This window comes from Ruegeria sp. BHSA162, assembly GCF_059613385.1.
Map to the genome: position 1 here is coordinate 1 of NZ_JBXWSK010000019.1, position 50,429 is coordinate 50,429.

Consider the following 50,429-nt stretch of genomic DNA (forward strand, 5'->3'; position numbering starts at 1 on the left):
GCCCGCCTCTGTCATCCGCTGCACCCGTTTGGCATGGGTGCGCGACGACCCCAGCGCGCCGATATAGAACACGTCCGAGTTCAACGCGGCCTGCAGGGCGGGATCATCCAGCTTGGGGTCGTGGGTCAGCAGCACAACCGCCGTACGCGCATCCAGTCCGATGCTGGCCACGGCCTCGTCCGGCCAGTCGGTCAGCAACTTTTCACCGGGAAAACGAGATTTGGACGCAAACGTCTCGCGCGGGTCGATGATGATCGGGTCATAACCCGCAATCCGCGCCATCGGCACCAGCGCCTGCGCGATATGGACCGCGCCCACCACGATCAGCCGCAAGGGCGGGTTGTGCACGGCCACGAAGGTCTGACCGTCTTCCTCGAACCCTGAACGATCCATGCGCAACCGGTCCGCATAGGCGTTGCGCCGCAGCGCACGGTGGCCGGTCTCGATATTGACCTCATAGGCCACAGGGTCTCGCCGCGCCCGCGCTGCCACCAGTTCGGCCAGCATCGGCTCGGGCAGGACCGAGCCCACAGGCTCGACCAGAACCCGGATCGTGCCGCCGCAGGCCAGCCCGACGGCAAAGGCATCCTCGTCGCTGACCCCGAATTCCAACAGGCGCGCTTCTCCCTCTTGCATGGCCTCGAGCGCCTCGACGATCACCGCGCCTTCGACACAACCGCCCGAGACCGAGCCTTCGATCCGGCCGTCGCCGCCGATGACCAGCTGGGCCCCCACCCGCCGGGGCGCGCTGCCCCAGGTTTCGACGACCGTCGCCAGAACCGCGCCGCGACCCTCGCGAAACCACGCCAATGCCGTTTCCGGACTGTTGTCAAATCTGTCCATCGGACCCTCCCGCGGTGGTTCGCATCAACATAAGCAGGATTGACGCGATGAAAAGCAAGGAGCGCGTTCTCGGGTGGATTATCTCGAGCACCGACCCTGCCAACTTGGTTCTTCACGTGACGCAGAAGGCAGGTTTCGGCCGAAGTCCGCGACAGACAATCAAACATTTGATTGTTTTTCGGACGCCGACTAGCCTGCGGACAGGCCCGACTTGCGGCCGAATTGACGCAAGAGATTTCGTAAAGGAGACAATGTCTTGAAACAGATATTTACACTAACCATCGGCGCAGCGGCATTGATTGCAGGCAGCGCCTGGGCCGACACTTTCGAACGCTACGGAGAGGTCGAGGGCTGGAAGGTCTTTGTCGACAAGGACAAAAAGTCATGCCTGATCGAAGCGGTCGATGATGCCGAGAACGTGGTGCAGATGGGTCTGACCGAAGACCGCAGCGTTGGATATGTCGGTGTCTTTACCAAGGCGGAAACCGGCATCAAGCGCGGAGACAAGGAGGCCGTCGCCATCCTGCTGGGCGACAACCTGTATGTCGGCGAGGCAACCGGAATGAAGGGCAACATCACCAAAGGGTATTCCGGCGGCTATGTCCTGTCGGACGACCCGCAATTCGCCGACGACCTGGCCAAGCAAAAGGTCATGGCGGTGTTCCCCGAGAAATCCTTTGGCTTCACCGTCGATCTGACCGGCACCTACAAAGCCATGGAAATGGCGCGCGAGTGCAACGAAAAGCAACTGCAGTAACGTCAGCCTGAAAGCGCGGCCAACAACCGCGCTTTCTCTCCCTGGTCGTCGGGTCGTGAAATCACGGCGGCCAGATCCTCAAGCGATGCAATCGAATGACCAGCGCGGAAGCTGTCCACATGCGGCAGCATGGTGGCGACGCCCTGCGCCTTTGGCGCGAACCCGTCCCAGCGCAGCAGCGGGTTCAGCCAGATCAGCCGCCGGGCTGACAAGTGCAGGCGTTCGATCTCTTTTTCAAGCAGATCGGGATCACCCCGCTCCAGCCCGTCGGTAATCAGCAGCACGACGGCCCCCTGTCCCATAACCCGGCGCGACCAGTCGCGGTTGAACTGGTGCAGGCATTCGCCGATGCGCGTGCCGCCCTCCCAATCCTGCGCCTCGGCCCCGGCGGCGGCCAGCGCGGCATCGACGTCGCGCTGATGCAGGTGCCGCGTGATGTTCGTCAGCCGCGTGCCGAAGGTGAACGCATGCACCTTGGCCCAGCCAGCCCCCTTGGCGTTCGAGACCGTGTGCAGGAAGTGCAGGATGATCCGGCTGTACTGGCTCATCGACCCCGAGATGTCACACAGCGCGATCAGATTGGGCCAGCGCGGTTTCGGTTTGACGAGTGCGATCTGTCGCATCTCGCCGCCCTGACGCATGGCCGCGCGCAAGGTGCGCGCCCGGTCGATCCGCTGGCCCAGATGGCTGGCCTGCCCCCGGCGCGAGGCGATCGGGTCCACCGGCAGTTGCAGCCGCGCCAGAATGCGCTTGGCCTGTGCGGTTTCCGCGGTGCTCATCTGTTCGAAATCCAGCGACCTCAGCCGTTCTTCGGACGAGGCGGTCTGCGTGGCGTCAATCTCGATTTCGCTTTCGCCATCTTGCTCGACGCCCTTGGGCTCGTCCCGTTCGACACCATCCAGCAGGGCCTCGGCCGCGCGTTTTTCGCCCGCTTCGGCCATGCGTTCCTCCTGAACTCCGCGAATGGCCGGCAGCATCATCGACATCATGTGCTCAAGATACCGCGGGTCGCGCCAGTACAGGCGGAAGATCTGGGAAAACACGGTGCGATGCTCGGGCCGGTTCACGAAACAGGCGTGCAGGGTCCAATAGAAATCCTGCTTGCGGGTAAAGCCCGCCGCCTGCACCGCTCGGATGGCGTCGACCACGCGGCCGGGGCCGATCGGCAGCCCGGCCTTGCGCAAGGCGCGCGCGAAATGGGTGATGTTCTGCGCCAGTTTCGGATCGGTCGGAATTTCCAGCGGAAGCTGTTCGGCCATCCCTAGGCCCCCGGAGTGTTTTGGCGCCGCGACGTCATCAGACCGGCTCGAGCGTGGCTTTGGCCTGATCCAGAATGCGCTTGGCCTCGGAGCCCTGTAGTTTCTGGATGTCGTCCTGGTATTTCAGGATCGCGCCCAGCGTGTCGCCGATCACCTCGGGGCTGAGGTTGATCACGTCCAGCGCCAGCAGGCATTTCGCCCAGTCGATGGTTTCGGCCACGCCGGGTTTCTTGAACAGGTCCTCAGTGCGCAGGTGCTGGACAAAGGCCACCACTTCGCGGCTCAGCGCCTCGGCGGCCTCGGGCGCGCGGGCGTGCAGGATCTCCAGCTCGCGGTCGAAATCGGGGTAGTCGACCCAGTGATACAGGCAGCGGCGCTTGAGCGCGTCATGTACCTCGCGCGTGCGGTTCGACGTGACGATGACGATGGGCGGTTCGGGCGCCTTGATCGTGCCGATCTCGGGGATTGTCACCTGGAAATCGCTCAGCGCCTCCAGCAGGAAGGCCTCGAACGGTTCGTCGGTGCGGTCCAACTCGTCGATCAGCAGCACCGGCGGGCCAGCCGGGTCGGGCTCCATCGCCTCGAGCAATGGGCGGCGGATCAGATAGTCGCCACTGAACAGTTCCTCCTGCAGACCCTTCCGGTCGGACCCGCCGACCGCCTCGGCGGTGCGGATGGCCACCATCTGCGCGGGAAAGTTCCATTCATAGACGGCCGAGGACGCATCGAGCCCCTCATAGCATTGAAGCCGGATCAGGCGGCGGCCAAGTCCAGAGGCCAGGGCCTTGGCGATCTCGGTCTTTCCGACGCCCGCTTCACCTTCCAGAAACAGCGGCCGGCCCAGTCTCAGCGACAGGAACACCACGGTGGCCAGGGCGCGGCCACAGACATAGCCCTGTTCGCCCAGCATCGTCTGAACGGCATCTATGGAATCTGGCTGGCTCATGTGTCTCAATCTCCCTTGGCACAACAGGTCATGGCTGCCGCTGCGCGTCAAGACCGTGATCTTTCCGGGACTTGCGGCAATCTGGTCGCCTGACAAGGTTTGTTGTCACTTTCCCGTGCGGCCGGCCTGTGCTAGCCCGGCGCCATGACCGATACTCTGACGCTCCGCCGCCCCGATGACTGGCACCTGCATCTGCGCGATGGCGCCATGCTGCAGGCCGTCCTGCCCGAAACCGCCCGCCATTTCGCGCGAGCCATCATCATGCCCAACCTTGTGCCCCCTGTGGTCACCGGCGCTCAGGCCGCGTCCTACCGCGACCGTATCCTGGCCGCCCTGCCCGAAGGCATGAGCTTTGAGCCGTTGATGACCCTGTACCTGACCGAGGATACCGACCCCGACGACATGGCCGCGGCCCACGCAAGCGGTCTGGTCAAGGCGGTCAAGCTGTACCCGGCGGGGGCCACGACCAACTCGGCCTCGGGCGTGCGGGATTTCGACAAGGTGCGCCCCGTGTTGGACCGGATGGCCGAGATCGGCCTGCCGCTCTGCGTGCACGGCGAGGTCACCGATGCCGAGATCGACATCTTCGACCGCGAGGCGGTGTTCATCGACCGCGTTCTGGACCCGATCCGCAAGGCCACGCCGGGCCTGCGCGTGGTGATGGAGCATATCACCACCGTCGACGGCGTGGAGTATGTGCGCGCGAACGAAACTGACCTGGGCGCAACGATCACCGCACATCACCTGATCATCAACCGCAACCACATCCTCGTGGGCGGGATCAAGCCTCACTACTACTGCCTGCCCGTCGCCAAACGCGAAGAGCACCGCACGGCACTGGTTGATGCCGCGACTTCGGGCGACGAACGGTTCTTTCTGGGGACTGACAGCGCCCCGCATACGGATGCCAACAAGGAAATGGCCTGCGGCTGCGCGGGATGTTTCACTGCGACCAACACCATGTCACTGGTGGCCGAGGTCTTTGACCGCGCGGGTGCGCTGGACAAGCTGGAAGGGTTCACCTCGGTCAACGGGCCCAGGTTCTATCGGCTGCCCGTCAACGATCAGACCATCACCCTGCAGAAGGGCGAACCGGTCAGCTACCCCGACAAGATCGAAACACGCGATGGCCCGGTCACCGTGTTCGACCCCGGCTTCCCGCTTCACTGGCGCGTCGTCTAGTCAACCAGTCGTTTCGCCAGATCCGCTGCGCGCCCTCCGGTGCGCAGCATCGACCAGATCGCATCCGCGTCATTCGCGCCGATCAGTTTGGCGGCCTTGCCGCGCACGCGATCCTCGCGGTCGGACAAGGCTATCGGCGCGGCCAGATCGTGGGTCGCCTCGCGCCGCACTCCGTCGCGGCGCAACAGCGCCAAGCGGGCCTCGGTCTCGGACAGCGTTTCGTCCGCTTCGACCGTGATCCGGTCGCGCAGCGATTGCAGGCGCGGATCGGCGCAGACCTTGTCCGTGTAGCTTTCAGGCAGGGCCGTTTCGTATCCCAGCGCCTGCATGGCGATCACCGTCCGATAGGAAAACTTGGCGCCCAGCCCGGTTGTCGGCGCGGTCTGATTGCAGACGCTCATCCAACGCGGATGGGTGCGGATTTTGATCTCGGCCACCTCGGGTTCGGCAATGTCCAGATCCCGCGCCGCCTCGAGCGCGGCGTGCAGCCCGTGGCAGCAAGCGTGGAACTTGTGGCTGACGCTTTCGAACAGCCACTCATCCCCAAGCCCCGACAGCGCTGTGGCTGTGTCATCGGCACCGTGATGCGTCGCGCCAAACCCGAACGGCCCGGTCAGGGCATCGGGATTGGGAACGAACCCCCGCTGCACCAGCAGCGCGGCCTCGACCCCGACCGAAGCCGCCTGCCCCGCATTGTAGGGCTTCCCCATGGTGCCAAACTGCGCCTTGAGGCCCGCCGCCCTGGTCGCGGTCAGCCCCAGAACCCGGCGCATGGCCGCCGGATCGCATCCCAGCAGGCGGGCGGCCGCCACGGCCGCTCCGAACGCCCCCGCCGTTGCGGTCTGGTGAAACCCGACCTGATAATGCCCCCGCCCCAGCCACAGGCCAATGCGGATGGACAGTTCCATCCCCACCAAGGCCGCCTCGAGCAAATCGACGATGGGCTGATCCTGCCATTCGACCACGGCCAGCGCGGCGGGAAACACCGCCACCGAGGGGTGGCCGATATGGGCGAAATGCGTGTCGTCATAGTCCAGCGCATGCGACACCGTGCCGTTGACCAAAGCCGCAGCGCGCATTGGCGCGGCCCCGCCGCCGAACAGGGTGGCCTGTCCGGCCCCGCCTTCGTCCAGCACCATCCCTCGCAGGATGCGAGAGACCGGTTCGTTGACGCCTGAGCGCCCGACCGCCAACCAGTCGAGCGCGGACAAAGACGTGACGATCCGCGCCTGCGCGGTTGTCTCGACCGGGCCTGCGGCGAATTCGGAAAGAGTGCGTGTGAATTCAGTCATGCGGCGCAGTCTAACGTGCACCCGCGCCGGGTAAACCCTCAGCCGTAGAGGCTGACCGCGCGCTGCTCGAAGGCGCGCACGATCCGGTGCATCGCCTCGTTGAAGACCACGCCGATGATGCCCTGCAACACGGCGTTCTTGAACTCGAAATCCACGTGGAAGGATACGTTGCAGCCGCCCTCGGGGGCGTCTTCGAAATGCCAGTCGGATTTCATGTATTTGAATGGACCGTCCAGGTATTCGGTGTCGATCTTCTTCTGCTCGGGGAACAGCGTCACCCGACTGCCGAACCGTTCGCGGAACACCTTGAACGAGATCACCAAGTCGGCCTCCATCACCTGCGCCTCGCCCGCCGCATAGGTCCGCCGGATCCGCGCGGCCGCGCACCAAGGCAGAAACTCGGGGTATTTCGCCACATCCGCAACCAGATCATACATCTGCTGCGCGCTGTATGGGAGGTGGCGGGTTTCCGAATGAGTGGGCATGGCAACCTGGGCATTTGAAACGTGACAATGGCGCGTCATGTCGTATGTTGCGCGCCAAAGATCAAGGGGGCAGCCATGAGCCAGCGCGCATATGTGATAGATGAGATGATCTCGGCCAAGGCCATCGCGGCGCGGATCGAGGAATTGTGCCGCGAAATCACCCGCGAATTCGGCGATACCGACAAGCTGGTGGTCGTAGGCCTGCTGCGCGGCAGCTTCGTCTTCATCGCCGATCTGGTGCGCGAACTGGACCTGCCGATCGAGGTCGATTTCCTTGAGGCGTCTTCGTATGGCGATTCAATGGAAAGCAGCCGGGAAGTTCGCATTCTCAAGGACTTGCGCGGCGCAATTGAAGGCCGCGACGTGCTGGTGGTCGAAGATATCGTCGACACGGGTCACACGCTGAACCATGTCACCAACCTGCTGCGCAGCCGCCAGCCGAAACGGCTCAAGTCGATTGCCTTGCTGGACAAACCCAGCCGCCGCGAGGTTGATTTTCGCGCCGATTGGATAGGCTTTGAAATCCCGGACGAATTCGTCGTGGGCTATGGCATCGACTATGCGCAACGCAACCGCAACCTGCCCTTCATCGGCAAGGTCCGCTTTACCGAAGACTGATCCCGCCGCGGATTCGAGGCCCATGATCCTGCGCCACCTTCTGCGAATGTCCCGATGGGCGCGCAATCCGCCCTCGGACCAGCGGGTCAAGCTGGCGCTAGGCCTGATCGTGCTGTGTCTGGTGATTGCCGGTGTTGAATACATGGGCTGGTGGCCCGAATGGGCAACCAGCCAGCCGCGCAAGCTCAGACCGTGACCGGCGCGTCCAGAACCTGACGGATTGCCGCAAGAAAGATACCCGCGCCGACAGGGATCAGCGCATCGGGGAAATCATAGTCGGGGTTGTGCAGTTGCGGATGGTCAACCCCGGACCCCAGCCAGAACATGGCGGTTTTCGACCCCATAGCGAACTGCCCAAAATCCTCCGAAAACCTTTGCGGCACGGTGGTCAGGCGCGGTTGCACCCCTGCCTGCGCACAGGCATGAGCCAGGATCTGCACGGCCTCGGGGTGGTTGACACAGGCGTCGAACACGTCGTCATAGGTGATCTCGACACCCAGCCCCTCGTCGGCGGCGGCCTTGCGGACCAGCGCCTGGGCCTGATCGACCAGTTGTCCCATACGCGCGTCCGAGACGGTGCGCAGCGTGACCCATATCTCGGCCTCACCGGGCGCCACGCCGAATGTCGGGGCCCCCAGTTGGGCGTGGGTGACGGTGGTCAGCGCGTAATCCTCGGTCAGCTCTCCGCCAGAGCCCAAGGCGGTGAGGGCCGGCATCAATTGCGCCATGGCCGAGGCCGGCGACAGGCCGTCCTGCGGCGCCGCCGCGTGCGAGGTTTTACCCGTCAGCCGCACCCGCATCCCGCGTGAAGCGCAATTGGTCGGGCCAGAGCACAGCTCGACCGCGCCCAGCTCCAGCCCCGGCAGGTTATGCAGCGAGAACAGGAAATCGGGCTGTATTTCAGCGTATTGCGGGTCGTTCCGAAAATCGCGCGCGCCCTGTCCGGTCTCTTCGGCGGGCTGGAAGATCAGCACGACCCGACCGCGTGTCACGGGCGTTTGCGCCAGGTCCTGCGCCACGCCCAGAACCATGGCCATATGGCCGTCATGCCCGCACAGATGACTCTTGCCCGGAACCTGCGAGCACCAGAGTTTGCCCGGCATTTCCAAAATCGGAAGCGCGTCCAGTTCGCAGCGAATGCCCACGGTGGGCCCCGGCTGGCCCGTGTCGAACACGGCCGCGACCCCGTACCCACCGATCCCGGTCAGAACCCGGCCGGTCACACCGCGCAATTGCTCGGCTATGAATGCCGCTGTTTCAGCCTCTTCACCCGAAACCTCGGGGCGTTGGTGCAAAGCGTGGCGCAGCGCAGTCAGTTGCGCGAGCCGTTCGGGCGTCACGCCTGCCCCAGCTTTTTCTGCCGCGCCGCCCGCAGGCGCGCGAAATCATCGCCCGCATGGTAAGACGACCGGGTCAAGGGCGTGGCCGAAACCATCAGGAACCCTTTACCGTAGGCGGCTTTTTCATAGGCTGCGAACTCTTCGGGCGTGACAAAGCGGTCCACGCGATGGTGTTTCGGCGTGGGCTGCAGATACTGGCCGATGGTCAGGAAATCGATATCGGCGGCGCGCATGTCGTCCATGACCTGGCGCACCTGCTGTTCGTTCTCGCCCAGTCCGACCATGATACCCGACTTGGTGAAGATCGACGGGTCCAGTTCCTTGACCCTCTGCAGCAGACGCAGCGAGTGGAAATAGCGCGCGCCCGGGCGCACCTCGGGGTACAGGCCCGGCACAGTTTCAAGGTTGTGGTTGAACACGTCCGGCTTGGCCGCGACCACGGTTTCCAGAACCGACGGATCGCATTTCAGGAAATCCGGGGTCAGAATCTCGATCGTGGTCTTGGGCGAGCGGTGACGCACCGCGCGGATAGTCTGAGCGAAATGCTCGGCCCCGCCATCAGCCAGGTCGTCACGGTCGACCGAGGTGATGACGACATGGTTCAGGCCCAGCTTTTCCACCGCATGGGCCACCCGGCCCGGTTCGAACGCATCCAACGCATCGGGGCGACCGGTGGCGATGTTGCAGAAGGTGCAGCCGCGGGTGCAGATCTCGCCCATGATCATCATGGTCGCGTGGCCCTGGCTCCAGCATTCGCCCACATTCGGGCAGCCGGCCTCTTCGCAGACGGTGACCAGGTTGTTGTCGCGCATGATCCGGCGCGTGTCGGCATAGCCCTTGCCGCCGGGCGCTTTCACCCGGATCCAGTTGGGCTTTTTCGGCTGCGCATTGTCGGGCTTATGCGCCTTTTCCGGGTGACGTTGTTCAGGGATTTTCAGATCGCGCACGGGGCCGGTTTCCTGACTTTGGGTCAATTTGGTTGGTGCATAACATAAACCGGTCGGATGTATTACGCCAGCCATGCATAGCTGCCATGCGTCAGCATTTCGCAGATGCAGAATAGGAGCGTGACTTCCTAGGGGGTCAACGCAAATTTCGACATGATTTCAGAAGACAAGAGGATATTCGCAAACGCAGCACATCCCGTGTTGAAGCCGGTTTGGAATCGTTTTAACCCACGGGCCGAACAAATGTGAATCACAGGAGATGCCCCATGAAAACCGGAGCCAAGCTGCCCGACGTGACATTCCACACCCGCGTGCGCGACGACTCGATCGAAGGGCCCAACCCGTTCCGCTGGGAAGACAAGACCACGGCCGACTACTTCGCAGGCAAGCGGGTCATCTTGTTCTCGCTGCCCGGTGCGTTCACGCCCACCTGCTCGACCTACCAACTGCCGGGGTTCGAGGACAACTACGAGGCGTTCAAGGCCAAGGGCATCGACGAGATCTACTGCATGTCGGTCAATGACAGCTTTGTCATGAACAAATGGGCGCAGGATCAGGGGCTGAAGAACGTCAAGGTTATCCCCGACGGGTCGGGTGAGTTCACTCGCAAGATGGGCATGCTGGTCGACAAGGCCAATCTGGGCTTTGGCATGCGCTCGTGGCGCTATGCCGCCATCATCAACGACGGTGTGGTCGAGGCGTGGTTCGAAGAGCCCGGCCTGATGGACAACTGCCCCGAGGACCCCTATGGCGTTTCGTCGCCCGAAAACCTGATGAAACACCTGGAAGAAGCGCAGCAGCCCGAAATGGCCTGAGCCTTCAACCAGCCTCGACTCGAAGGGCTCGCCGAGTGCGGGCCCTTTTCAGTTCCGGGTTTCCGACACGATGTTTTCGCCGACCTGCCGGATCACCTGGGCCAGTTGATCGAACCACACCGCCCCATCCGACGAATCGCGCCGCACGAGGCCGATCTGCCGCGCGGGCTCTGGGGCGCTGAACCGCAACAGTTTCAGCCCCGGCACGGCATCGGCCTCGGAACGCGCCGCCAATTCCGGAATCAAGGTCAGGCCGAACCCGTCCGCCACCAACCGCGACAGCGTGGCCAAAGACGACGCGCCCATGTTGATATGGGCGCTGGTCCGGTCCTGCCCGCACACCTCAAGTGCTTGATCCGTCAGGCAGTGCCCGTCTTCCAGCAGCATCAGTTGGGCCGCGTTCAGGTCGATCGGGCGCAGAGCGTCGGGGCTGACGGTCAGGCTGTTCAGGCGCGTCTCGCTGCCAGCCAGCAGAAAACGATCCTCAAACAGAGGTACCTCGTCCAGGCCGCGCGCGCCCACCGGCAGGGCCAGCACGGCGGCGTCGATCTCGCCCGCTTTCAGCATCGACAGCAACCGCTCGGTGCGTGCCTCGCGTACCTGTACGCGCAGGGACACATCCGCCGACCGCAGACCAGCCAAGACACCCGGCAGCAGATACGGTGCGACCGTCGGGATCAAGCCGACCGACAGACTGCGATGCCCGGCGGAGTTGTCACGCGCAAACCGATCCAACCGTTCGGCCGCGCCCAAAATGCGCCGTGCGTGCTCAAGCGCATCGCGCCCCAACGGTGTCAGCAGAACATCGCGGGCGCGCCTTTCAAACAGTGGCCCGCCCATGATGTCTTCCAAAGCCCGTATCTGCACCGATAGTGCCGGTTGAGACACATGACACACCTGAGCGGCCCGGCCAAAGTTGCGCTGCTCGGCCACGGCGCGGAAGTATTGCAGCTGTCTGAGGGTAAAATTCATAACCCTTGATTATCACCTGTTGCGTTTTCCGCAACTCCGGCCAATCGGACTTAAGTTGGATCAACCGATCAATCTGTCACACTCTGCTTGCTTCTCGTAATGGCGCTTGAGGCGCTGCAACGCAATGCGCAGCACGATCTTCCCAGAACGTGCTGACCAGCCCATCCGTTTCTCGGCCAGTTCCAGGCCTTCCAGATAGCAACAACACCGCAGCGCAACGTCGCTCAAACCCGGACCCAGATCCGACAAGGCCCGAGCCACGCGATCACGCGCCTCGGACGACCCGCGCGCAACCTGAGCATCGCCTTCGAAACCCGCACGACCGCCAGCGGTAAGGAACCGGTCCCAGTTCTGCGTGACCCGCGGTCCGATCTGGGCCAGCTCGAAATCCTCGCGCAGTCGCTCTCCGGCGCGCACCAGGCTTTCGTCCAGAAACGGCTTTCCATCCCGGTCGCGCCGGCGCGACAAGGCAATCAGGGGGCTCTCCGCTGCGCAATAACGGATGCGCCGTGGACGCTTCTCGTCGGCTTGACTGCGCGTTTTGAACTTCGCCGGTGCCTCGGCCATGCCATATTCAGTCTGTGTCCGCGCGCGGTTTTCGGCATCGGCAATCAACTGGCTTAATGCGGTTCGGCCCATTTGCGTGATCCGGTAACGCGACACACGCCCCGCATTGTCACAAACGATCCAGTCCTTCAGAGCCAGAGCCTGAGCGGTCTTGCAATCAACAACGGCGGTCCGAGTTGTACCGCCCTCGCCGCTGTCGCGGACAACGACCGCCTTTTCCATGTCCTCGGCCACGGCCAGAACCGCACCGGTTTCGCAAAGGCGCCGCAGCACCCGCAAAGCCTCGCGCTCGAACGCCTCGTCTTCGGCATTGGGAATGCGATGAGGATCATCGCCGACGCTAAACAAGGGACCAGAGGCGACTTCATTCCCCGCACCGGGAAAGTGTGTTTCGGCAAGTGACTGCAGTGCTGCATCCACCAAGGGATCGTCGCGGCGCATTTCGATCCTTCGAATCTGTCGCAGAATGGTTGACGCGTGACACCCTGCCGACCGCGCCAGATCCCGGATCGACCGTCCCGCCTCGGTATGGGCCAGGTATCGCTGTGCCCCTTCGGGAACCCAAGCTGGAACGGTGAATGCGGTGCTGTTTTCCATCGTTATTCGCCCTCGTCGACAATCAAACTGCCACTGTCCGCCGTCGGATAAAGTGTTAACCAAATCTACCTAGAGTTGCTTTCGTTACTCGTTCGTTAACCTCCAACGGCTCTGACCAGAATTGATTCAAAAAGATAAACAGTCGTGAAACCATCGTTCGGCGCGAGCCCAATCACGGCAACACCCGCCTGGGTTGTGCAAAATTGCTGCAGGCAAAATTGAACAGAGGAACGCCGAAATGCAGGACCTGATGACTATGATCACCGCCCTCCGCCGCCCGCGGCTGCTGTCTCGGGCAGCCAAGGTCGGAGCACAGGAATACGACCGTGACCGCCACTTGCAGCGCCTGTTTGGCTATGGCGCGCTACCGGGAACCGGAGTGGCCTTGATGCGACTGTTGGAGATGGAGCGGAGCGTCGACGACCAACGACGCTCGGGCGACGCCGCGTATTCGCTGGTTCGCCACCTGGACCTACTGATCGCTTTGATTGGTGAGGCGCGACTGCATCAAGCCAGCCGCGCCCCGGAACTTCATGTCGTCAAGTGAAGGCGTCGGGCATGGACGCTTTCTTTTCCTCGACATAGGCGGTTAGCGCCGCCAGTTTTTCCGGGTCGAGTTGCGGTTGCTGGTAGTTGGCCAGCAGATGCTCGACCCGGGCCGAGGCCAGCATGCGCGTGTCCCGCGCACCCTCTTCTTCCCATGTTTCAAAGGGTTTGTAGTCCAGCAGGTCGGTCTTCCAGAAGGCGCTTTGGAAATTGGCTTGGGTGTGCGCACAACCAAGATAGTGACCACCCGGCCCCACCTCACGAATCGCGTCCATGGCCTGCGCGTTTTCATCATAGGCCACCCCTTTGGCCAACGCATGAAGCGCTCCCAACTGATCGGCATCCATGACGAATTTTTCGAAGTCCGCAACCAGACCGCCTTCGAGCCAGCCACATGCATGCAACATGAAGTTGACGCCTGACAGCAGACCCATGTTCAGCGAATTCGCAGTCTCGTAAGCCGCCTGCGCGTCCGGAAGCTTGGACCCGCAGAACGACCCGGCCGAGCGGTATGGAACACCCAAACGGCGCGCCAACTGACCGGCGCCATAGGTGATGTGCGCGGCTTCGGGCGTGCCGAAAGTCGGTGCACCAGAGTTCATGTCGATCGACGACACGAATGCGCCAAAAATGGCCGGTGCACCCGGGCGGATGATCTGGCTGTAGGCGATGCCGGCCAGCACCTCGGCCAGCACCTGCGTCAGAGTACCAGCAACCGAAACCGGGGCCATCGCGCCGCCCACGATGAAGGGCGAGATGATGCAGGCCTGATTGTTGCGCGCATAGACTTCCAGCGACCCCATCATCACGTCGTCGAACGTCATCGGCGAGTTGATGTTGGTGAGCGAGGTCATCACGGTGTTTTCCTGCACGAACTCCTTGCCGAACAGGATTTCGCACATCTCGACCGAATCCTGCGCCCGGCTGGGATCGGTTACCGACCCCATGAAGGGTTTGTCCGACAGCGTCATATGCGCCATCAGCATGTCGAGGTGCCGCTTGTTCACCGGAACGTCCGTCGGTTCGCAGACCGTGCCGCCCGAGTGGTGCAGCCACTTGGACATGTAGGCCAGCTTCACGAATTTGTTGAAATCGTCCATCGTGGCATAGCGGCGGCCACCCTGCGCGTCCCGCACGAAAGGCGGTCCGTAGACCGGCGCCAGCACAAGGTTGCGCCCGCCGATTACCACCGATTTCTCGGGGTTGCGGGCGTGCTGCGTGAATTCCTTGGGCGCGGTCTTGATCAGTTCGCGGGCCAGACCTCGCGGAATGCGAACGCGCTCACCATCGATGTCCGCCCCGGCATCGCGCCAGCGTTCCAGCGCCGCGGGGTTGTCGACGAAATTGACGCCGACTTCCTCCAGCACGGTTTCCGCATTGGCCTCGATGATCTCTAGCGCTTCGTCATTGAGGATCTCGAAGTTCGGAATGTTGCGTTCGATATACTTCGCCGTTTCGATCCGAACCGCGGTACGCTCGGCCCGGCGGGCGGCGCCTCCGCCACCACGCACTCTGCGTCGGGTGCTTGCCTCTGTCATGAGATGATCCCGTGTGAAAGTTTAGATTGGATTGCTTGTTACAAGATGCCGCGACTTCATCAGATGTGGATTCCGGCGCAATAGGGGGAAAAGCGACATATTCCGCGCTGTCCAGCACCAGCAACAGGCCTTACGGGGCGTCAGGTTGGCTTGCTGAAATAAACCTTGCTTCCCTCGTGCCCGGTCTCCTGCCACCCAAGATGACGGTACATCGCGCGGGTGTCCGCCATCAGACGGTGGGTTGTCAGGCGCATGTTCCGAACCCCGTTTTCGCGGACCTCTGCCGCGACGAAATCGACCAGCCGGCGAGCAATACCCTGCCCTTGCGCAACAGGTGAAACGGCCAGATTGAAGATCATCGCGGTTTCTGTTTCGAAACCAAAAACCACGACACCGTGCAGGAATGTTTCATCCACGGCCACAACGACGTTCCGGTCGCGAATGTCCTCCTCGACCCCCTCGGTCACATCCGGCAGGTCGGGAATGGACTGGCGCGCTGCGGCATAGGCCGCTTCGATACATCGGCGGATGGGCTCCGCATCGGTTGCCACAGCCCTTCTGAGCGAAATTCCGGTCATTCAATGCGCTCCGCGTCACTCTTTCCCGCCAAATGACGTCAAGGCGCTTGCACATGCAAGGCTTCCGACCTAAAGGCCGGGTATGACCGAGACATCCCATGACCGCCTTCTGATCATCGACTTCGGCAGCCAGGTAACGCAGCTGATCGCCCGCCGCCTGCGCGAGTTGAACGTCTATTGCGAAATCCACCCCTACCAGAACGTCACGACGGATTTCGTGCGTGACATGGCCCCGCGCGCCATCATCTTTTCGGGCGGGCCGGACAGCGTGACCCGCGAGGGATCACCGCGCGTCCCGCAAGAGATATTCGAGTATGGCGTTCCGATCCTGGGCATCTGCTATGGCCAGCAGGTCATGATGCACCAGCTGGGCGGCAAGGTCGAAAGCGGCCACGGCACCGCCGAGTTCGGACGGGCATTCGTGACGCCGCGCGGCAAGCTCGACCTGCTCGAGGGCTGGTTCACCGATGGCAACGAACAGGTCTGGATGAGCCACGGCGACCATGTCAGCCAAATCGCACCAGGGTTCGAGGTGTTCGGCACCTCGCCCAACGCGCCCTTCGCGATCACCGCCGATACCGACCGCCATTTCTATGCCGTTCAGTTCCACCCCGAGGTGCACCACACCCCCAAGGGCGCAAAACTGTACGAGAATTTCGTGAAGCTGGCCGGGTTCAAGGGCGACTGGACCATGGGCGCCTATCGCGACGAGATGATCCGCAAGATCCGCGAACAGGTCGGCGACAAGAAGGTGATCTGCGGTCTGTCGGGCGGTGTCGACAGCTCGGTCGCCGCTATCCTGATCCACGAGGCGATCGGCGACCAGCTGACCTGCGTTTTCGTCGATCACGGCCTGCTGCGCAAGAACGAGGCGCAGGAAGTCGTCTCGATGTTCCGCGACAACTACAACATCCAACTGATCCACGCGGATGAAAGCGAGCTGTTCCTGGGAGAGCTCGACGGCGTCTCGGACCCCGAAACCAAGCGCAAGATCATCGGCAAGCTGTTCATCGACGTATTCCAGAAACACGCCGACACGATCGAGGGCGCCGAGTTCCTGGCCCAGGGCACGCTGTACCCCGATGTCATTGAATCGGTGTCGTTTTCCGGCGGCCCGTCAGTCACGATCAAATCGCATCACAACGTCGGCGGCCTGCCCGAAAAGATGGGCCTGAAACTGGTCGAGCCGCTGCGTGAACTGTTCAAGGACGAAGTGCGCGCGCTGGGCCGTGAACTGGGCCTGCCGCCCAGCTTTATCGGCCGCCACCCCTTCCCCGGACCGGGTCTGGCCATCCGCTGCCCGGGCGAGATCACCCGCGAAAAGCTGGAAATCCTGCGCGAGGCCGACGCGATCTATATCGACCAGATCCGCAAGCACGGCCTGTATGACGAGATCTGGCAGGCCTTCGTCGCGATCCTTCCGGTGCGCACAGTCGGCGTGATGGGCGACGGGCGCACCTATGACTATGCCTGCGCCTTGCGGGCGGTGACCTCGGTTGATGGAATGACGGCCGATTACTACCCGTTCACCCACGAATTCCTGGGCGAAACCGCCACCCGGATCATCAACGAGGTCAAGGGCATCAACCGCTGCACCTATGACATCACCTCCAAGCCTCCGGGCACGATCGAATGGGAATGACACCAAAAGCCGGGCGCTGACCCGGCTTTTTTGTTGTTGTGAACCGGCGTCGGTTTTGGTTCGGTGGCCAAACGCACGCTCAGCCCAAGGATCGAAACATGCGCGATAGCAAATCGATGATTGCCAAAACCGCGCTGTGGATGACCGGGGCGATCGCTTCTTTCTCGTCAATGGCCGTTGCCGGGCGCGAGCTTAGCCTGACGCACGACACGTTTGAAATCATGATGTACCGCAGCATTGTCGGCGTCATCGTCGTTTCGGCCGTTTTGACGGCAACCGGCAAATGGCACCAGGTATCGACACAACGTCTGGGTCTGCACGCGGTTCGAAACTCGTTGCATTTTGCGGGCCAAAACCTGTGGTTCTACGCTGTCAGCGTCATCCCGCTGGCGCAGGTTTTTGCGTTGGAATTTACGCAACCGATATGGGTCGTACTCCTGTCTCCGCTTCTGCTGGGCGAACGCCTGACACCCACGCGGGTCATGTCGGCAATCATAGGTTTCGCAGGCATATTGATCGTCGCCCGACCCGGAGCCACACCGCTCACGCCCGGTGTTCTTGCAGCGGCCTCCTCGGCTGTTTTCTTTGCGCTTACAACGATTTCGACGAAGAAACTGACAGGGTTCGCCAGCATCGGATGCATCGTTTTCTGGCTGACTACGATGCAGGCCGCAATGGGTCTTGCTGTTGCCGGAGCGGACGGGCAGATCGTCCTGCCAACCGCTCAAAGCGTGCCCCTGTTGTTGCTGGTCGGGCTGGCCGGCCTGCTGGCCCATTTCTGCATTACAAACGCGCTTGCCATCGCTCCGGCCACGGTCGTTATTCCCTTTGATTTCGCGCGCCTGCCGACGATCGCCATTGTTGGGATGCTGCTGTATCACGAACCCCTGGATCAGTGGACCATGCTGGGCGCCGTCGTGATTTTCTCGGGCATCTTCCTGAATGTCTGGTCCGAAGGCCGCGCGGGGTCGGGCACTCTGGCAAAAACCACACACAAAAACTGACGTTCGGTCACTGGCAGAAACTAACGTATGGTCAGTGGTTGACGTTTTTTTAAACTCCCCGTGAATAATGGCCACAGAAATCACCGCCACTGACACTCACAAGACAATACTGTGGCGCCGGATAGTGAAAAGGGAGGAATACATGAAGAAAGCGCTGTTACAGGCGTGCGTGCTCTGTGCAGGGGCGACCGCCGCTCATGCCGGCGGTATCGACCGTAGTGGGCAAGGCATCAACATTATCTTTGAGGAAGGTTCCGTCGTACAGTTTCGCCTGGGCTACACCAACCCAAGCGTAAGCGGCACGATGCTGGGCGTGGACTCGGGCAACGTTGCAAACGACTTCTTCTCGCCTCATCTCGCGTACAAGCACGCCTTCACCGACCAACTCGACTTTGCGCTGATCTATGACGAACCGTTCGGTGCCGATATCGCCTACGGTTCGAACTACCCGCTCTCGCAGAACCCGATCCCGGGTGGTCGCACTGACGTTCTGCGCGCGAAAGCCGACACAGAGGCAATTACTGCCCTGTTGCGCTACAAGTTCGACGGCGGCTTCAGCGCCATCGGTGGTCTGCGTATTCAGCGGCTCAGCGCTGACGTTGCCGTGCCGGCGGCGGCTGGTTACGAGGTGAATGCCGACAAGGATACCGCGCTGGGTTACGTCGTAGGTGTGGCTTGGGAAAAGCCCGAGATCGCAGCGCGCGTGGCGCTGACCTACAACTCGAAAATTTCCCATGACCTGTCGCAAACGGAGTCGGTGAACCCAATCCCGATCCCGCCGATCCCGCCTGGAACCGTGGCGACATTCGACACTTCCAGCGAGGTCGTTTCTCCGCAATCGGTGAACCTGGACTTCCAGACCGGCGTTGCCCCCAAGACATTGCTGTTCGGATCGATCCGCTGGGTCGATTGGCCGCAAACGGTTTACGATCCCCCGAACTATCCGCCGACCAGCGCGCTGGTGGACTATGACGATCCGACCTGGACCTATTCGCTGGGTCTTGGCTACCAGTTCTCCGAACAGTTCTCGGGCGCAGTGACCCTTGGCTATGAATCGGCAACCAATGAGCCCGTTTCCAACCTGGGTCCGACCGACGGGTTCTGGAGCATTGGCCTTGGCGGCACCTACTCGATGGAACGCGCCAAGATTTCGGGCGGCGTTCGCTATACCGATCTGGGCGACGCAACCGCTGACGGTGCTGGCCCCGGGGCGCGGGCGAACTTCTCTGGAAACAGCGCGTGGAGCGTTGGTATTCAGGTGACCTACGCCCTGAACTAAGGGATACGCTCATACAGAATTGGAAAACCCCGCCCTTGTGGCGGGGTTTTTCGCATGATCCGGGTCGCTTACCGAATTGCCGAATGCAAGTATTCCGCGTGAGGCAAACAGAAACATGCAAGAAATAGCCATGACGCAACAAAAATCCCTCTCCGCCCTTGCTTGGTTCGAGCTCATTCTTCTTGGACTGATCTGGGGCGCGTCCTTCCTGGCGATCCGCGTCGCACTGGACACGATACCTGTGATGACGGCCGTGTTTCATCGCGTTTTCTGGGCCGCGCTTGCACTTTGGGCCGTCGTTCTCCTCCGCCGAGAAACGATACCGAAGGACCCGCGTATTTGGGGCGCTTTTCTGGTCATGGGTCTGTTGAACAACGTATTGCCCTTCTCGCTGATGGCCTGGGGCCAATTGTATGTCGACACCGGTCTGACCTCGATCTTGAACGCTGCCACGGCAATCTTCGGTGTTCTGGTTGCGGCTGCGTTCTTTCCCGACGAGCGACTGACCAAACGCCGAGCCGTGGGTGTTGCGCTTGGCTTTGGCGGAGTTTCCACCGCAATCGGATTGCACAATTTCCTTGGGTTCAGCCTGCAAAGCGCTGCTCAGCTGGCCATTCTGGCGGGGACCGTATCCTATGCGCTGGCGGCTGTATGGGCCCGTTTGCGCTTGTCAGGCCTGGCGCCGCAGGTTGCGGCGGCGGGAATGCTGAGCGGGTCAACCATCGTCATGCTGCCGGTAATGCTGGTCGTCGACGGTGTGCCATCGTTCGACCTGCCTATGACAACTTGCCTCGCCGTAGCTTATTACGCACTCGTTGCTACGGCTGGGGCCTACCTGCTGTACTACAGGGTTCTGGCCGCTGCCGGCAGCGGCAACCTGCTGCTGGTCACCCTGATCATCCCTCCGGTCGCCATTCTGCTGGGCGCCTATGTCCGGCACGAAACCCTTGCCCCGAATGCCTTCATCGGCTTTGCAATCCTTGCATTGGGGTTATTGATCCTAAGCCGAGCCCGCGGCCGAGATTGACGCCATCGCCGGGCCGATTTAGCTAGGACAAAACAAGGGACGGTTGCACATGATCTACAGGTCGGCAAAGGACTGGCGCGAAGCGGCGCGCAAAAAGGTGCTGTTTTTCGGCATGTCCGGCTTGGGCAAGACTTACGTGTCGAACATCCTTCGCGACTCGGGCGACTGGTTCCACTACTCGATCGATTATCGAATTGGCACGCGTTACATGGGTGAATACATCACCGACAACGCCAAGGCTGAGGCAATGAAGGTTCCCTTTCTGCGGGATCTGCTGCTCTCTGACTCGATCTATATCGGATCCAACATTTCGTTCGAAAACCTGACGCCGGTCGCCGCCTATCTGGGCAAGCCCGGAAACCCGGCCCTGGGTGGGCTGGCGATGCCGGAATATCGGCGTAGACAAGAGCAGTTCCGGCAGGCCGAAATCCACGCTCTGCTGGACACCGAATATTTCATTGACCGCGCTCAGCGTCTGTACGGGTACCCGCATTTCATCTGTGACACCGGCGGGTCAATCTGCGAATGGGTGGACCCTGACAATCCTTCCGACCACGTCTTGTCGGAACTCTCGCGCCAGACCCTGATGGTCTGGATCAAGGGCGACGACGACCACACCGCCGAACTGATCCGACGGTTCGACAAGGCCCCCAAACCGATGTCTTATCAGGCCGATTTCCTGACGCGCACCTGGCAGGAATACCTTGATCAGCACGGCTGCGCCGAGGCAGAGGTCAATCCCGACGACTTCATCCGCTGGACCTATGCCCGCGCCCTGGCCCACCGTCAGCCCAGATACCAATCCATGGCTGAGAATTGGGGGGTCACTGTTACCGCCGACGCAATCGGAAAGGTGCGGGATGCGCGTGATTTCGATGAGTTGATCGAGAGCACACTTGAGACCCGCGCCGCGGCGTCCTAACTAGAACGCTTCAGAAGAAACTGGAAAAACCCGCCTCATGCCTATCAAGATTCCGTCCGACCTCCCGGCCTTTGACGTTCTGACGAAAGAGGGCGTCATGGTCATGGCCGAGGATCAGGCCGCACGGCAGGACATCCGGCCCCTGAAGATCGGGTTGCTGAACCTGATGCCGAAAAAAATCCAGACCGAAAACCAGTTTGCCCGATTGATCGGCGCGACGCCTCTGCAGATCGAGTTGTCCCTGATCCGCATGACTGAGCATCAAACCAAAAACACCGCGGCCGAACACATGGAAGAGTTCTACCGCCCTTTTCAGGACGTGAAGGACCAGAAATTTGACGGCCTGATCATCACCGGCGCCCCCATCGAGCATCTGGAGTTTCAAGACGTCACCTATTGGGACGAACTGACCGAGGTGTTCGAATGGACCCGAACCAATGTGCATTCGACCTTCGGCGTATGCTGGGGTGGAATGGCGATGATTTATCACTTTCATGGCGTCAAAAAGTATATGTTGGACGCCAAGGCGTTTGGGTGTTTCCGGCATCGGAACCTGTCACCGGCCTCGCCTTTCCTGCGAGGCTTCTCGGATGACTGCGTGATCCCGGTCAGTCGCTGGACCGAAGTCCGTCAGGATGAAATCGACGCTGCCGAAGGGCTTGTGACCCTTCTGGGCAGCGACGAGGTCGGTCCGTGTCTTGTTGAAGATCGGCAGAACCGGGCGCTGTATATCTTCAATCACTTCGAATACGACAGTGACACGCTGAAACAGGAATACGACCGGGACGTGGCAAATGGCACTCCGATCAACGTGCCCATCAACTATTATCCCGACGATGACCCGTCCCGCACGCCTCAGAACCGGTGGCGCAGCCATGCGCATCTGCTGTATGGGAACTGGATCAACGAGATCTACCAGACCACTCCTTTCGACATGACGAAAATTGGTCATTAAGTCGTTGATATACCTGGGCCTGTTTGCGGCCCTTTTCGCGGCTTTGACGGCTTGGCTTGCCGCACGCCATGAGGCCCGGGCCGAGGCCGCGTTTCCGCCAGAGGGTCAGGTATTGGATGTCGACGGCGTTGCTGTACATGCCGTCGTCATGGGCGAAGGCCCGGATGTCGTCCTGATCCACGGGTCCAGCGGCAATACCCGCGACATGACGTTTGCTCTGGCGCCGTTGCTGGCAAAATCCTTTCGGGTCATTGTATTCGACCGGCCGGGGCTGGGCTATTCTCAGAGCTTCTTGGCGGATGGCGAAACCATCGTTGAGCAGGCGGAAATCCTGCAGAAAGCTGCCGCGATGCTGGGGGCCGACAAACCCATCGTCGCCGGCCAAAGCTATGGCGGGTCGGTATCACTGGCCTGGGCTGTGACGCGCCCTGACAACATCACGGCTCTGGTCCTGATCGCCCCGGCCGCGGTGCCATGGGAAACTCCGCTCGATTCCTTCAACCGCATTGCCTCGACCGCCTGGGGAAATGCTTTCGTCCTGCCGTTGATCACCGCCTACGTTCCGGACTGGTACGTCAACAAGGCCCTGGATACGGTCTTTGCCCCCCAGACCGCACCCGAAGGCTATGCCGAGCATTTTGGCCCGGCCCTGACGCTCCGCCGGTCGTCGATGCATGCCAACGCAAAACAACGGGCCAACCTCCTGGACGAAGTTGCCGAACTGCAACCGCGCTACCCTGAGATATCGGTGCCCACCGAAATCGTGCATGGTACGGCAGATACGACAGTTGGTCTGGGCTGGCATTCCGAGCGGCTGATCGAACAAATCCCCGGCGCTGAGCTGATCGAACTTGAAGGCATGGGGCACATGCCGCAGGTGGTGGACGCTCCGGAAGTTGCTGCTGCGGTCGAACGTGCCGCGGAACGAGCGGGTTTGCGTTAACCCCGCCCGTAATCCATAGTAGAAACTGGATTTTATGGCGAGGCAACTCATGACCCGTGCAGCGGACCGAGCAATCAACAGCTACTTTCGGAACGACGCTCCCGAGAGCGTGCGAAAGGCCATCGAAGACGCTGAAAAAGGCGACATCCTGAACCCCAGCTACCCATATCAGGAGAGGATGAAGCGCAAGGACTATGACAATCAGATGGAGGCCCTGCAGATCGAACTGGTCAAGATGCAGGCATGGGTCAAGGAAACCGGACAACGCATCGCGATCGTGTTCGAGGGCCGGGATGCAGCAGGCAAAGGCGGTACGATCAAGCGATTCCGGGAAAACCTGAACCCGCGTGGCGCCCGCAATGTCGCCCTCAGCAAGCCCTCCGACGCCGAGCGCAGCCAATGGTATTTCCAGCGGTACATCCAGCACCTGCCATCAGCCGGCGAGATCGTTTTCTTCGATCGCAGCTGGTACAACCGGGGGGTCGTCGAAAACGTCTTTGGATTCTGTACCGCAGACCAGCGGGAACGCTTCTTCAGGCAAGTCATGCCGCTGGAGATCGGGCTTGTGCATGACGGCATTCACCTTTTCAAGTTCTGGCTCAACGTCGGACGCGCAGAACAGCTCAATCGGTTTCTCGCGCGCGAGAATGACCCGCTGAAACAATGGAAACTGAGCCCTATCGACATCGCCGGTCTGGGCAAATGGGATGAGTACACGCAGTCGATTTCCGAAACTCTGACACGCTCCCATTCCGATCTGTGCCCTTGGACGATCATCCGTTCGGACGACAAGAAGCGTGCCCGGCTTGCGGCAATCCGGGCGGTATTGTCGACCTTGGACTATGACGAAAAGGACGCCGAAGCCGTTGGAGAGCCCGACCCGATGATTTGTGGCGGACCGGAAATCTGGGATGCGTAGTCTAGGGCGCCTTTGGTCAAGCGGTGGCCCCTCCGATCATGCCCCGGGGATTGGACCTGCTGCGCCGCGTGCATTATGTCTGGTTGGTAAAAGAGCACGCAACCACAGGCAGGTGCCGTCGGAATGACCAAACGCGGCTATCACCATGGAAATCTGAAACAGGCGCTGATCGACGCCGCCCTCTCGCTGATCGAAGAAAAAGGTCCGACCGGCTTCACATTGTCTGAGGCCGCAAAACGGGCCGGCGTCACCCCAGCCGCGGTTTACCGACACTATCAGGGTCGCGAGGATCTGATCGCCGAGGCGGCCCGTCAGGGGTTCGAGATGTTCGCGGACCTCATGCAGTATGCCTATGACAAGGGGCAGCCCTCGGCGCTGGCCGCTTTCGAAGCGACCGGGCGCGCATATCTGGCGTTTGCGCGCAAGCATCCCGGCCATTACATCTCGATGTTCGAAAGCGGAATCTCGGTCAACCGGACGCCCGAGCTGGCGCTGGCCGCCGACCGTGCAAAGGAGGTTCTGGAAATGGCTGCGGCCGATCTTTCAGAACACATTCCGCCGGAAAAGCGACCACCGGCGTCTATGTTCAGCGCGCATATCTGGGCGATGAGCCATGGTGTAGTCGAGCTTTATGCCCGCAATGCGGGGGCCAGTTCGCCGTTCCCGCCCGAAGACCTTCTGGAATCCGGGATCGGCATTTACCTCAGAGGGTTGGGGCTGGTTCCGCCCGACGAATGACCGTCAAAACATCCGGCTGGCATGCGGTGCGTTCAGCCGTGAGGTGACATTGATCAGATCCATCATGCCCATCCCCTTGATGTCGACCGGACCCATGTCCGAGACCTGGAATTCATCGATCAGTGCATATTTCATCTCTTCCGGGGCAACGATGTTCATGGGGTTTGCAAAGACCTGCAACCGCGATGCTATATTCACGGCCGGTCCGAAAACGTCATAGACGTATTTCTGGATCCCTACCACTGACCCAACGGCGGGCCCCATGCCAAGCCCGATCCTGGCCTGCCATTTGTGCGGATGACTTTCGTTGCGCCGTTCCAGATACCGCAGAAATCGGACCGCACAATGCGCAACCGCCGTGGCATGGTCAGGCGTGGCGTCGGGCATGCCTGAGACCGCAAGATAAGCGTCCCCGATCGTCTTGATCCGTTCACAGCCGAACTGTTCGACGATCCGGTCGAAGGCGGTGAAGATGTCATTCAACTCGCTGAGGGTGACCGTAGGGTCGGTTTTTGCCGCAAAATCCGTAAAGCCGACGAAATCCAGCATGACCACGGAAACCTGATCATACAGCTGAGGCGTCACCACGCCGAAGGTTTTGAACTCCTCATAAACCGCACGCGGCATCAGGTTCAGCAAAAGCCGTTCGACCCGTTCCTTTTCTCTTTCCAACTCCCGGGTGTTGCGCTCGACCATGGTCGAATAGCTGTCGATCATGCTTTCCAGCTCACGAATTTTCGTGATGTTCTGACACTCGACAACCAGAACCTGCTCATCCATCCCGTTGGCCAAGGAAATCGTCACCGCGAAGATCAGCGTGCGGCGTTTCGGCTTCATCTGCAGCTCGGCCGAGTATCGCAGGCCCGATTGCTTGACGTCATCCAGTTCGCGCTGGTCGAGATCCGGCAATATATCCAATAGTGTCTGGCCGGGCTCGGGTTTGCCGAACCATTCGGCGAATGGACCATTGTGGAACACGAAGGTCAGGTCCGAGGCCCGCAATACCGCTATACCGACCCCGATGGCACGCAGCAGATGCTCGTTGATGGCCAGGATGCTCATGCCGCATCCCGGGCAACGATGATCGCCCTTTTGCCTTCGATCGCAGCCAGCGCGACCTGCACGTCATCTTCGGTCATTCCATGAATTGAAAGGGCTTCACCGAACAGCGTAGCCATCTCGTCGAAATCGTCATGGCTGATGTTGAGGTGCCGATGCACGGCCTCGATCCGATCATCACTGAAAGACGCGGGACCACCCACCAGAGACGAAACGAATTTGGTTTGGTGATCGATCAACCGTGGCATGTCGATATCTTCGAAGTAGCCTCCGATCTCGTCCGATTCCAATGCCATTTCGTAAAATGTCATCACGATCCGGCTGATGGTTTTGAACCCGCCGTATTTCTCGTAAATCGTTTGACCCACACCAAAACCCCAAAAAATCGCGCAATAACACTGCGAGGTTATATCAAATCGAGAGTTTTGTTAACGTTTATGCACTTTGCGACTGGCGCGGATGGTTGGAACCGCTTGGTTTTTCACCACTGGCTCAAAGACTTCAGGACCAAGGGCGCACGATCAGATCGTCGGCACAGGGAATGAAGTCTACCATGCCGCCGCGCTGGACAAGCCGCTCCTGACCGCCCAGCTTCCATTTCAGTTTTCGGCCGGCCGACTGAAGCTCGCGCCGCAGCCGAAACCACGTAGGGCCCTTGTCCAATCCGCTGTTTGTGGCTGCGCTTTGGGTTCGTTCGCTGCTTTTGACCGGTTCGTCGATCTGCTCCTGCCGTCCCGACCAGATCATCTGGACACCCACGGCCGGAAAGCACTGAAACATGTTCCAATCCCTGCGCGGCAAGGACAGAAAGTCATCGAGATGGTCAGAATATCTCTGCGACCATGCCAACAATTTGCGGCAGCCTGCCTGTGACAGAACATAGGCCGCCGCACTTGGCGCCATTTCCAACATTGGGCGCACGCGGACATTTCCGATCCCGGTCTCCGGCCCAAAGCGCAGTGACCGGGGCGAGTAATCCAATTTGACGCAATCATAGGCTTCCGGGTGGTTCAGCACTTCGGTGATCACCCGGCCAGCGCCAGAGGACATTTCCACATCATCCTCAAAGACGACTGCGGCTGGAAGGTTCCGATCGACGATCCGTTGCCAAACCGATCTATGGCTTTCGAAACAGGCGATTTCGCTGGTCGTCAGACCCCAGCGCGTTCCCGTTCCCGCGACATATCCGTTTTGCTCCAACGCGCCTGGCTGACTGGCATCCGTGGCGCTGATCCTATGTGCACCCACAAGGCCCGCCTTCAGAAACTGCGCTTCCATGAACGCTCGGCGCTCGGGCACACGGTCCAGATTGATGTAATAGACGCTGTCGCCTGCCATCTGCTGGGTTATCTGCACCGGAAGTCCTTTCGCATCGCGCGCCGCTTTATTGGCCATATCCCCAGTTGGGACCGGAAGTCCAGATTGCACCGCCGGCAGATCTACGGCCAGCGGGGTGAGCGAACTGACTGGCTAAAGCTTGTTCAGCCGATGCTTTTCCAAGATGTCGATGATGACGGATTTGGCATGCAGCCGGTGCTGGCGATGCCGGTCGCGCGCCACATCAGGTTTGCCGTCGCGGATTGCCGTATAGACCGCACGGTGATCCTCATTCGACTTGACCGGCAACGGGCGGATGAACAGGGTCGAGGCCCGCGCCCTGCGGACCTGGTCGCTCATCATGGACACGATGCTTTCCACCCGCCGGTTGCCACCCAATCGGACAAGCTCGCGGTGGAACAGGTCGTCGGCCTTGGCCCATGCCTCCAGGTCTTCGTCACCGATGGCGCGATCCATTTGGGCGATCGAGTCCGCCAACGGCTGAAGGTCTTGCTCGGAAAATCCGGCCTGGGCCGCGCGTTCGGCTGCAAGGCTCTCCAACTCGGTCAGAATGTCATAGATCTCGCGCATGTCATCCGGAGATACCGGCAGGATCCGCACCCCTTTGCGCGGCCGCATTTCCAGCAGGCCCTTGCTTTCCAACATAAGCGCTGCTTCGCGAACCGGCGTGCGCGACATCCCCAACTGCTCGGCCAGTTCGGTTTCCAGATGGTCGGTGCCGGCGGCCAACTCTCCGGTCAGGATCATCCGCCGCAAGTCCCGCACCGCGCGTTGAGTATTCGAGAGAGCCTTGCCGGTCTCGTTTTTCATTCGGCCTCCAAAACGATTTTCCTGCCCTCCGCATCAGATCTGTAGATCGCCTGTTCAATGCGGATAACGTCCAGATAGTCCGGGCCAGTATTTTCCAAATGCGTTCCATTTAGAAGACCGGATATGACATGCTGCTGCAATGCGTGCACGCAATCGCCACCAAAGCCCTCCCATTTATCGGGTGCAAGCAACTGCTCTCTGCTCTGGCTGCCGAATTCCCGCAGCCCAACGGCGCCAAAGCCATCCATCGTCAGTGTTCCGCCAGTGCCTTCGATCAAGGCCTCCCCCATGGTGCGGCGCAGATTGTCCGAGGTATGATCCAGGTTCCGGTTGCCATCGAATACGGCCCTCAAGCCGTTTTCGAACTCAAAGATGACATAGCCTGCGTCCTCTCCGGCAATGACCGGGTTTATCCGCCGCAGATCGGCATAAACCGAGATCGGATTGCCGAACAAGAACCGGAACGTATCGACCCAATGCACCGCCGTTTCGTGGATCAGAAAACGAGGCATTTTCTGAAAATAGGGTTGCCGATCAAGATAGGCGCGCGGCCCCTGCCCGTCGCCCGGGCGCAGCCGGAACGTGGCCTGCAACGGCGTCCCGATATCCCCGCGTGTCAGGGCGTCCTTCATCACCCGATACCACGGCTGAAAGCGAAAATTCTCGTGGACAACGACGGTGGCTCCGGCATCCCGAGCATCCTGCAGAACAGCCTCTGCTTCTGCCAGAGATCGACAAAACGGTTTTTGGCACAGGATCCAACTCACACCTGCGTCCAGCGCGGCACGAATTGCGTCGGCATGACCCTCAGGCGGCAGGATTATGTCCAACAGCTGGGGAGATTCCCGGGCCAGCATCGACGGCAGATCATCATAGGCAGGCAACCCAGTGGCGGCCGCCTTCTCGAGATCGCGATCACATGCGGCGACCAGTTGAGCCTGCGGTATGCGGCGCCAGCTGCCATAGTGGAACTGGCTGAAATAGCCGGCGCCGACACAGGCGACACGAATGAACTGCTGGCTGCTCACGCCGAAAACACCCTGTCCGCCACCGCCCGCGCTGCGGCCAGCGTGTCGGCTTCTCCGCCAAGATCACGGGTCAGAATTCGGCCCTCGGATACGACGCTGTCGACTGCCGCGTGTAGCCGTTGCCCATCGCGCGACAACGCGGGGTTTTGATGCCGCAACCCAAGCCATTCCAGCATCATCGCCGCCGACTGGAACATGGCAAACGGATTGGCGATGCCTTCCCCGGCAATGTCAGGGGCGGATCCGTGACAGGGCTGGAACACCGCATGATCCAGACCAATGTCAGCCGAGGGCGCCAGCCCCAGCCCTCCCATCAGACCGGCCCCAAGGTCAGACAGGATGTCTCCGAACATGTTTTCCGTGACAAGAACATCAAATTCCCAAGGCTTCTGAACCATCCACAAGGCCGTTGCATCCACATAGGCATGATCCGCAACCAAATCCGGGTGACGCTCAGCCTCGGCATCGAACAGATCCCGAAAGAATGCAAAGGCACGGAAGACGTTGGCCTTGTCCACACAGGTGACACGACCCCGACCCTGCCCGGATGCCTTTCGGTCATGCGCCAACTGGAAGGTAAACCGAAACAGCTTTTCGCAGACCTCTCGGGTGATCAGCAGCGTCTCGCGCGCCTCGTCCTCGGTCACTTCTCCGCACCCCTGGGTGTGAAACAACCCCTCAGTACTTTCGCGGATCAGAACAAAGTCAATTTCCTTGCCGGGCGGCAGGGCCAACGGTGTTGCTTGCCCAGCTCTCACCCGCACAGGGCGCACGCCGGCAAACAGCCCCAGCGCCTTGCGGAGGTCGATCTGAGGTGAAATCTCGGTCCCATCCGGGTACCGAACGTCCGGCAAACCCATCGCGGACAGTAGAATGGCATCCGCCTGCCGCGCCGCATCCATTGACGTTTTCGGAAATGATTCTCCGGTTTGCGCATAGTGGGCTGCCCCGGCCGGAACCTCCCGAAACTCAAGTGTATAGTCCTCGGTCTGCTCAGACAGCTGCGCAAGGATGCTTAGCGTCGGAGCCATGATTTCCGGGCCGATCCCGTCCCCGTGGAACACTGCAATCTCTAGTTTCTCGGCCATCTGCGCCCTGCGTCCTTTTCCTGTGTTCTTGCGTTCGACCTTAAATCAATTCCGGTCGTTGACAACGCATTGTGTAACGTATACGCAATTTAATGCAACAATAAACACATCACTGCATCTGGGAGGAAAAAATGAAGTCGAAAATCGCAAGGTTGGCCGCGGCCGCCCTATTGACGGCAGGTGCCGCAGGGCTCGCCAGCGCACAGGAATATCCGTACCGGGACATTACCACCGCCGTCGTCTGGGGCGCCGGAGGCGGTACCGACACCATCAACCGGATGATCATGGCCGAGATGGAGAAACACCTGCCGGTATCGATCAACGTGATCAACCAGACTGGAGGCGTGGCGGGTTCAAACGGAATGGTCTACGTCATGAACCAGCCTGATGACGGCTATACGTTGGTCGGACTTTCCGAATCAAACGTGACCGCCGCCGTCCAGGGCGGCTGGGACAAAAAGTTCGACTACTGGTATCCGTTCATCGTTGGCGGCTCGCCTGATTTGATCTCGGTTCCCGCCGACAGCCCCTACAACAGCCTTGAAGAGTTGGTCGACGCGGCGAAGGCCGCGCCCGGAACCATCCCCGCGGCAGCCTCGGGTGCGGGATCCATCCACCACCTGAACCTGCTGGCCATCGAAAAGGGCTCGGGCGCCGAGTTCAAATTCGTCCCCTACAAAGGCTCAGCTCCGGGGCAAGAGGCCGCCATCGCCGGTGAAGTTGCGCTGGTCGTGACCTCGCTGGCGGAACAGGCCCCGCTGATCGAGGGCGGACAGTTGCGCCCTCTGGCGATGCTGACACCTGAAAACGCGGAAATCGCGGGAATGACCGTTCCTTCGGCCTTTGGCATCTATATCGGGCTCGACCAGTATTTGCCGCTGAAACAGGCAATCGGCTTTGCGGTCCACAATTCGGCAAGCGACGATGTAAAGGCAAAACTGGCGGATGCGTTCCAGAAAGCCATGGCCTCGCAAGCCGTGGCCGATTGGGCCGCAGCAAACAATTATGACATCGGCGGACAGTACGGACCCGAGGCGCAGAAGCTGTTCTCGACGCTGGAATCCACCTTTGCATACACCCTGCAAGATCTGGGCGCGACGACCGTCGATCCGGCCTCTCTGGGCATCGAAAAACCCTGAGCGACAAACGATCTTGGGGGCGCGGTTCCGCGCCCCCTTTTTGCACGGGAGGGCAACGTTGGAAAAGGCTGAGGACATTCTGGTCCTGCGCGCACGGGATTTCTGGGCGTCGCTGGTTTTAGGGGCAACATCGGTGTTCTTCCTGTGGAAGACCATGGACATCCCGCTGTGGGGAGAAAACAAGGCAGGGGTCAGCGGTACCCAATGGTACGACTCAGCAGCCATTGTTCCGTTGTTCATCTTTGTGGGCCTGTTGTGCCTCTCGATCGCGCTGTTCGTGATCTCGGTCCGGTCCGGCGGGGCGCGGCACGCCCTTGGTGCGGCTGGCATCGGCTGGAACCCTGACGAAGCATTTCGGTTTTCCACCATTGGCCTGATCCTTCTGGCCTATGTGGGCGGGCTGGTCCCGCGCGTCGATTTCATCCTGTGTTCCGGCCTTCTGATTACCGCTCTCATATTTGGGTACTACGGCGGGCACCCGCGGCGCGCGATGATCGCTTGCGGCGCCGTTTGCCTGGCTGGGTTCACATCCTGGTTGCTCTACCCTGCTCAAGCCGACTGGAACGCACATGCGGACGACTGGATCACGTTGGGCATATGGGTCGCCTTGACGATCCCGGTTTTGGTCAAGGCCCGGTCCGAGCGGCTTTTGCGGGTTGTTCCCTATATAGCCATCCTCGCGCCGTTTACCCTGGTTTGCGCCATGGCCTTCGGATTTCGCCAGAATGTTCCGGCGCGCGGTGGCCTGCTGTTTCAACAAATCGAGTACCACTATTACGTGACGCTCCGCCCGATCTGGAAAGGCTAAGACCATGGAGTTCGTCTTGTCTCAGCTGGCGGGTTTCGGCCATGCCTTCGCTGCGCTGGTCGCCGATCCGCTGACCTATCTCTATCTGGTTTTTTCGGTCTTTCTGGGCATAACATTCGGTGCCCTGCCCGGCCTGACCGCGACCCTTGCCGTGACCATTCTGACCGGATTCTTCGGCAACAAGATCCCGCTGGATTACTCTTTGATCGCGCTGCTGGGCGCATATGTGGGGGCGATTTACGGCGGGTCCTATCCCTCGATCCTGCTGAACATCCCAGGCACCGCCGCCAGCGCCGCCACCGCAATGGACGGTCACCCGCTCGCCAAGGCCGGACGCGGAGGTGAGGCGCTTGGATTGACGACGACGGCCAGTTTCATCGGGACCATTATCGGCACACTCACGCTCCTGATCTTCGTCTGGGCACTGCTGCTTGTTTCAAAGAACATCGCAAGCCCGGAAAAGGCGCCACTGGCCCTGTTCGGTATCCTTCTGTCTGGCACGCTCATGAGCGAGGACCTGGTACTCAAAGGGTGGATATCCGGTCTGATCGGGCTTGCCATGGCCATGGTCGGACTTGACCCCTTGCTGTCCGAACCCCGCTACACTTTCGGCTGGTCCTACATGCTGAGCGGGTTCCAGGTGGTGCCCGTTCTCATGGGGGCCTTCGCGATCCCTCAGATCATCGAAGGCCTGCGCCATGTCGAAGCCGGCAAGGTCATGGCTCTGAAAGGCTCGATCCTGCCAAATCTCTCGACGGTCCGCCGTCACCTGCCCACCATCGGCAGGTCCGGCGTGATCGGCACCGGCGTTGGTGCCCTGCCGGGCGTCGGCGAGGACGTTGCCGGATGGGTCAGCTACGGTGTCGGCAAAACCGTTTCGAAGGATGGGAAGAACTTCGGCAAAGGTTCACTGGACGGGCTTTTGTGTTCAGAGACAGCCAACAACGCCTGTATCGGCGGCGCACTGATCCCCCTGTTGGTGCTGGGCATCCCCGGCTCACCACCCGCGGCCGCGCTGCTGGGGGCGTTCAAAATCAACAACGTCATCCCCGGCCCAACGATCGACCCCGAAATCATCCTGCGGGTCGTGGCCATCCTGGTGCTGGCATCGTTGACGATGTTCCTGATGGGCCTTTTCACCGCGTGGGTCTTCATCAAGATTCTCAAAATCCCGCAAACTGTTTTCTTGCCCGTCGTGATGGTTCTGACCACGATTGGTTCATTCAGTGTGGGTGGCGGCATCAATGACCTTTACCTGATGCTGGGGGTCGGCTTCGTCGCGTATTTCATGAACCTGATGAAATATCCGATTGCGCCACTGGTCATCGGCGTCATCCTTGGCGGGTTGTTCGACGAGACATTCCGCCGGTCACTGTTCCTGTCGGATGGTGATCTGTCAGTATTTGTTTCTCGACCCGGAGCAGCAATTCTGCTGGTGTTGAACCTGGCGCTGATCCTCAGCCAATTGCCTCCGGTCAAACGCCTGTTCGCCCGCCTGAAAGGAGCGCCCGCCTGATGTATGCCGTCACCGTAACCTTTGAGTTGAAGCCCGGGACACGCGAGCGTTTCCTGCCTCTGATGCTGGACAACGCGCGCACGTCGTTGAGCGACGAACCCGGGTGTCTGCAATTCGACGTCTGCGCAGGCGACGATCCGGCCATCGTTTTTCTGTATGAGATCTACGCGAACGCCGACGCGTTCAGGATCCACTTGGACAGTCCGCATTTCAAGACATTTGATCTGGCGGTTTCGGATATGGTGGTCCGAAAGCAGGTCAACACGTTCTCCGAGGTCATGCGATGAACGACTGGGAAGTCTATGCCATCAAATATGCGGACAGAAATGCCCGCACCCGCGCTGACAGCTTCATTTTGGATGACGATCACGCGGCCCCTCATGCCATGGACTACTACCTGTGGCTGCTCAGGCGCGGCACGCAGGTCATTCTGGTGGATACCGGGTATGACACCGACGAAGGGCTGAGCCGCGGACGGCCTATTGCCATGGATCCGCGTGAAGCCTTGCTGCCTTTCGGGATCGCGCCAGAGGCCATTCAGCAAGTGATCGTCACGCACCTGCACTATGACCACGCAGGGGGTCTGCACCTGTTTCCAAACGCCACGTTGCATATGCAGTCGGCCGAGATGGCCTTTGCCACGGGTCCCTGCATGTGCCACGACACTCTGCGCGCGCCATTTTCGGCCGGTCATATCTGCGAGGCGGTCAAGCGGCTTTATTCCGGCAAAGTGGTTTTCCACGACGGCGACGCCGAGTTGGTCGACGGTGTCACGGTCCACTGCATCGGCGGCCACTCCCGCGGGCTGCAATGCGTACGGGTCCGGACCGCCAGCGGCTGGATGGTATTGGCGTCGGACGCATCGCATTACTACGAGAACTTCATGGCCCGAAAACCATTTCCCATTGTGGTCGACCTGCAGGACATGCTGGACGGCTTTGACAAGCTGCAAAGCCTCGCGTCTGCCCCTGGCCTGATCATCCCAGGCCACGATCCGCTGGTCCGGTCCGTTTTTGCCCCGGGACCAGCCGACCACATCAACCGTTTGGACACGGGGCCAATCAGAGAGATCAAACTATGAAGATCGGAGTCATTGCCGATGATTTCACCGGCGCATCCGACATTGGCCTGACCCTCGCTGAGGGCGGAATGCGCGTCAGCCAGTTTGTTGGCATCCCAAAGGGCCACGCGGACCAGGATCTTGATGCGGCCGTGGTTGCGCTCAAGTCACGCACGGCCCCGGTTGACGAGGCGGTGCGCGACAGTCTGGCGGCCTGTGACTGGCTGCTGTCCCAGGGTGCGCAGCAAATCGTCTTCAAGGTCTGTTCGACCTTCGACAGCACTGCAAAGGGCAATATTGGTCCGGTTCTGGATGCGCTGTCGGAAAGGCTGAACGCTCCGACCACAATCGTCTGCCCGGCTTTTCCTGAAAATGGGCGCAGCGTCTACCAAGGGCACCTGTTCGTGCAGGACAAGTTGCTGAGTGAAAGCGGCATGCAGAACCATCCGCTGACTCCGATGACCGACCCTGATCTCCGGCGTCTGCTGGCCGCTCAGTCCGCCCGTCCGATTCATCATGTGGCCGCCTTGGTGGTCATGCAGGGGGCTGCAGCCATTCGGTCTGCCCTGCCTGCCAAAGGCCATACAATTGTCGACGCGATCCGCGACGCAGACCTGCTAGAAATCGGCAAGGCTGCCCACGATACCCTGCTCCTTTGCGGCGGGTCCGGGATCGCGCTTGGGTTGCCAGAAAATTTTGGCTTCAAACCGCGACACCCACAGTGGGACGGCGTGTCCGGACCCGGCATTGTGCTGTCAGGATCCTGCAGTCGCGCCACCCGAGAGCAAGTCTCGCGCTACCGGGACATCGCCCCACACCGCGAGGTCACCGCGCGGGACGCGGTCAGCGGCTCGATCTCGGTGGAAGAATTGGTCAACTGGGCGCTCGAGCAGAAACAACCGCCGCTGATCTACTCTTCGGCCGATCCACAAGTCGTGAGGCAAGCACAGGACTGCTTCGGCAAGGAAAAGGCATCTGCAGCCATCGAAAACCTGTTTTCCGATCTCTCCCGCAGCCTTTGGGCCGCGGGCTTCCGCCGGATGGTCATTGCAGGGGGTGAGACTTCGGGCGCGGTTGTCCAGGGCCTGCGCGCACAACAGTTGCAGATCGGCCCCCGCTTGGCCGCCGGCGTTCCCATGGTACTCCTGCCCGGCACCCCGTCCGTTGCACTGGCGCTGAAATCGGGCAATTTCGGCGGCCCCGATTTCTTTGCGGACGCCTTGAACAGGATGGAGCAACAACAATGAGCGAGGCGGCCAAGCTGCGGGAAGAAATCTGTCTGCTTGCAAAGTCGATGTTCGACCGGGGACTGACCTGCGGCGCGTCGGGCAACATCTCGGCCCGGCTGTCCGACGGAACGATCCTGGTTACGCCGACCGGCAGTTCGATGGGGTTTCTCGACCCGGCACGGATCAGCCATCTGGATGCCCGGTTTCAGCACATTGATGGCGACTTGCCGACCAAGGAAGTCCCGCTGCACTCGGCCTTCTACGACACAAGGCAGCAGACCGGGGCTGTGGTCCACCTCCACTCGACGCATTCGGTGGCCTGGTCCATGCTTCCCGAAGTTGACCCCGAAGACGTTCTGCCACCGCTGACCCCGTATTCAATCATGCGGGTCGGTCGGGTGAAATTGCTGCCATTCTTCCTGCCCGGCGACCCAGAAATGGGAAATGCGGTCCGCGGACTGGCCGGACAGCGCAGCGCGGTGCTGCTGGCCAATCACGGCCCTGTGGTTGCCGGCAAAGATATCTGGGCGGCCAGTTTCGCAATGGAGGAACTGGAGGAAACCGCAAAACTCGCCCTGTTGACCCGGGGCCTGAACCCTCGCCAGCTAAGCACCGAACAGATTTCAGCCCTGTACGACATGACAGGCCGCAGCAAGTAGCCGGTTCGAACACCCGCTGCTCTGACAACACGCTTTGCGGTCCAATCGGCCGGATTTCGGCTATTGTCGCCAGCTTTTGCGTCCATTTGTGGCAATGATCATCTCAAGCTTGCTCAATTACCCTGCGCAAATTACCATTTTCGGCGGGGGACTGTGTCGTTGAATGGTTTAAAGCTGCTTTTTGTGCAGGCAGGGTTCGGTCCGGGTGGTGCGGAAAAAGTCATCGCCATGTTGTCGAACCATTTCGTAGAACGCGGTTGCGAGGTTCACGCAACGGCGTTCAGCATGCCGGAAAACGGTCCCTATTTCTCGATGAACGAAAAAGTGCGGACCAGCGCGCTGTCCGGCAGGCGCGGACAGTTCAATAGGATCACGCACGTCCGTTCTGTCATTCGCGAACTACGACCCGATGTCGTGATTTCGTTTCTGACCAAAGTTAATGTAATCACCCTGATCGCCACACTGGACTCCAAGCTGCCGGTCATCATTTCGGAACGGAACAACCCACGTCTGCAGGACGCACACCCCGGATGGGCGCGACTGCAATCCGTTCTGGGCCGAAGGTCGAAGGCTGTCGTTGCATTGACGCAAAAAGGTCTGGCGGATCTGCCCGGCCCGCTCCGCCGTCGCGGTCGGGTCATACCGAACCCGATCGAGCCTTTCACACGGGCGCAGGTGTCGAACTCCGAAAAAGCGCGTCACCTGGTCTCGGTCGGTCGCCTGGTTCCGCAGAAAGGTTTTCATCTTCTTCTGGAAACCATGGCCAAGATCCATGCCGAGTGCCCATGGACCACCCTGACGATCTACGGTGAAGGTCCCGAGCGTCCCGCACTCGAGCAATTGCGCAAGTCTCTCGGTCTTGAGGGCTGCGTTCATTTGCCAGGCAACACGGCCCGGGTCGGCGACTGGGCCAACGACGCCGATATCGTGGTTGGGTCTTCGCTGTATGAAGGGTTTCACAATGTTGTCGCTGAAGCCGTCGTCAGCGGGATCCCGGTCGTCTCATTCGATTGTGACTATGGTCCGTCCGAATTCATCCGCCACGGACGAAATGGCTATCTGGTACCGACCGGCGACGTCACCGGACTGGCAGAAGCCGCCATTCGTCTGATCAATGACCCGACGGCCCGCGCGGGAATGGCAAACGAATCCGATGAGTTAAGGGCGCTTCTTTCTCCAGAGAGGGTCTACTCCGCGTGGGAGAACGTCGTCGCGGACGCAGTTGCGCGAAATGGTCGTATGATCTGACGAGACCCGACACGGACGACCATCCGATCATACCAAATCCTGAGCAGGGACAGGCTGATTTTGGCCTGCCCTCAACCCTGCTTTTGTTAATTTTCATTATTGAAAATTTATCCGTTGTAGTTATTTGTCAAAAATGACAATAAAGGAACCCCAATGCCCCGGCCTACGCTCAAAGACCAACGATCCGCTGAAATACTCGATGCCTACCTGACCTGTGTGGCCCGTTTCGGATTGGAAGGCGCAACACAAGAACGCATCGCGGCGGAGGCTGGTGTCAAACGGCCCTTGTTGCGCCACTACTTGGGAAACCGGGATGACATGACGGCGGCATTGGCAGACCACGTGATCAACGCTTTTGCCGAAGTTACAGAGGCGGTCTCGGTTCACTTCGGGTCGCAGGGTGAGCCATCTGAGTTGATTGATGCCCTGTTTGACGACGGGCACGGCCATGATCCCCGGCTGATGCTGGCATGGCAGGCTTTGGCAACGGCCGCAGAACGCATTCCTGACCTGGGCCCCAAACTGACCCAAAGCTACGCCGACTTTCTGGCCGTCATCGAAGGCAATCTGGCCCGCGCCTATCCTTCGGCACCTGCCGAACGCATTCGGGCGGTCGCCCATGGAGTTACTGCTTGCGCTCAGAACATCGACGCGCTTGTCCCGATTTCGCCACCGGATCAGTGGCGCGACGATCTGAAAGCGGCGGCGCTGGCGTTGGTTGCAAGGTTGGAGAGTGACGCATGATCAATCTCCCCAGACTGATCAACTACGCAGCCCTACCCGTTCTTTTGGTGGCCACATGGCTGGGGCTCCAATGGCCCTGGGGGCTGGTATTCCTCTGGTGGGCCATACCGTCGATCCGCAGCGGCCAAGCTTTCCTGATCAATACCGTCAACCGCGAAATCGATCCACTCCTGTTCTGGACCGTTACTGTTCTTTGGATGGTCTTCGGCGGCCTGATGGTTACCGCCAACATCGCACCGGCCGACTATCCGGCCTGACTGGTCTGAGAGGTTTTCATGACACGAATGTATCACCGGCTTCCCGCCTCTGCCTATACAGCGCAGGACTGGTACGGCCGCGAGCAAGAACTGATCTTCTCTCGCACCTGGCGATATGCCGGGTTTGCCGAGGATGTACCCGAGCCCGGACATTACATCTCGGTCCAGGCAGGTTTGCACAACATCTTCGTCGTAATGGGGCGCGACCGTCGGCTGCGGGCGTTCCACAACATCTGCCGTCACCGCGGAACCCAATTGATCCGTGCAGTGGGCAAAACACAGAAGGCACTGACCTGCCCCTATCACGATTGGACCTACGATCTGGAAGGCAACCTGATCTCGGTCCCGGATGAAAACCGCGAATATCCTGACGGCATCGACAAATCTTGCCTCGGGTTGAAACCCGCAAGCGTCGATCTCTGGCGCGGGATGATCTTCGTGCACCCTAACCCGCAGGCGCCGAGCCTTGCGGAGTGGTTCGGGCCCGTGGATCCGTTGCTGGGCCCGCACAAGCCCGAAGAATTGGTCGAATACGGCGAAGCCCGCCAAAGCTATGAGATCCGCGCCAACTGGAAGATCGTGGTTGAGAACTACATCGACGTCTTCCACCTGAGCCACCTGCATTCGAACACGCTTCACATGTATGACCACGGTCGCGCCGAATACGGCTGGAAAGGTCCACACTATCATTTTTGGGAGCCGCCCGCGTCAGACTATGCCCGCGCGCTCGAGAAAAACCTGCCCACTCCGCGGGTAATCCCGAAACCGCATGTTGGCGCCTGGGTGCCGATGCTGTTTCCGGGCATTGGCCTGGCAGGCAGTGAAGACAGCTGGAACATCTTCATCATCACGCCGCTTGCGCCCGACCGAACACGCGTGGAAAACCGCACCCGATTGGCCAGCGCGTCGGCGTGGGAGTACTCGCGGCAGCAATGGTCTTCTTACGCGTTCTGGCGTGACTTCGGTGGCACGAAATACAAAGGCGACCACGCGTTGGGCAAAGATGATCCGATGGCCTCGGGCGATTTCACGACCGAAGATGTCTATGCCTGCGAACAGCAACAGAAATCCTTGGCAAGCCCGTTGTTTGAAGTCGGCCCCGCCTCTGTCGGAGAAGGCCCGGTTTTGCAGCATCAGCAAGTTGTTCTGGACTTCATGGCGAAAGCTGATGCTGAGACATGACCAGGCCCAAAACACTCTCTCCAAACGCCATCCCTGGGCCGGCACCAATCATCCCGCGCCCAATTGCCCAGAACACAAAGGTCATCCCGTGATACTCCGCATTCTTGCCACCTTGGCTGGGATCGCCCTGGCAGGCGGACTGGCTCTCGCCGCGCCCGGCAGCGACCCGAAGGCGGTTGCCGAACGTCAGCTCTCCGCCCCCGACTCCCAGTTCGCCTGGAGCGACTGAGATCCCGAAGCGATCCACACGATCAACGTAAAATATGGTCAGGGCCAGCCGGATGATCACTTTAGCTATTCGGTGGCCGATTGGGCCCAGCGAAAGGGCGACACCGGCTTTGAATCTTTCCCAGCGCTGCAGGGATATGTGGAAACAGACCGCTCACCCCCGCGGATCGTGATTACGGAAGAGCCGGGCAGCGCCACGGCAACAGCGGTCACCACAGTCAAGTACGACTGGCAGGGTCACGCAGGTACGATGGCGCAAACCGACCGCTTTTCGCTGACGCGCAAAGGCCGAAAATGGGTGATCCGCTCACTGCACACCACCATGGATTATCGCTGACTGAAGATGGCCGTCTTTTGCTCAGGAAAGGACCACTCGTGACCCGAAAATTCTTCCCCTTGTCCGTGGCTGAAATCCGGCCTGAAATCGGTGGCGAAGCAACCACCGTCGTGCTGGACGTACCACCAGCCCTGACTGAGCTGTTTCGCTGGTCCCCCGGCCAACATCTGACACTGCGCTTCGGCCTGAGCGGGAAAGAGCAGCGACGCTGCTACACCATCTCAAACCCGCCAGACGAAGCGCTGCGGATCACCGTGAAACGCGTTTCCGAAGGATTGGTGTCGAACCATATCGGCGACACCCTGCGCGCCGGAGATACGGTCGAGGCGATGCCACCCTTTGGCCGCTTCACGCTGGAACCCAACGCAACTGCACGACGCACCCACTACTTTTTTGGCGCGGGCAGCGGACTGACGCCGCTTTATGCGATGATCCGAGCCGTGCTTGACCACGAGCCACATTCCGTCGCCCATCTAATCTACGGCAACCGGTCCGAGAATGAGATTCTGTTTCGGGAAACGCTGGACGCCCTTGTCGAGGCCAACCCATACCGGTTCACCTTGCGCCATGTCTTGTCATCTCGATCGCTGTTGAGCTGGTTCAGCCCTTGGCGAACCGGCCGCGTTGACACGGATGCGATCAAGGCGGCAATCGACGAGACGCCCCCCATCGCGCAGGACGTCCAGTATTGGATCTGCGGCTCTGGCAGCATGAACTCAGACGTCCGGGCAGCGCTGAACGCGCTGGATGTGCCCGATTCTCGCATCCACATGGAAAGCTTCGGCGCCGACCCAGTTCAGGACATGAACCAATCCGGCATGGCGGCCACAGCGAGGGTGACGCTGGATGGGAAAACCCGCGATGTGCCTATCGAGGCTGGGCAAACGATCCTGGAGGCCGCCATTGCAGCGGGTCTGGCGCCGCCCTTCAGCTGCCAGTCAGGCGTCTGCGGTGCATGCCGCGCAATTCGGACAGAGGGTCAGGTTCAAATGCGGGCGCACATGGCCCTCGATCAGAACGACATCGCACGCGGTGAAGTTCTGACCTGCCAAGCCGTTCCCAAAAGCAAAGAACTGGCCGTGCAGTTCCCCGATACGTAACAATCCCGGTACACCGCCTCACCGCCCGGCAGTACGGATCCCAGCGCACAACACATGTTCGCCCAAGGTGTCCGGGCCAAAACACTGCCGATCCCGCGCGGTGCGCAAAAACTGTGGGTATTCAAGGTGAATGGCGGAGAGACAGGGATTCGAACCCTGGAGACGGTTTCCCGCCTACACACTTTCCAGGCGTGCGCCTTCGACCACTCGGCCACCTCTCCGTGCCGGCGATATTTGGACCAACGAACAGGGATTTGCAAGGGCCGATTGCGCGGAAATCCAGGGGATCCGCAAGTTGCCTGAAGCTCCCCCACACCAAACGATTGAGCGGGGTCGCTTCGGTCTCGTCCAGCCGGCGAGATGTTGCTGTAGTCCTCTGACTACAGCTCTTCGCCGTTGTCTGTGTCCATGTCCGCCTCGGTCAGGCCCATCGGCGCCGAGCTTGAGTCGTCGGTTTTCACAGGCTCCTGTTGATCCGGCTGTTCGGGCTTCGCTGCCTTGTTGGCCGGTTGCACCAGAACCTCGGGGTTTCGCAGCCAGAGATCGCGCTGTGCGAATGGAATCTCGATCCCTTCTTCGGTAAAGCGCCGGTTGATTTCGTGGTTCATGTCCGACTTTACGGAAAGCACCCAATTCACGTCACGCAGGATGGCTCTGATTTCGAAATCCAGCGAGTCCGCGCCAAACCCCTGGAACACGACGTTGGGTGCCGGGTTGGCCAAAACCATCGGATGCGCATTCGCGATTTCACCCAGGATCTTCTCGACCTTGCGAGTGTCGGTCCCATAGGCGACGCCAACCGGAACGATGACCCGTCCGATGGTGTTGCCGCGGGTATAGTTGGTCACCACGCCGCTGATCAGGTCCGAGTTAGGAACGATCACATCGGTCCGGTCAAAGGTTTCCACCCGTGTCGATCGCACCGAGATGTCGCGCACATAGCCCATCATCCCGTTGACATCGATCCAGTCCCCTTTTGCGATCGGCCGTTCGACCAACAGGATGATGCCCGATACAAAATTCGACACGATTGTCTGCAATCCGAAACCGATGCCCACGGACAACGCACCCGCGACGATCGCCAGTGACGACAGATCAAAACCCGCGACAATGATCGCGGCCAGCGCCGCAAGGAAAATTCCCACGTAGCCCGTTCCTGCGACGATCGCGTTCTGCCCACCCGGATCGATGCTGGTTTTTGGCAGCAATGAGTTGCGCAAACCGCTCTGCAGCAGTCTGGTCAGCATGTAACCGATCGCAAATACGGCCACGAAAGTCAGGAAGTTGCTGGGCGAGACCGTCACGCCGCCAATGTCAAAACCCATCAGAAGCCGGGACCACGCCTCGCGCAGGTCCGAGTCGCGCGCGCCCCAATACAGCGCCAGAATGGGCAACGACAGAATGGCCAGAACGAACCCGACCAGCACCGAGAACAACGAGTCGCTAGCCGCGTCGCCCTGCCCCGTCAACCAGCCATAGATCGAGCTGATGAACCGCTGGAAGATGACGATGGCCGTTATCAGGACCAGCGTTTTGACCGATGGGAACACGATCGCTTCGGCGGCATTGGTATAGCCAATGGCAGCCAGGACAACGCTTGCGATGCCCAGGAAAAACAGCGCCCGACGGAGCAGCTCGACCAGCTGACTGAACCCGGCCGCCCGTGTCGACTGGCCCTGCTCAGACTCGTCCTCAGAACCTTCGGGGCGGCGGATTTGGCGGATCCGCAGCAGCAACAGGGCTGTCACGAGTATCACCGGGAAGCTGACGACGGCGCGAGTAGCCTCAGAGGTGTTTTCGATCCGTTCGAACAATTGGCCCAGTTCATGCAGGATCAGCATCAGCGCGAGCAGATCCAGATAAACCCGCAGTTCCTTGATCGTATTTGCCGACAGGACTTTGAAACCCCGTTCTTCGCCCATCAAATAGACCTGACGGCCGATCCAGTCGTAAAACAGGATGATCGCGGCCCAATACGGAATTTCCTGGATCAGCAATGTGCCGCGCAACCCCGGCACTCCGGTCATGACCACCGCCTGAACGATGAGGGCAACCCCGAACCACGGCAGGATGATCCGGAACAGCGACACGACGAAAGTCCAAACGCCTCGCCCGGAGCCTCCGAACCGCCGCAGATAATCCCCAGCTTTCTCCGACCATGATCGCCCGAACAGCAGCAGGATCGCGGCCACCGCGAGCAGAATACCGATGGCAAGTCCGCTCTCTTTCAGCTTTTCGCGGACAAGGGCCGAACGCATGTTGGCCTTCGTCTCGTTCATCAATGCACGGCCAGCTTCGGTTACGTCCACCCAGGCAGGCGCCCAATGCGCCGGGTTGAGCGGCGATGGCCCGCGCTCAAGAAACTCTTTCCGCTGCCGTTCACGAATGATCTTGTCGATTTCGCTGATCAGGCCGTTGGCACGGCTATAGGCTTCTTCCGAGATGATCCGCGGCACCTTCAGGCTGTTGAGTTGCTGCTCGAGGTTCTCTCGCAAGCTGGCGATGTCTTCGGGTTCCGAAGATCCGTCATCGGGTTTGGGCCCCAATGCCTTGAGCTGGCTTTCCAGCGTTTGAATGCGATCCGTGTTCGCATTTCGGGCGCGATTGAAGTCGTCCCGATAACCACTTATTTCAGCGCGCAATTTCTCCATCGAAGCATTCGATGCCCGATTGGCTTCGATCACCTTCTCGGCACGCTCGGCGGTGCTGAGCCAACCCTGGTAGTACTCGCTCTGACGGTCGGTCAGCTGCGCCGAGGCTCCGCCTGCGACGCCAAATGCGACCACAAACGCAAATGCCAGTAAAACCAGAAACCGCCGCAGCATCATACGTCCTCAAAAACACCCGGAATGCTGCGCGGGGCCTCGGTCATCCACTCTGGAACCGGCAATTCTTTTTCACGCAGGAAGTCGGGGTTGAACAGTTTCGACTGGTAGCGCGTGCCATAGTCGCACAACACGGTGACGATGGTGTGACCCGGACCCATTTCCTTGGCCAGCCTCACGGCGCCGGCAATGTTGATTGCGGTGGATCCACCCATGACCAACCCCTCTTCGCGCAGAAGATCGAAGATATAGGGCAACGCTTCGTTGTCCGTAATCTGGTAGGCGTGGTCGGGCTTGAACCCTTCAAGGTTTTTGGTGATGCGGACCTGGCCGATCCCTTCGGCGATCGAGCCACCCTCCATCGCGATTTCACCCGTCGTGTAATAGGAATAGAGACCGGCACCCATCGGATCGGCGATACCGATCTTGACGCCCTTGGGCTGCAAAGCCTCGGCCACACCGGCCAGCGTTCCGCCGGATCCGACCGCGCAGATGAATCCATCGACCTTGCCGTCAGTCTGCTCCCAGATTTCCGGGCCAGTGGTCTCGACATGTGCCTGACGGTTCGCGACGTTGTCGAACTGGTTTGCCCAAATCGCACCATTGGGTTCGGTCTTGGCCAACTGCTCGGCCAGTCGCCGAGAGTAATGCACAAAATTGTTGGGATTCCGGTAAGGTGCAGCGGGAACCTGAACCAGTTGAGCCCCGGCGAGGCGCAGCATGTCCTTCTTCTCTTCGGATTGGGTTTCCGGGATGACGATCACGGTTTTGAACCCCATCGACGCGCCGACCAGCGCCAGACCGATGCCCGTGTTGCCCGCCGTCCCCTCGACAATCGTCCCGCCGGGCTTGAGATCGCCGCGCGCAATGGCGTCGCGAATGATGAACAGCGCCGCGCGATCCTTGACCGACTGACCGGGGTTCATGAACTCGGCCTTCCCAAGGATTTCGCACCCGGTTTCTTCGCTGACACGGCGCAGCCGGATCAACGGAGTTTTTCCTACGGCGTCAGCAAGGTCTCGTGCAATGCGCATGGCACCCTCTTGTAAATTGGCGTTTTTGCAGATGTACAGGTGCCCTGCGCCGACCACAAGGCGGGATAGTCATCCCCGCAACCGATCGCGGTTGCGTGCCAACCAATGCGCCAGGGACAATAGAGGAAGGTCCTTGAAGACATGCCGGTCAACCATATCCATGAATTCGGCATATGGCAGAATCCTGCTGCGAATGTCCTCCCCCTCGGTCGCCAAGCCACCATTGTTGATCGAGGCGGTGAGGTCTCCAATCCCAACATAGAGGTGGATGAATTCGGTGGAAGATCCGCTCGAAGAATAGGCGCCACCTGCATATTCGAGCCGCGAGAACGACACCTGCGCCTCCTCCATGGCTTCCCGGTGGGCCGCCTGTTCAGGGGTTTCTCCGGGGTCGATCATGCCGGCGACCGGTTCCCACATCCAAGGCTCGGGGTCATCGATCAAGAATACCGGGGTTCGGAACTGCTCAACCAGAAGGACCGTATCTCGCAGGGGATCATACGGCAGCACCACGACCGCAGCACCCTGCATCAAGCCATTCCTATTGAGAACCGGCCCCATCGACCCATCGTATCGGCGGTGCTGCAGTTCGATTTCTTCCATCCCGAAATAGTCGATATATGCGCGCGTGTGGCGGTGCACGATCACATCATCGTGAACGCTGCGTCCATCCCCGGTTTTTCGTTGCTGCGCCGCATGTTTGGCCCACGCCCGGGTACGAATGGCGGAAAAACTGCGCGCGATCCGAGAAGTATCGACCTTGCCGAAATACCCCATGACCTCATCCGCAGCCAAGAGGGTCATCGCGCCCCACTCGGAAACCCACTTTTCCAATGACCAGGGATCGGCCGGCGTCCATAACCCGGGGGCGGGAAAGAAGACTTGGGCGGAAACGGGCGATCCGCCCTCAAGGACGACCTCCTTGACATGCAGGTCATAGTCGAACCCACCTTCGTAGAAGGCCAACCGTTCAATGTCTTGCGCAGATAAGTTCTGCACCAAGATACCCCGTGCCGCTGCGCCGGGCGCCTCAAGGATCATCGGAAAGGCTTGGTCCTGCACCGCGTGAACCGCATGGTCCAGCAGCATCGCCGGCTCGGCCGCAAGATCCTGACCCGAGCGACCCAAAACAAGTTCAAGCAGCGGCAAATACCGCAATGTGCCGTAGAAAAACAGATTGGTCATCGTAGGCTCGTGACTAGGGCGTCAGTTCCAGCGCCGCGAGGCGCCTTCGGTAAACAGGCCGGACAGCAGAGCACCAATCGCCAAGGTCGCGATGATCTCGGGCGAGATCAGTTGCTTGCCGAAATCCACACCGATCTGGAAAATGGCCAGCAATGCCTCGAATGGCCCGTCATAGCGGTGACGCATCGCAAGCCGGAACATCTCGTACGTGCCCTGAACGAACAGGCCCCAAAACACCAGAGAAACCACTCCGGTCAGGCCATTGTTCACGGCTGCAGTCCAGCCGCGGCCAGCCCGTTTGCCCATGATGACCCAACCACACAAAAAACCAAGGACCAGGTTCACATAGGTAAAGTAGCCGTAGTCCTTTCCCTCTTCGCCGTTGTCGATGATCATGCCGGACACAAGGAAAGCCACCACCATGAGACTGAGCGCGGCAACAAGACGTGAGGCTGTCGGCATTCCGATATTTCCGTGTGTTAGTTGGGTTTTGCTACGGTGATCTGTGTCACATCGCAATTGCCCGTGTCAAAGGCTGCGCCGCAAGCGGTCAAATAATAATTCCACATGCGGCGGAAACGCTCATCAAAGCCCATCGCAGCAACCTGGTCCCATTTGTCGTTGAACGTGTCGTACCAGCGCCGCAGGGTCAGGTCATAGCTTGGGCCGAACTCCTTCGACTTGACCACATCCAGACCGGCCTGCTGGATTTCCTGCCTCAGCACCGTCGGGGCCGGCAACATGCCGCCCGGAAAGATGTATTTCTGGATAAAGTCAACACCGTTCTTGTAGACGTCCCAGCGGCGGTCGGCCACTGTTATGATCTGAAGCGTGGCCCGTGCGCCGGGCTTCAGCCGGTCGCGGACCGTTTGAAAATAGACCGGCCAGTACTTTTGCCCAACGGCCTCGAACATCTCGATCGACGCAATGCCGTCATACTGCCCACGCTCGTCGCGATAGTCCTGCAGCTTGAAGGTCACCTTGTCGGAAAGCCCAGCTTTTTCTATGCGTTGCGTCGCATACTTCAACTGTTCTTGACTGATGGTCAGGCCTGTGACCCTCAGGTCTCTTTCTTTAGCGGCGTATTCAGCAAAGCCACCCCAACCGCAGCCAATTTCAAGGATGTGGTCGCCCGGCTTTGCTCCCATCTCGTCCACCAGGCTGGCATATTTGGCCGTCTGAGCCTTTTCCAGACTTTCCTGACCGGTTTCGAACAGCGCGCTGGAGTAGGTCATCGTCTCGTCCAGCCAAAGGCTGTAGAAATCATTGCCCAGATCGTAGTGGTACGAAATGTTCTTTTTGGCCTGCTTTCGGTTGTTCCGGTGCAGCCAGAACCGCAGGCGCTCATAGGCCTGAACCAAAAACTTGCCAGTGAAATCATCATACACCGTCTCGGTGCCCAGATGGACAAGATCCATGAAGGCGCGCAGGTCAGGTGTGCTCCACCCACCCTCAAGGTAGGCGTCGGAAAATCCGAGCTCGCCTTCACGGATCAGCCGCGCGAATACATCCGGGTCGTGAATATCAACGCGGGCGACAGGTCCGGGCTTGGCGCCTTCGTTGCGAAAAATGCGCCCGTCCGGCAGCGCGATGTCCAGCCGTCCGGACTCCATTCGCTGCAGCATCTTGAAGACCTGCGAAAAATATCTGGGCAGGCTTTTCTGCCCCTCTGTCGTCGTCAGGATCATCCGCTCTCCCCTGTGCGGTGGTCGGAGCAGGCTAGGACGGGATTCCGTTTCTGGCAAGTTTTCAATTCCTTACTGGTGTTTTCGGCCTTCGTAGGCGGCAAGCGCCCGCTGTCGCCCAACCTTCAGATCCACGACCGGATCAGGATAGGCATCCGTCGGAGACAGTCCCCATGACACCGGCACCGCATCGAAATAGGCAAGCGCCGTCTCGGGTGGGTTCTTTTGTCCTTCGGCCAGCCACCGGCGGACATAGGCGCCCGTGGGGTCAAACTTCTCGGCTTGGGTCTGCGGGTTGAAGATACGAAAGAACGGCGAGGCATCCGGCCCCGACCCGGCAACCCACTGCCACCCCATAGCATTCGCTGCCGGATCCCAATCGACCAGACAGTCCGCAAACCAATCCATGCCGATCTTCCAGTGCGTCATCAGGTGCTTGGTCAGGTAGCTGGCGACGATCATTCGGACGCGGTTGTGCATCCGGCCAGTGACATACATCTGCCGCAGGCCCGCATCTATCACCGGTATCCCCGTTCGCGCCATTGTCCAGGCTCGAACTTCGGGGGTGTCCGTGTCGGTTTTCCACGGAAACGCATCCCATTCCGGCTTCCAATTCGCGCTCAGTAGATGCGGCGTATGGTACATCAGGTGATATGCGAACTCGCGCCAGACGAGTTGGCGCAAGAAGCCCTCGGCCCCGGATGAACCGGAAAACCCTGCGCTCTGGACCCGGTGCCAGATGGTTGCCGGGCTGATCTCGCCCAACGAAAGGTACTCGGACAGTCCCGATGTGCCGTCATCGCCCAGATCGTCGCGTTTTGCTGGATACGCGTCGAGCCGTTCGGTGAATTCGTCCAGCTGCGCAAATGCGGCGGCCTCGCCCGGTTCGACATGAGCCCGAACGACCGCTGCGCCACGACGCATATCCGCGCCAAGGTTCCAGGCCTCAAGCCCGTCCGACTGCGGCCATGATCGGGGTGCCGCGATCCGCGACGGTGCAGGCTTGGGAGCGTCGACCTCTCTCCCTCGCACAGCCCGCCACATGGGCGTAAAAACACGAAAGGGCTGACCCGCCTTTGTGGCGACCGTCCATGGCTCGAACAAAAGATGCCCGGCAAAAGACTTGGCGGATACGTCCTGCGCGGACAACGCAGCCTTTATCTGAGTGTCACGCCCGATGGATTCGGGATCATAGGCCCGCGACCAATAAACATCAGTTGCCCCCGTTTCCCGTATCAGGTCTTCAAGCGCGGCCAGCGACGGGCCGCTTCGCAGGATCAGCTTGCTGCCCTTGCGCTCGAGGCCGTCAGACAATGCGGCAAGGCCGAGGCCCAGCCGCCATTTCGGAGCCGCGCCCAAGTCATCGACCAGCTGATCTCGCAGAAAAACAGGTATCACAGGTCGCCCTGTCTGCGCGGCCGCAGCCAAAGCCGGATGGTCAGTCAGGCGTAGATCACGCCGGAACCACAAAATGATTGGTGACTGCTCTTTGTCCATTTCCGCCCCGTTTTCATATGTCTACGGGGCGGAACTGTTACCGGATCACAAAACCCGGTCAAATGCTTCGAGCAATTGGTCGATCTCGTTTCGCGAGGTGTAGTGGGTGAAACTTACCCGTAGAACACCTTGCTCCAGGTCGACACCCATGGCGGTCAGCGGGCGAACCGCATAAAAATCACCACCGCCGGCCATGATGCCGTGTTTGGACAGATCGGCCGCCACGCTTTCCGCGTCGCGGTTGACGGCCAAGGCCACGGTCGGAGCCCGGCGTTCGGCATCGGACGGGCCGATCAGGCGCACCGCGTTGCGATCCTTGAGCGCGTCCAGAACCGGCTGCAGAAGCTCAACTTCGTGCGCACGCATCAGGTCGTGGACAAAAGCACCACGCGCGGAAGCCCCCGAAGATGGGCCGCCGTGGTGGTCGCAGAGTTGTTCGACATAGTCGGCCATGCCGGCGCTGGCGGCAATCTGAGCGTGGTCCGGGCCGGCCGGTGTGAACCGCTTGTACAGCACGTCTCCGTTGAAGAAATGCCCCTGATTGGGCAGCAGCTCGCCCAGCGTGCGCCGGATCACCATGCAGCCCTGATGCGGTCCGTAGGTCTTGTAGGACGAGAACAGGTAGATATCCGGCCCAAGGTCCCCCACGTTCGGGAAGCCGT

The 50,429-nt window shown here is 60.4% G+C and carries 52 protein-coding genes and 1 tRNA gene; 28 read left to right on the forward strand and 25 right to left on the reverse strand.

Annotated elements, in window-relative coordinates:
- On the reverse strand, positions 1-843 hold an 843-nt coding region (locus AC2FM5_RS07895; RefSeq protein WP_496734895.1), incomplete at its 3' end, for an XdhC family protein.
- Positions 844-1,099: 256 nt separating this feature from the next.
- On the opposite strand from AC2FM5_RS07895, the gene AC2FM5_RS07900 reads away from it, so the two are divergent.
- Positions 1,100-1,600, forward strand: coding sequence for a hypothetical protein (locus AC2FM5_RS07900; protein WP_170600673.1), 501 nt, complete (start codon positions 1,100-1,102; stop codon positions 1,598-1,600).
- A gap of 2 nt (positions 1,601-1,602) precedes the next feature.
- On the opposite strand, the gene AC2FM5_RS07905 is transcribed toward AC2FM5_RS07900, so the two are convergent.
- Positions 1,603-2,859 carry a vWA domain-containing protein gene (locus AC2FM5_RS07905; RefSeq protein WP_170600675.1) on the reverse strand — a complete coding sequence of 419 codons (1,257 nt, stop codon included), beginning with the start codon at positions 2,857-2,859 and terminating at the stop codon, positions 1,603-1,605.
- Between the two features lie 37 nt (positions 2,860-2,896).
- Positions 2,897-3,805: an AAA family ATPase gene (locus tag AC2FM5_RS07910; protein WP_170403407.1), complete on the reverse strand. Its 909-nt coding sequence runs from the start codon at positions 3,803-3,805 to the stop codon at positions 2,897-2,899.
- 144 nt (positions 3,806-3,949) lie between these two features.
- Here AC2FM5_RS07910 and pyrC point away from each other — a divergent pair, with 144 nt between their 5' ends.
- Positions 3,950-4,987: a dihydroorotase gene (pyrC, locus tag AC2FM5_RS07915; RefSeq protein WP_480753146.1), complete on the forward strand. Its 1,038-nt coding sequence runs from the start codon at positions 3,950-3,952 to the stop codon at positions 4,985-4,987.
- Here the strand turns inward: pyrC and AC2FM5_RS07920 are convergent.
- Complete coding sequence (locus AC2FM5_RS07920) at positions 4,984-6,279, reverse strand: MmgE/PrpD family protein (RefSeq protein ID WP_496734899.1); 1,296 nt, start codon at positions 6,277-6,279, stop codon at positions 4,984-4,986. The two genes, pyrC and AC2FM5_RS07920, sit on opposite strands and share 4 nt — an antisense overlap.
- Positions 6,280-6,317: 38 nt before the next feature.
- Positions 6,318-6,764 (reverse strand): type II toxin-antitoxin system RatA family toxin, encoded by a 447-nt coding sequence (locus AC2FM5_RS07925; protein WP_170357640.1) that lies wholly within the window; start codon positions 6,762-6,764, stop codon positions 6,318-6,320.
- Positions 6,765-6,839: 75 nt separating this feature from the next.
- On the opposite strand from AC2FM5_RS07925, the gene hpt reads away from it, so the two are divergent.
- Both hpt and AC2FM5_RS07935 read left to right on the forward strand, forming a co-directional pair.
- Positions 6,840-7,382 (forward strand): hypoxanthine phosphoribosyltransferase, encoded by a 543-nt coding sequence (gene hpt, locus AC2FM5_RS07930; protein ID WP_005983543.1) that lies wholly within the window; start codon positions 6,840-6,842, stop codon positions 7,380-7,382.
- A gap of 22 nt (positions 7,383-7,404) precedes the next feature.
- On the forward strand, positions 7,405-7,578 hold the full coding sequence (locus AC2FM5_RS07935) for a hypothetical protein (protein WP_496734901.1): 174 nt from the start codon (positions 7,405-7,407) through the stop codon (positions 7,576-7,578).
- On the opposite strand, the gene AC2FM5_RS07940 is transcribed toward AC2FM5_RS07935, so the two are convergent.
- Together AC2FM5_RS07940 and lipA are read right to left on the reverse strand one after the other, a co-directional pair.
- Entirely contained in the window at positions 7,568-8,722 is a 1,155-nt protein-coding gene (locus AC2FM5_RS07940; RefSeq protein ID WP_496734903.1) for an amidohydrolase, read from the reverse strand. The two genes, AC2FM5_RS07935 and AC2FM5_RS07940, sit on opposite strands and share 11 nt — an antisense overlap.
- Positions 8,719-9,669: a lipoyl synthase gene (gene lipA, locus AC2FM5_RS07945; protein WP_005983549.1), complete on the reverse strand. Its 951-nt coding sequence runs from the start codon at positions 9,667-9,669 to the stop codon at positions 8,719-8,721. The genes AC2FM5_RS07940 and lipA overlap by 4 nt, the downstream gene beginning before the upstream one ends.
- 266 nt (positions 9,670-9,935) lie before the next feature.
- Between lipA and AC2FM5_RS07950 the strand changes: the two genes are divergently transcribed.
- Positions 9,936-10,484, forward strand: a complete 549-nt coding sequence (locus AC2FM5_RS07950) for a peroxiredoxin (RefSeq protein ID WP_496734906.1) — start codon at positions 9,936-9,938, stop codon at positions 10,482-10,484.
- A 48-nt stretch (positions 10,485-10,532) separates the two neighbouring features.
- On the opposite strand, the gene AC2FM5_RS07955 is transcribed toward AC2FM5_RS07950, so the two are convergent.
- Both AC2FM5_RS07955 and AC2FM5_RS07960 read right to left on the reverse strand, forming a co-directional pair.
- On the reverse strand, positions 10,533-11,456 hold the full coding sequence (locus AC2FM5_RS07955) for a LysR substrate-binding domain-containing protein (RefSeq protein WP_496734908.1): 924 nt from the start codon (positions 11,454-11,456) through the stop codon (positions 10,533-10,535).
- Between the two features lie 60 nt (positions 11,457-11,516).
- Positions 11,517-12,620 (reverse strand): DUF6456 domain-containing protein, encoded by a 1,104-nt coding sequence (locus AC2FM5_RS07960; RefSeq protein ID WP_170371164.1) that lies wholly within the window; start codon positions 12,618-12,620, stop codon positions 11,517-11,519.
- A 238-nt stretch (positions 12,621-12,858) separates the two neighbouring features.
- Here AC2FM5_RS07960 and AC2FM5_RS07965 point away from each other — a divergent pair, with 238 nt between their 5' ends.
- A complete protein-coding gene (locus tag AC2FM5_RS07965) occupies positions 12,859-13,167 on the forward strand; it encodes a DUF6477 family protein (protein WP_170439405.1) in 309 nt (102 codons plus the stop codon).
- Here the strand turns inward: AC2FM5_RS07965 and AC2FM5_RS07970 are convergent.
- Positions 13,160-14,704: a trimethylamine methyltransferase family protein gene (locus tag AC2FM5_RS07970; protein WP_496734910.1), complete on the reverse strand. Its 1,545-nt coding sequence runs from the start codon at positions 14,702-14,704 to the stop codon at positions 13,160-13,162. The genes AC2FM5_RS07965 and AC2FM5_RS07970 overlap by 8 nt on opposite strands.
- A gap of 140 nt (positions 14,705-14,844) precedes the next feature.
- Positions 14,845-15,282: a GNAT family N-acetyltransferase gene (locus AC2FM5_RS07975; RefSeq protein ID WP_496734912.1), complete on the reverse strand. Its 438-nt coding sequence runs from the start codon at positions 15,280-15,282 to the stop codon at positions 14,845-14,847.
- A gap of 82 nt (positions 15,283-15,364) precedes the next feature.
- Between AC2FM5_RS07975 and guaA the strand changes: the two genes are divergently transcribed.
- From guaA to AC2FM5_RS08020, 9 genes are all read left to right on the forward strand, one after another.
- The gene (gene guaA, locus AC2FM5_RS07980; protein WP_170357632.1) at positions 15,365-16,924 is read left to right on the forward strand and encodes a glutamine-hydrolyzing GMP synthase; all 1,560 of its coding nucleotides are present in this window, start codon (positions 15,365-15,367) and stop codon (positions 16,922-16,924) included.
- A gap of 98 nt (positions 16,925-17,022) precedes the next feature.
- Complete coding sequence (locus AC2FM5_RS07985; protein WP_170371167.1) at positions 17,023-17,928, forward strand: DMT family transporter; 906 nt, start codon at positions 17,023-17,025, stop codon at positions 17,926-17,928.
- A gap of 142 nt (positions 17,929-18,070) precedes the next feature.
- On the forward strand, positions 18,071-19,207 hold the full coding sequence (locus AC2FM5_RS07990; RefSeq protein WP_170339445.1) for an OmpP1/FadL family transporter: 1,137 nt from the start codon (positions 18,071-18,073) through the stop codon (positions 19,205-19,207).
- A 130-nt stretch (positions 19,208-19,337) separates the two neighbouring features.
- On the forward strand, positions 19,338-20,234 hold the full coding sequence (locus tag AC2FM5_RS07995; RefSeq protein ID WP_496734915.1) for a DMT family transporter: 897 nt from the start codon (positions 19,338-19,340) through the stop codon (positions 20,232-20,234).
- A 49-nt stretch (positions 20,235-20,283) separates the two neighbouring features.
- Entirely contained in the window at positions 20,284-21,156 is an 873-nt protein-coding gene (locus AC2FM5_RS08000; protein ID WP_170403483.1) for an ATPase, read from the forward strand.
- A 37-nt stretch (positions 21,157-21,193) separates the two neighbouring features.
- Positions 21,194-22,111 carry a homoserine O-acetyltransferase MetA gene (metA, locus tag AC2FM5_RS08005; protein ID WP_093961900.1) on the forward strand — a complete coding sequence of 306 codons (918 nt, stop codon included), beginning with the start codon at positions 21,194-21,196 and terminating at the stop codon, positions 22,109-22,111.
- A 43-nt stretch (positions 22,112-22,154) separates the two neighbouring features.
- A complete protein-coding gene (locus tag AC2FM5_RS08010) occupies positions 22,155-23,054 on the forward strand; it encodes an alpha/beta fold hydrolase (RefSeq protein ID WP_496734918.1) in 900 nt (299 codons plus the stop codon).
- Between the two features lie 49 nt (positions 23,055-23,103).
- Positions 23,104-23,973, forward strand: coding sequence for a polyphosphate kinase 2 (gene ppk2 / locus AC2FM5_RS08015; protein WP_170357627.1), 870 nt, complete (start codon positions 23,104-23,106; stop codon positions 23,971-23,973).
- A 123-nt stretch (positions 23,974-24,096) separates the two neighbouring features.
- Positions 24,097-24,711, forward strand: a complete 615-nt coding sequence (locus AC2FM5_RS08020) for a TetR/AcrR family transcriptional regulator (protein WP_496734920.1) — start codon at positions 24,097-24,099, stop codon at positions 24,709-24,711.
- Positions 24,712-24,714: 3 nt separating this feature from the next.
- Here the strand turns inward: AC2FM5_RS08020 and AC2FM5_RS08025 are convergent, their stop codons facing one another.
- The 6 genes from AC2FM5_RS08025 to AC2FM5_RS08050 all read right to left on the reverse strand — a co-directional run bounded on the left by AC2FM5_RS08025 (position 24,715) and on the right by AC2FM5_RS08050 (position 30,034).
- Positions 24,715-25,773 (reverse strand): adenylate/guanylate cyclase domain-containing protein, encoded by a 1,059-nt coding sequence (locus AC2FM5_RS08025; protein ID WP_496734922.1) that lies wholly within the window; start codon positions 25,771-25,773, stop codon positions 24,715-24,717.
- Positions 25,770-26,138: a group I truncated hemoglobin gene (locus tag AC2FM5_RS08030; protein ID WP_170338900.1), complete on the reverse strand. Its 369-nt coding sequence runs from the start codon at positions 26,136-26,138 to the stop codon at positions 25,770-25,772. Before AC2FM5_RS08030 ends, AC2FM5_RS08025 begins: the two co-directional genes overlap by 4 nt.
- A 133-nt stretch (positions 26,139-26,271) precedes the next feature.
- Positions 26,272-27,165, reverse strand: a complete 894-nt coding sequence (locus AC2FM5_RS08035) for a glycosyltransferase family 25 protein (protein WP_496734924.1) — start codon at positions 27,163-27,165, stop codon at positions 26,272-26,274.
- Between the two features lie 75 nt (positions 27,166-27,240).
- On the reverse strand, positions 27,241-27,918 hold the full coding sequence (locus tag AC2FM5_RS08040; protein ID WP_170357624.1) for a GntR family transcriptional regulator: 678 nt from the start codon (positions 27,916-27,918) through the stop codon (positions 27,241-27,243).
- Entirely contained in the window at positions 27,915-28,946 is a 1,032-nt protein-coding gene (locus AC2FM5_RS08045) for a Gfo/Idh/MocA family protein (RefSeq protein ID WP_170597958.1), read from the reverse strand. The genes AC2FM5_RS08040 and AC2FM5_RS08045 overlap by 4 nt, the downstream gene beginning before the upstream one ends.
- The gene (locus AC2FM5_RS08050) at positions 28,943-30,034 is read right to left on the reverse strand and encodes an isocitrate/isopropylmalate dehydrogenase family protein (RefSeq protein WP_496734927.1); all 1,092 of its coding nucleotides are present in this window, start codon (positions 30,032-30,034) and stop codon (positions 28,943-28,945) included. Before AC2FM5_RS08050 ends, AC2FM5_RS08045 begins: the two co-directional genes overlap by 4 nt.
- A gap of 131 nt (positions 30,035-30,165) precedes the next feature.
- On the opposite strand from AC2FM5_RS08050, the gene AC2FM5_RS08055 reads away from it, so the two are divergent.
- The 13 genes from AC2FM5_RS08055 to AC2FM5_RS08115 all read left to right on the forward strand — a co-directional run bounded on the left by AC2FM5_RS08055 (position 30,166) and on the right by AC2FM5_RS08115 (position 41,541).
- Positions 30,166-31,173 (forward strand): Bug family tripartite tricarboxylate transporter substrate binding protein, encoded by a 1,008-nt coding sequence (locus tag AC2FM5_RS08055; protein ID WP_170580216.1) that lies wholly within the window; start codon positions 30,166-30,168, stop codon positions 31,171-31,173.
- Between the two features lie 58 nt (positions 31,174-31,231).
- On the forward strand, positions 31,232-31,981 hold the full coding sequence (locus AC2FM5_RS08060; RefSeq protein WP_170442557.1) for a hypothetical protein: 750 nt from the start codon (positions 31,232-31,234) through the stop codon (positions 31,979-31,981).
- A 4-nt stretch (positions 31,982-31,985) separates the two neighbouring features.
- On the forward strand, positions 31,986-33,497 hold the full coding sequence (locus AC2FM5_RS08065; RefSeq protein ID WP_496734929.1) for a tripartite tricarboxylate transporter permease: 1,512 nt from the start codon (positions 31,986-31,988) through the stop codon (positions 33,495-33,497).
- The gene (locus AC2FM5_RS08070; RefSeq protein WP_170357618.1) at positions 33,497-33,784 is read left to right on the forward strand and encodes a putative quinol monooxygenase; all 288 of its coding nucleotides are present in this window, start codon (positions 33,497-33,499) and stop codon (positions 33,782-33,784) included. Before AC2FM5_RS08065 ends, AC2FM5_RS08070 begins: the two co-directional genes overlap by 1 nt.
- The gene (locus tag AC2FM5_RS08075) at positions 33,781-34,578 is read left to right on the forward strand and encodes an N-acyl homoserine lactonase family protein (protein ID WP_170445612.1); all 798 of its coding nucleotides are present in this window, start codon (positions 33,781-33,783) and stop codon (positions 34,576-34,578) included. The genes AC2FM5_RS08070 and AC2FM5_RS08075 overlap by 4 nt, the downstream gene beginning before the upstream one ends.
- Positions 34,575-35,804: a 3-oxo-tetronate kinase gene (otnK, locus tag AC2FM5_RS08080; protein WP_496734931.1), complete on the forward strand. Its 1,230-nt coding sequence runs from the start codon at positions 34,575-34,577 to the stop codon at positions 35,802-35,804. The genes AC2FM5_RS08075 and otnK overlap by 4 nt, the downstream gene beginning before the upstream one ends.
- Complete coding sequence (gene otnC, locus AC2FM5_RS08085; RefSeq protein WP_496734933.1) at positions 35,801-36,445, forward strand: 3-oxo-tetronate 4-phosphate decarboxylase; 645 nt, start codon at positions 35,801-35,803, stop codon at positions 36,443-36,445. Before otnK ends, otnC begins: the two co-directional genes overlap by 4 nt.
- A gap of 183 nt (positions 36,446-36,628) precedes the next feature.
- Positions 36,629-37,693, forward strand: a complete 1,065-nt coding sequence (locus AC2FM5_RS08090) for a glycosyltransferase family 4 protein (RefSeq protein WP_496734935.1) — start codon at positions 36,629-36,631, stop codon at positions 37,691-37,693.
- A gap of 153 nt (positions 37,694-37,846) precedes the next feature.
- Complete coding sequence (locus AC2FM5_RS08095) at positions 37,847-38,437, forward strand: TetR/AcrR family transcriptional regulator (protein WP_496734937.1); 591 nt, start codon at positions 37,847-37,849, stop codon at positions 38,435-38,437.
- Positions 38,434-38,694 (forward strand): hypothetical protein, encoded by a 261-nt coding sequence (locus AC2FM5_RS08100; RefSeq protein ID WP_496734939.1) that lies wholly within the window; start codon positions 38,434-38,436, stop codon positions 38,692-38,694. The genes AC2FM5_RS08095 and AC2FM5_RS08100 overlap by 4 nt, the downstream gene beginning before the upstream one ends.
- 18 nt (positions 38,695-38,712) lie before the next feature.
- The gene (locus tag AC2FM5_RS08105; protein WP_496734941.1) at positions 38,713-39,876 is read left to right on the forward strand and encodes an aromatic ring-hydroxylating oxygenase subunit alpha; all 1,164 of its coding nucleotides are present in this window, start codon (positions 38,713-38,715) and stop codon (positions 39,874-39,876) included.
- A gap of 301 nt (positions 39,877-40,177) precedes the next feature.
- Positions 40,178-40,441, forward strand: a complete 264-nt coding sequence (locus tag AC2FM5_RS08110) for a hypothetical protein (RefSeq protein ID WP_496734943.1) — start codon at positions 40,178-40,180, stop codon at positions 40,439-40,441.
- Positions 40,442-40,479: 38 nt separating this feature from the next.
- Positions 40,480-41,541 carry a 2Fe-2S iron-sulfur cluster-binding protein gene (locus AC2FM5_RS08115; protein ID WP_496734945.1) on the forward strand — a complete coding sequence of 354 codons (1,062 nt, stop codon included), beginning with the start codon at positions 40,480-40,482 and terminating at the stop codon, positions 41,539-41,541.
- 131 nt (positions 41,542-41,672) lie between these two features.
- Here the strand turns inward: AC2FM5_RS08115 and AC2FM5_RS08120 are convergent.
- The 8 genes from AC2FM5_RS08120 to AC2FM5_RS08155 form a co-directional block, all read right to left on the reverse strand.
- Positions 41,673-41,762, reverse strand: a tRNA-Ser gene (locus AC2FM5_RS08120).
- 159 nt (positions 41,763-41,921) lie between these two features.
- Complete coding sequence (locus AC2FM5_RS08125; protein WP_496734947.1) at positions 41,922-44,366, reverse strand: DUF3772 domain-containing protein; 2,445 nt, start codon at positions 44,364-44,366, stop codon at positions 41,922-41,924.
- Positions 44,366-45,400 (reverse strand): cysteine synthase A, encoded by a 1,035-nt coding sequence (locus AC2FM5_RS08130; RefSeq protein ID WP_170338935.1) that lies wholly within the window; start codon positions 45,398-45,400, stop codon positions 44,366-44,368. Before AC2FM5_RS08130 ends, AC2FM5_RS08125 begins: the two co-directional genes overlap by 1 nt.
- A gap of 69 nt (positions 45,401-45,469) precedes the next feature.
- A complete protein-coding gene (locus AC2FM5_RS08135) occupies positions 45,470-46,585 on the reverse strand; it encodes an NUDIX domain-containing protein (protein WP_496734951.1) in 1,116 nt (371 codons plus the stop codon).
- A 21-nt stretch (positions 46,586-46,606) separates the two neighbouring features.
- Positions 46,607-47,047 carry a TrgA family protein gene (locus AC2FM5_RS08140; protein WP_093961876.1) on the reverse strand — a complete coding sequence of 147 codons (441 nt, stop codon included), beginning with the start codon at positions 47,045-47,047 and terminating at the stop codon, positions 46,607-46,609.
- 17 nt (positions 47,048-47,064) lie between these two features.
- Positions 47,065-48,273, reverse strand: coding sequence for an SAM-dependent methyltransferase (locus tag AC2FM5_RS08145; protein ID WP_170357606.1), 1,209 nt, complete (start codon positions 48,271-48,273; stop codon positions 47,065-47,067).
- 69 nt (positions 48,274-48,342) lie between these two features.
- Complete coding sequence (locus AC2FM5_RS08150) at positions 48,343-49,767, reverse strand: cryptochrome/photolyase family protein (RefSeq protein ID WP_496734954.1); 1,425 nt, start codon at positions 49,765-49,767, stop codon at positions 48,343-48,345.
- Between the two features lie 45 nt (positions 49,768-49,812).
- Positions 49,813-50,429, reverse strand: a 617-nt coding sequence (locus AC2FM5_RS08155; RefSeq protein ID WP_496734956.1) for an aminotransferase class V-fold PLP-dependent enzyme, incomplete at its 5' end; no start/stop codon positions are given.

Bases quoted from the DNA above. Each gene is read 5' to 3' on its own strand.
- guaA (WP_170357632.1), top strand. From the start codon at position 15,365: ATGACCGAGACATCCCATGACCGCCTTCTGATCATCGACTTCGGCAGC.
- AC2FM5_RS07985 (WP_170371167.1), top strand. From the start codon at position 17,023: ATGCGCGATAGCAAATCGATGATTGCCAAAACCGCGCTGTGGATGACC.
- AC2FM5_RS08070 (WP_170357618.1), top strand. From the start codon at position 33,497: ATGTATGCCGTCACCGTAACCTTTGAGTTGAAGCCCGGGACACGCGAG.
- AC2FM5_RS08020 (WP_496734920.1), top strand. From the start codon at position 24,097: ATGACCAAACGCGGCTATCACCATGGAAATCTGAAACAGGCGCTGATC.
- ppk2 (WP_170357627.1), top strand. From the start codon at position 23,104: ATGACCCGTGCAGCGGACCGAGCAATCAACAGCTACTTTCGGAACGAC.
- hpt (WP_005983543.1), top strand. From the start codon at position 6,840: ATGAGCCAGCGCGCATATGTGATAGATGAGATGATCTCGGCCAAGGCC.
- AC2FM5_RS08050 (WP_496734927.1), bottom strand. From the start codon at position 30,034: ATGGCCGAGAAACTAGAGATTGCAGTGTTCCACGGGGACGGGATCGGC.
- AC2FM5_RS08075 (WP_170445612.1), top strand. From the start codon at position 33,781: ATGAACGACTGGGAAGTCTATGCCATCAAATATGCGGACAGAAATGCC.
- AC2FM5_RS08130 (WP_170338935.1), bottom strand. From the start codon at position 45,400: ATGCGCATTGCACGAGACCTTGCTGACGCCGTAGGAAAAACTCCGTTG.
- AC2FM5_RS08125 (WP_496734947.1), bottom strand. From the start codon at position 44,366: ATGCTGCGGCGGTTTCTGGTTTTACTGGCATTTGCGTTTGTGGTCGCA.
- otnC (WP_496734933.1), top strand. From the start codon at position 35,801: ATGAGCGAGGCGGCCAAGCTGCGGGAAGAAATCTGTCTGCTTGCAAAG.
- AC2FM5_RS08000 (WP_170403483.1), top strand. From the start codon at position 20,284: ATGATCTACAGGTCGGCAAAGGACTGGCGCGAAGCGGCGCGCAAAAAG.
- AC2FM5_RS08040 (WP_170357624.1), bottom strand. From the start codon at position 27,918: ATGAAAAACGAGACCGGCAAGGCTCTCTCGAATACTCAACGCGCGGTG.
- AC2FM5_RS07935 (WP_496734901.1), top strand. From the start codon at position 7,405: ATGATCCTGCGCCACCTTCTGCGAATGTCCCGATGGGCGCGCAATCCG.
- AC2FM5_RS07965 (WP_170439405.1), top strand. From the start codon at position 12,859: ATGCAGGACCTGATGACTATGATCACCGCCCTCCGCCGCCCGCGGCTG.
- AC2FM5_RS07960 (WP_170371164.1), bottom strand. From the start codon at position 12,620: ATGGAAAACAGCACCGCATTCACCGTTCCAGCTTGGGTTCCCGAAGGG.
- AC2FM5_RS07905 (WP_170600675.1), bottom strand. From the start codon at position 2,859: ATGGCCGAACAGCTTCCGCTGGAAATTCCGACCGATCCGAAACTGGCG.
- AC2FM5_RS07950 (WP_496734906.1), top strand. From the start codon at position 9,936: ATGAAAACCGGAGCCAAGCTGCCCGACGTGACATTCCACACCCGCGTG.
- AC2FM5_RS07920 (WP_496734899.1), bottom strand. From the start codon at position 6,279: ATGACTGAATTCACACGCACTCTTTCCGAATTCGCCGCAGGCCCGGTC.
- AC2FM5_RS08150 (WP_496734954.1), bottom strand. From the start codon at position 49,767: ATGGACAAAGAGCAGTCACCAATCATTTTGTGGTTCCGGCGTGATCTA.
- AC2FM5_RS08025 (WP_496734922.1), bottom strand. From the start codon at position 25,773: ATGAGCATCCTGGCCATCAACGAGCATCTGCTGCGTGCCATCGGGGTC.
- AC2FM5_RS07925 (WP_170357640.1), bottom strand. From the start codon at position 6,764: ATGCCCACTCATTCGGAAACCCGCCACCTCCCATACAGCGCGCAGCAG.
- AC2FM5_RS08105 (WP_496734941.1), top strand. From the start codon at position 38,713: ATGACACGAATGTATCACCGGCTTCCCGCCTCTGCCTATACAGCGCAG.
- AC2FM5_RS08055 (WP_170580216.1), top strand. From the start codon at position 30,166: ATGAAGTCGAAAATCGCAAGGTTGGCCGCGGCCGCCCTATTGACGGCA.
- AC2FM5_RS08140 (WP_093961876.1), bottom strand. From the start codon at position 47,047: ATGCCGACAGCCTCACGTCTTGTTGCCGCGCTCAGTCTCATGGTGGTG.
- metA (WP_093961900.1), top strand. From the start codon at position 21,194: ATGCCTATCAAGATTCCGTCCGACCTCCCGGCCTTTGACGTTCTGACG.
- AC2FM5_RS08145 (WP_170357606.1), bottom strand. From the start codon at position 48,273: ATGATCCTGACGACGACAGAGGGGCAGAAAAGCCTGCCCAGATATTTT.
- otnK (WP_496734931.1), top strand. From the start codon at position 34,575: ATGAAGATCGGAGTCATTGCCGATGATTTCACCGGCGCATCCGACATT.
- AC2FM5_RS07910 (WP_170403407.1), bottom strand. From the start codon at position 3,805: ATGAGCCAGCCAGATTCCATAGATGCCGTTCAGACGATGCTGGGCGAA.
- AC2FM5_RS08100 (WP_496734939.1), top strand. From the start codon at position 38,434: ATGATCAATCTCCCCAGACTGATCAACTACGCAGCCCTACCCGTTCTT.
- AC2FM5_RS08095 (WP_496734937.1), top strand. From the start codon at position 37,847: ATGCCCCGGCCTACGCTCAAAGACCAACGATCCGCTGAAATACTCGAT.
- AC2FM5_RS07970 (WP_496734910.1), bottom strand. From the start codon at position 14,704: ATGACAGAGGCAAGCACCCGACGCAGAGTGCGTGGTGGCGGAGGCGCC.
- AC2FM5_RS08135 (WP_496734951.1), bottom strand. From the start codon at position 46,585: ATGACCAATCTGTTTTTCTACGGCACATTGCGGTATTTGCCGCTGCTT.
- AC2FM5_RS08065 (WP_496734929.1), top strand. From the start codon at position 31,986: ATGGAGTTCGTCTTGTCTCAGCTGGCGGGTTTCGGCCATGCCTTCGCT.
- pyrC (WP_480753146.1), top strand. From the start codon at position 3,950: ATGACCGATACTCTGACGCTCCGCCGCCCCGATGACTGGCACCTGCAT.
- AC2FM5_RS07955 (WP_496734908.1), bottom strand. From the start codon at position 11,456: ATGAATTTTACCCTCAGACAGCTGCAATACTTCCGCGCCGTGGCCGAG.
- AC2FM5_RS07995 (WP_496734915.1), top strand. From the start codon at position 19,338: ATGACGCAACAAAAATCCCTCTCCGCCCTTGCTTGGTTCGAGCTCATT.
- AC2FM5_RS07975 (WP_496734912.1), bottom strand. From the start codon at position 15,282: ATGACCGGAATTTCGCTCAGAAGGGCTGTGGCAACCGATGCGGAGCCC.
- AC2FM5_RS07990 (WP_170339445.1), top strand. From the start codon at position 18,071: ATGAAGAAAGCGCTGTTACAGGCGTGCGTGCTCTGTGCAGGGGCGACC.
- AC2FM5_RS08035 (WP_496734924.1), bottom strand. From the start codon at position 27,165: ATGGCCAATAAAGCGGCGCGCGATGCGAAAGGACTTCCGGTGCAGATA.